Origin of the sequence: Brucella rhizosphaerae (genome assembly GCF_002252475.1) — a bacterium.
Classification (GTDB): Bacteria; Pseudomonadota; Alphaproteobacteria; order Rhizobiales; family Rhizobiaceae; genus Brucella; species Brucella rhizosphaerae.
This window is the reverse complement of the sequence record NZ_NNRK01000025.1, coordinates 172,481-225,482: the sequence shown is the minus strand read 5'-3', so window position 1 is coordinate 225,482 and position 53,002 is coordinate 172,481. Positions and strand designations below refer to the sequence as shown.

The window sequence follows — 53,002 nt, the reverse complement described above, 5'->3', positions numbered from 1 at the left end:
TTCCGTCCGGAATAATTGAAGCCTGCCGACATTTGGGGGACGATGAACGTGCCGTAGTCTGCTAGGTGGGACGCAATATCAATTACGTGGAATTCGAAATCCTTGCCGCTGTATCTCGGAGAGTTTCTGGTCCGCTTGATGTTTCCGAACGGAGGGTTGCTAATCGCAGTGTCGAAGTGCCTCAGTCCCATATCGAGAACGTCAAATACGTCAGCGTGAATCCATTCTGCTTCTGGCAGCAACTTTTTCCCGACCTCAAGATACTCGGCATTACGCTCTACACAGGTAATTTGCGGCCTATTATCGTTGAAACTGCTACGCTGCCAAATTGCGTAAGATAGCATTCCAATCCCAGCACACAGGTCAATAATGCGACCGCCGCCAGCATCTATCGCAAAATCAAAAGCCATATCGAATGGGGTGAAGAAAGCACCTGCTGCGCCGTTTACGTGGTTCGCGCCCTCGTTCCAGTTGCGATATACGAATTCCTTATCATCTTCCGACAACCGTTCTTGCTGAAGGATGGCAACTGCTTGAGAGTGCGCCTTTGCTTGAGCCTTCGTGAGTTTCGCCATTAAGCCACCCTCCCCAGCAAATCTTGGTTATCATTGGCAGCCACATACTTCTCAGACTCGTTGCCCCATGAAGACCAACCCGGCCACGCTTGACGAGCGAAGAGCTCGAGATAAGGACCGTCGACCAGCTTCTCGATGCGTCCGTATTGCTCATCGGGCTTGCGGGAATGCTCGCGGCGCGGAGCCTTGATAAGGGAGCGCACGCCCTTCGATAGACGGCGAGGCTTGCCCCGCTTGAACAAGTGACAGATTTCTACTTCCTGCCGTGTCCAGTAACCCATGCCCATGCGGCCTTTGTCCCAGACAAAAGCAACACTGACAGGTTTGAATCCCCACGCGGCAGCCACATCGATTGCAGCGGCCTGCAGGTGCGAAACCGTCCACATAAACAACAAACAGTCGCGAGCGCATACCTGTTCGACACGCAGCGCTTTGATATCGTCAAGTGACATTACACCGTAAGGCTGACGGCCTCGTGCCGGCGCAACGTCTTTTTTTCCGTACGTTCTGAAAGACCATGGCGGGTCCGCAAGGACGCAGCCAAAAGGCCCGCTGGGTAGCTCTTCCTGCATTCATTCTCTCCTCGTGTGTGGCAACCCGCCAGTTGGTGGATGGCGGGGTGGTTGCTATAAGTGTTTATCGATTCTTCTTTGGCGTGGGGCCCTATGGAAAAGTGGAAATCTTGGGCGATTGGCATTGCATCTACGTGGGCGCTGCTGGCATTTGTTGCGTGGCACTATGAGAGCACATGCGGAATGTTTCTGAGTGGCGCTTGTTTCTCTGAATTCCTTGAGTGGGTGAGATGGATTATCCTGTTGAAGTGGGTGAACCCTTACCAACAACTACTCGCGGGATTGGCTGCAGTCGCAGGCGGTGCATTTGTTATTTTTTCGGGACGAGAACAAATAAGACATCTCAGAGAAACTCGCGAGCGCGGGCGTATAGACAATGCACTTGATGGATTCTACACGATCGGAACGATGGTCAGTGACTATCGTCGGCAAATAACGAGGGATTCTGCACGAGCGGCTCCTGTTCCTATTCCTACTCCAGAACCATCGTTGTTGAGGGATTTAAATTATATAAGCCCGCAGCTTGCGCAGCATTTTCTGCGCGTAAAATGGCACACAGAAAATTTCAATCGACGTTGCACAACCAACAACGATTACTTCAGATTAAATCGTCAGTATCAAATTGGATATGCTACTTGTTTGTTTCAGATGTTTAGCCAAATCGGAAAGGAAGCTGGCGGGAATCCTGAGTTTAAACCTCGACTCGTTCTTTCTTCATTCAACTTTGATCAAGAATCCGTCGAGAGAGCCTGCGAGAAACACGATCTGCAGAAGAAACATCTTGGAAACTTCTATAAGTTCTTTCCTATTACCTCGTTGGCTATACAACCCTCACGCTAATCCTTGCTTCCTTACCCATCACCTAGCCACCCTTTCCTCACGCACCTTGAAACCAGGCACCTGACGCATACCAGCGCGCACTGTTTCCTCGGCCATTGCCTGCACGACAGCTTTGAAACGCTCGGGTGCTCTGCCATATGCCCAATCCAAAGCTATGCCTTCGTCAATCATATCAGCGTGCCAGACCGAACGCAGACCAGTGCCAGTAGTAGCGGCTTTATCTTCGCGCTTGGCCCAACGGTCGGCTTGTTTCGCCTCCTTGACCAGTTCCTCGGCCTGTTCGCGTGCTTCCAGATTGCCAGCGCTCGCCTGCATGGCTTCCTGTGCCTCGCGGATTACGCGGTCGGCTTCCTCACGCGCTGCACGTGCCGCAGCTTCCTTTTCGGCGGCAACCTTATTGCGCCATGGGGTCAGCAGCCCTTGGAGCACTTCCTTGCCGAGCACGACTTTGCCTTTTCCTGACGTCTTAGTGTTTCCGATCAACTTGTTGTAGCGCGTCTGAATTTCAGCCTTGGCATCGTCGTGCGGCTTAGCTTCGTCCTTGCGAACCTCGTCAGCACGCTTGCCAGCGTCATGCAGCTTGTCGTGCAGTTCGGTAACGGCTTCGGCTAATGCAGCACTGTCAATCGCTTCGCCGTCCGCGAAATTCTTAGATTCATCGAACAGGTCTTCGATTTCCTGTCTGATCGCTTCATATGCAGAGGTTGGCGGGTTGTTGTGGCCCATCTCTGCCACGGCAGCAATGGTATATGGATCGAAGGTAACATCCGTCATTTCATACTCCTCGTGTGGTTAGCTGGTGAGGCCGGTAATGCTCATTGTGGTGGCGTCGCCACTCGGTGCAAGCCTTCATCCGTAAAAATTCAAATTTATTTTTGGAACCAATATGCACCCATTCGCATTTCTCCACCGACGTTAATGTCAAGATTTTATTAGGAGAATTTAAATGCGTCGTATTCTGTTAGCTGCTGTCGCTACTGTTGCACTCGCTTCTTTTGCAAACGCTCAAACGGCTACAACAACGGAAACAGAAGTCTTTGTGACAGCGAAGCCAACTGACGTTCTTACGAACAACATCATCAATCTTGATATCGTAAACTCGAAAGATGAAACCATCGGCAAAATTCAGGATCTCGTGATCTCTGAAGGCAATCTTACAGGTTATATCGTTTCAGTCGGTGGCTTCCTCGGCGTCGGTGAAAAGTATGTAACTGTCGCACCGCAGAATGTCGAAATTCTCTATTCAGAGAACGATAAGAAGTGGTCAGCGAAGATGGACACGACCAAGGAGGCGCTCGAAAAGGCTCCTGAGTTCAAGTATGAAGGTCGTTGGGCGAAGTAATCAGCCCCTTTCTGAGTTAGTGAGGAGCGGCTTTCGGGCCGCTCTTTTTTTAGAACGGAATCTCGTCGTCGAGCAGCTCCGAAAGTCCGATAGAAACATTGTCGTTCACAGGCTCCGGCACATTGTCGTTGTCGGCATCCGCTCCGAGCATCAGGCCTGCCCGCACGTCTTTCACATTCCAATATTTACCGTTTGGCACGACGCTGATTTCGTCAGTAGTGAGCAGTTCACGCTGGCGTTCAAGCCATTCCAAAACCGTCTTTGGAAACGGCCGCTGGCCTCCATGTTGCGTCCACCATCGATGCGCCTTACTTTGCGCAAATCCGGTATGCTGCGGACACAGCCATTCATTAATCTGCGTATAGCCTGCGATGTAGCTGCATTTGACAGACGGGGGCTTGTCGCCCTTGCCTTCGTGGAAATGGAACGTCCTGCCTGTCACCTTGCGCCATTCGGCTTCTGCCGTGCTGACAATCGGTACGTCCGCAGCCTGTCGGGTTAATTTCTCTTCCTCATTCGGAGGAAAGTCATAGCCGCAGCATGGGCATTTCATCAGAGAGATATGCACTTTCTCGCCGCAACCTGTAATCCCGAAAGCATCAGGCTCTTGAGGGCAGATCTTGATTGGCGGATCGCCAGTGCCGGCGCTCGGGGCTTTAGGCTCAACCATATCAACTGGCCCATGCCGATCGACAAGCTTGGCGAAGTCCAGCACAAGGCAATTCCGCTTCGGTCCAGCAGCAATAGCATCTAAGCGTTGCTCAACCGTATCCAGCGGCGCACCGGCCTTATAGAGTGGACGAGTGCCTCGACCGGCCATTTGTACATACAAGCTTAAGGACAAAGTTGGTCGGCAAAATGCAATTAAATCAACGCCCTTATGATTAAATCCTGTAGTAAGAACTGAATTGTTTGTCACGCACTGGATACGGTAGGCTTTGAAGTCCTCAAGAATGCGACGGCGTTCTTCTTTTGGCGTATCGCCTGTCACTGCCTCGCACGTAATGCCCCGCGATCTTATCACGTCGCGCACGTCCAGAGCGGCTTTGACGCCGGCACAGAAGCAAAGCCATGAACGACGATCTGCACCTTTTGCAACGATCTCAGACACGACCGCCTCGTTAAGGTCGGCTTTATTAATCGCCGCTTCAAGCGCACCCTGCTTGTAGTCACCGCCGAGACGACCCACGCCTTTCACGTCATATTCCGTGGCGGTAGGCTTGCTCGTGAGAGGAGCAAGGAAGCCGTCGCGGATTCCATCAGCAACGCCATAGGTATGAACGACACGGTCAAACAACCGATCCTCACCTTCATCAAGGCGACCGCTATCCAGACGATAAGGCGTTGCGGTCAAGCCGAGAATCTTCATATCTGGATTGATCTCAAGCAGCGCATCAATGAACTTTCGATACATCGTGTTGCTGTTCACGGGAATTGTATGGCACTCATCGACCATAAGGACGTCGATGTGCCCTATCTGCGCGGTCTTATTGTGCACCGTTTGAATGCCCGCGAACACGATCTGACTGCGCGCATCTCGACGACCAAGGCCAGCAGAATAGATGCCTGCCGGTGCAAACGGCCAGATGCCGAGCAACTCAAGATAATTCTGCTGAATCAGCTCCGCCACATGAGTAATGACCATCACGCGCATATCTGGCCAGCCTTCAACCAGGCGCTGGATAAGAGACGCCATAACCATCGACTTGCCGGTGCCTGTCGCAAGATCAACAAGCGGATTGCCTGCCTCCTCTTGCCAATAGTCGAAAACGGCGTCTATTGCTTCTGACTGGTAGTTTCGTAAGGTTAGCATGTTGGGGGCGTTACCTTGTCTGATAAAGAGAACGTAGAAAAAGAAAACGAGCAGTTTTCTTCATCGATTTTGTATGTGGCGACAGCTGTTTATGTCGGCGTTTGCGCGATGGTTTTTGGCGCGCTCTATACTCGACATCAGAGTTTTGGCGATGCGTTTCTAAAACTGATGGCAGACTACGGAACGATCCTTGCAGGCATCCCGGTTCTGGTTGCTGTGGTCGTTGCTAAGCAACAATTGGATGCTAATCGCAGGCAGCATGTGGCGACTATCAAGCGAAGCGTACAAAAAGAGTTAGATGTACTTCGAGCATATGAAAAACTGTCCGAAACCATCCAAAACCTATATGTAGAAGATGAGAATATTTCCATTGGGTACTTGCGCGCATTTGGTGATTTTATCGATCGGCGGATTGATACAATAAATTCTTATACTTCTCCCCTAATTGATCCAGATCTGCCATTGGAAATGACCGCCATTAAGCATCAATCATCACGATCTCTGGAGTTTATGAAGAAACACATCGATAATAAAATAGAGATTCAAACCATAAAGGAGATAAGATTACTCAAATTAACCGATCCGTTGTCTGTTAATGGTAGAAACCCTTTTCTGCTTAATAGACATTACTTTAAAACCGTACTGCAACTTGATGAAAGTGTGGAAATTTTGGAAAAAGAGTGTCGTGAAAGTCTATTTTCCGCCCGTGCCATGTTCTTAAAATGCCTTGACGGTGCGCTTAAAGTGACCCGGTTGGTAGAAGAAGAACGATCTCGCCTCTCCCAATACTGGTCCTAACCCTTAGCGCCATCCACCCAAACCTCACCGCTCTTCATTCGATAAGTGATCGTTTCTGCATCCTCGTCGACATCGATCTGCTCACCATTCACCATGCCTGGTAGGTACAAATGCGCCGGGCAGCCGTCGCGTTGTTCATCGATCGACAAAGGCTTTGCCCATCGTGCGCATGAGATATGGCAATCACCGCCGCTTTCTGGCTGAGCATGGAGGCATGTTCGGCAGTTCACACGCGGCTGCGCATCATGATGACAAACCGCCTTATGCTTGCAGAACATGCAGCCAAAAAACTCCGGGTTTTCGCTAATTCTGCTCGGCGGCATATCCGAAAACACGATGCGTTCGCACCGCGCAACGAGCCGTAAGCAGAATTCCAGATCGTATTCGATGCGCTCTGAATAGAGACTGTCGCTGTCCTTGCACAACACGAGATATAGACACCGGCTCAAACCGAAGGCATGCATTCCAAGCTGGCACTGCGCATAATGAAGTGGCTTTGCTTTCTGACAGCCATCCTTAACAATCAGCGCGAACCCCTTGGCGTTGCTCGATTTAAACTCCAGCAAGTGCTCTGTCTTCGACGCCTCCGGCACATTCATTGCCTTGCCATCGCACTTGCCACGCACGAAGCCTGACACCAGCCGGATTTTGTCTTGCTGCCCGTATACATCGACCCCGATGCTCTCGAGGTCAGCGACGAGCCGGTCTTCCTCGATGTTACCCGTTTCAAACAAGCGCAGCTGCCGGCCACTATGGACTTCGTGAGCAGATGCCCAGCGGAAGCCATACCAAAGCGCCCTGTCGCATTCCGTGCCTGCCTCGCCCACGCTGATGCCCCACGAGTCCCAGGATTTCGCCTGGGCTTCGTAAGCAGCGTAGATCGCGCCGACAGTTGTTGATTGTGGTATGGGGAGTGGTGCCATTAAGCCGAACCAGTTTCCAGCTGAGAAACCCAACCTTGAGCGGCATCGAACGTGGAGAACGCGCCAGAGCAGATGCGCGAACGCATCCCCTCCGAGGTCACGTAGGTTTCGATGATCCGAAATGGCCGATATGTTTCGGGTGAGACCTGCTTGAATATCGCGAAGACGCTTTTCATGGTCCTACACCCGCATCGGCATAATTACGCACCTATATCCCGGCCTGCTTGCGCATGTTACCAATGCTGGCGAACCGGAGTCGGCCATCGACATCGTGACTTCATCAGCGCCAAATGCCGCCATGAGATCGTTGACATACTGACCGTTGAATCCAATCGTCAGCGGCTCTGCGCTAAATGAAACTTCCATCTCCTCAGTCGCATCACCGCGATCTGGGTTGGCCACATTCAGCGTCAGGGCATCAGATGCAAACGAGAAGCGCACGCCCCTGCCCCGTTCATTGGCGATAACTGATGTGCGGCCGACGGCTTCGCGCAGTGCTTTAGCCGACAGCGTAGCGACACGCTCTGATGGCTTTGGAATAACCCGCTCGTAATCCGGATATGTGCCGTCGACGAGTTTCGACACGATTACAGTAGAACCGCTTTCGACCATGATCTTGTTTGACGACAGCGACACCGACACAACGCCGGTCGGTAGCAATGACAGCAGTTTGTTGGGCAGAATGACCGACGCAAACGATGCTTCCTGCTCGATACGTGTCGACGCTAGGCGATGACCATCTGTCGCCGTGGCAACGATATGGCCGTCCTTTGCTTCCAGAAAGACGCCGTTCAAATAAAAGCGGGTCTCGTCGGTGCTTACTGCAAACTGGACAGTCTGCACGAGCGATGCCAGATCGAACTCGATCGTGGTATCGAAGCTTCCGCGATTGAAGGACGGGAAGTCAGCCGCTGGTAGCGTATCCAGCTTGAAACGGCTCTTTCCAGATTTGATGACCAGATGATCGCCATCGGCTTCCAGCATAACGTCGCCCGTTGCCTTCTTGGCAATATCCAGAAGCAGCTTGCCTGCAACAGTTACAGTGCCGTCCTGGCTGTCCAGAACCGGCAAGCTGGTGCTGATTTCCAGATCAAGATTTGTACCGGTGATGCTCAACTGTCCATTGTCCGCGGACAAAAGCACGTTGCCAAGAATTGGAATTGTCGTTCTGGCCTCAACTGCCTTTGTCACGGTCGACAAGGCGTGCGCAAGCTGTGCTCGATCAAGCGTTACCCGCATGGGTTTCTCCTCGTGTTGGTGGTGTTAGGCGCGGCTGGTGACCGCGCCGTGGTTGGTTTAGGCCGCTAGAGGCCAGCCGTCTTCATCAAGTTCAGGCGGAACAAATTCGATGCCATTGAGATCGGCAAGGTGTTCCAGAAGCGCTTCGGCATTACCCGGCATATTATCGTTGACCGGTTGCACCCATGGTTCACTTTCGGCATCCTCAACAGTCAGCGCCTCGATAGCCGCTTCAATGGTGAAAGGTTTGTCCTCGTTTCCAAGTACAACCTTGTCACCGTAAGCGCCGCCGATCTGGTCCTTGAGGTCTTCCCAAGTTTCGATCTTCACGCCGCGAACGGCCAAGGCAACTTTCATGATGTCGCCTTTCCCAATGGTGTAGCCGCGCTGTTGGTATTTCAGGACGCGGGTAGCTGACGCGAGTGGATAACGTGTACCAGCATTGAATTTCAGAAAGCGCTGGCTGTTGTGCTTCAGAAAGTCAGGATGAAAGGCAAATCCGGAGTCGGGGCTATTGGCGCCCGCGTCCAGATCCACCGCGCCCATGCAAACGGTAAAATCAAAGGCGTCAAAAATAGACTGGGCACTTGGGAAGAAGTCAAAATACATCAGCTGAGCAATATTGTTGCTCTGATCGGTGAACGTCACCGCGCGCTTACTGGCTGCAACGCACCATAAGCCTTCCTCATATGCATCATAAACAGCTCGCTCGAATGCGCGGCGAGATTTGAAATAGAGATCAACGTCATTGATTTCAGCGCCTGTAAATACGCTCGTTACTGCGCCGCCAGCAACGAAGGCGCCGTCAAAGCGTATTGGAAGCGCACCATCGATCTGTCTGCGCTCGGATACATAAGCCATACAAAACTCCTCGTGTTCGGTTCGGTTGGCCACCGGCGCGAAAGCACCGGTAGCCAGTTATAGATCAGCCCTTAGACCAAGGACGGCTGCCCGCAGCTTTTGCAGCCTGCGCTGGCTTGTTATCGTTTGCAGCCGCTGCCCTATTGTCATTTGCAGCTACCGGACGCGAAGTAGGTTGCTGAACGTCAATTGACGCTTCTGGCACGTTGTTTTCGTCTGGGAAGAAGTATTTCTTGATCTCAGCGCGCGCGGGGTACTGGCCGTCTTTTGAAGGCTTACCGAGAGCCACACGAACGGTGAACGACTTGAAAAGCAGGTCGTCAGTATCTTCGACCGCCGACACTTCAATCGCGCGGCAAAGGCTGGCAAATTGCTTTTGGCCGATCTCCTGCGCGGTCGGATTCTTGTTCTCAATGTTGTAGTTACTGAACATCTTACGCTCGGCATAATCTGCCGGTTCAAGCACCTTCATTGTGGTTTTCAAAACGGTGCCGCTGCCGGTCGATGTCGGAGTAACATCAGCCGCTTCGATCTCCATCTTATATGTGCCATTCGGCAGTTCGGAATAATCCGACTGCGTCGTGTCGTGTTGGGTGGCGTCAAACGCCGTTCCAAGTCTCGCCATGTATTAGTTCCTCGTGTTGGTGGTGTGGTATTTGAATGCGCAGAATGAATGCGCCGATTAAGGTTTTGCGCGGAACACGGTTGGTCGAAAGAACCCACCGATGAAGCCAAGCGCAGCGCCGATCTGCCAAAGTGACAAGTGACCGGCATTGACGCCTAAAGCGGTGAGGAATGACTGCACAGTTTCAGTGAAGAAGAAGCCGACAACCCATCCCGAGAACGCGCCGAAGAGAACGCCGATCAGTGGTGCAAAGAAAAGGATGGCGGCAACGGTAACCAGTCCTGCCAGTGCTTTTTCCATTATGCGGCGTCCCTTTGCGCCGCATTGTCATTCGCAACCGGCCAGTACTTCGCCAGTTCAGTAAAACCCTGCCCTTTGCGGTATGGAACAGCATCAGGCATTGAATAGCGGTTCTTGGCATTGAAGCCTGCACCTTCATTCAGATGGATCTGGCGTTCTTTGCCGCCCTCAGCATGTGCGACCTTTGTCTGGCGCGCAACTTCCTTTTCCTTGATGGAAACGCGGTAGTTCATGAATGCGACGACGTCAGACTTTTCACGAACCAGTGCATTTGCTCGCTTATGCAACTTAGGCTGGTATCGTGAATATGGATCGGTTGTAGGGCTGTCGAAGCGCACGATTTCAGGGTGCGCAAGGATGACCACATAAATGCCAGCCTGCGCCACGGCGGATAAAGCCGACATCAGTTCATTCCATTCGGTATCGGCCTCCACGTAGCCTTTACCGAACCCGGCTTCCTCAATGCTGGTGATGCCAAGACGGGCACAGGTCGCAGCCCAGACAAGCGGTTCTAAGCCGTCGGCGCTATCGAGGATGACGGTGCGCCGATCATGTTCTTCCGTGAGCAGCTCGCCAATGATATTCAGCAGATCTTCAAAGCTTTCAATCGTGCCTGGCGTTGCCATTTCAACATCAGACGGCGGTCGCTCGCCTTCTGTTGCAAGATAGATTGGATCAGGAAACTCAGCGGCAAGGCTGGTCTTGCCGATGCCGTCGACGCCATACAAAAGCATGACTGGCGGGTCGTTTCTCTTCGTAGACTTGAGGCTTGATAGGCTGATAGCCATAAATAACTCCTCGTGTGGTTTTGGTCGGTGGTCAGTGGGTAAGTTGGATGGCGATCATCATGGCTAGCAAAACAAGTGAGCCAATCAGCCAGACCGGCGCGGATGTTGCCATTGTGGGAAAGCGTGGGTAGGTCATTTGAATGCCGCGATTCTGGCGAAATGCACGCCAGCAAGAGCGGTCATGAACGTTGCTAAGTCAGTGCGCCCGTACCAGAGGAATCCGCACCCGACGACCATAAGAAAGATGCCATGAATCCTGTCGAAGGTTTCCATCAGTTCCCCCACAAATAAAGCACGCCGTAGAATGGCAGCACTGCATTCCAGAAGATGAGCCCTGCCACGGCCAGCAAAAGCGCTAGCGTAAAGCCCGTCAGAGCAAGCGAACGCGCTATCTTGCCGGTGCCATTGCCGACTGGCGTTACGACGTTCACAATAGCACCCATGAGTAAAAGCCGATGGCCACTGCTAAGGCTGCGACAACTGCGAGCCCCATGACGAAACGATCGCCAAGGCCCAGCGCTGTTTCGCTGGACAAGATGCGGTCGTCTTCAACGACGTAGTCTTTGAATGGGGCCATCACGCTACTCCCCTCGTCTTTGTTTTTGTTTTTGCGGTCAGCTTCACCCCCTTGGTAAAGTCAACCGGAATGACATTGTCTTCTTCGGTTCCGACTTCAGAGCCGCCACCGCCGTCGCCATCATTGGCTGGTGGTTCAACTTCGAAGCGCGAAGCTTCCATCGTTCCAAGCCCTGTGCCTGATATCCAGAACCGCACCGTGAGGAACGTACAACCGTCTCGGTCGCCGATTATGACGCCCTTCCAGCCGGTCAGTTTGTGGGTCACAATTGAGCCGGGAAAATCCCAGCAATCGCCGCAATCACAAGTCATGCTGACCTCCGTTGCGTTCTGCTGAACAACACAGGCGCGTTTGACACGTAACGACCGTCTTTAACGATAGCAGTGTCTCGGGCATGAAGCTTCTGAGCGGCTGTTCGATAAGGCTTGCGGTTTGTTGTGTCCCGCTCGCCAGTTCGTGTAAATTTTGTTTGATGCGCCTTGTGTGGCTCATGCAAGTTGTGGGATTTCATTGATATTCCTCCTGTCAGGAGGTTGATCTGTGGCCTGCATTCCGCTGTATCGGCGCAGAGGCCATCTTTGCTCAGGCTGCGATTTCGCCCGGCTGTTTTGTGTTTTGCTCGTAGTTATCGTTCGCGGCTTCCAACGCTCGAATGCGCGGCATTGCGATATAACTCACACAGTGATTGGCCGTGGACCAACCACCGTTAGAAACACACCGCACGACAACGCGGTCGGCTGTAGATTTTGGAATAGGACGACGCAAAATTGAAGCTACCGTCGATCTGGGTAGGCTAAGCGCATTTCCGATCTCGGTCGGGTTAGCTCCTGCCTCGTGCATACGATGCACTTCTTCTATGGTTTCATAATCTTTCATGCTCTCCTCGTGGTTGGTGTCGGTTGACAAATAGCCTTGGTGAAGCCATCTGTGGTCCTGCGCGGGGTGGTACCTGCGAAGGAAAACAGGGTTTGGTTGAGCTTAGCTCCTCCTCGTGTGCCCTGTTATTACGGGGCGGAGCGAGCAGCGGGTGGTGCCGGCTCACAAACTCCGCCTTTTTAGTTTTCGCCATACTATCTGGCGTAGGGCTTTTGTTCGTGTTTGGTCGTCATCCAGATATGACGTTCTGCTGGTAAGGCAGAATGGGTGTTAGGCTGATTTTTTACGGCGCGTGGATGCGGTGGCAGGCGCATTATCGTTAGCCACGCCGGAAGATGGCGTTGTTCCAGCATCAATATCTAGACCGAGATAAATTTTAAGAATGATTTTTGCGCGCTCGCGCTGCTTGGCAGATGGATGACTGGTGCTTATCATGCTTGCGGCGAAGCTGATTTCCCACGGCGTCATTTGACGCAATACCGTTTCAAGCAGCACAAATCCGAGCGCTTGATAATCAGTATATTCAGGTTGACGATCCGTAAGCGGGATGCTGACAGGACGATTTCCAGCCTTAATGTCAGAAATTGCTATTTCTAGGCTTTTGGGATCTGACTTGACTAATGCTCTAGCCATTCACATTCTCCTCTGTGATGTTAAGCAGCGCTTCAATTTGAGATAATACGTCGTCACCGGCTGCTTGAATGGCTTCGACAATTCTTGTAATTCTGCCTAGTGAATTGCTAGTGCGTTGATTTTGTTGTTGAATACTTCCAATTACGTAATTGGGTTTTTCCGAAAGCTGTTGTTGTGAGGCTGATTTCTTTTCTCTGTGCCGCTTAACGGCAGCGGCATTCTTTTCTCTAATCTCTTCCAGAGTAGTATCGCCATTTGCCAACATCATGTACTTGCGGGCGGTTTCGTCGCTAAGGCGAGCATGCGAGAAAAGGAATGCCGACCATCGCATTTCACGGGTCTCTGACAGCCGTTGCTTTGCAGCAGCAAGCTGAATACCGGCAGCAATATAATGCTGCTCGGCTTTATCTAATGCTTTATCACCAGCCTCAATGCGGGCTTTGATTTCACGGCCAACCGTATCAATAGAAATAAGATGATTGGCCAAGACAAAGCTCCATCGTCAACTTACTGTTTTGGCATCTTGCCACGCGCAACATCGCCAGCCTCATATGCGAGGCCAGCGCTCCTGTTGGTCTACGGTGGGTATTTGTTGTTGTCGGTGAAAAGCGCTCTGACTGAAATGTTCATGATCTTCTCCTCGTGTGCCTGGTCGGTCGTCTTGGGTGGCTTTGGTACTTGGCAGACTTACTATCTGTCCGGTCGCGGAAGCTCCGGCTTCTCTTTATGCAATTCATTCTCCTTTTGTGTGTCCCGACCTTCTAAGTGTCGGTTGACGATTGGAAGATATACGCGATTCGTATTTCTGTCAACGAATATTGATACGTTTTTCGTATTTGTAAAAAAAGGGAAGAAAAAAGGCCGCTAATGCGACCTTTAGAATTCAGACGATAATCGTATTATAGAGAGCGCCAAAATTCCCTTGGCATCCGCATTACAAACTTCCTAGCCCACACAATTTCTACATCTTCTATATCCGGAGCATTTGTGCTGGTTAAAGTGTAGAGGCCGGGAACCACACCGCGACGAACGGTTTTTATGAGGACGCGACCATCTTGCAGTTCGACCATGCAAGTTTTGCCGAGCGCGTCTTCGGGTAGCATCTCGATTCCTGAGTAGGCCACCAGATCCCCATCCTCAAAAATGGGATACATGCTGTCGCCGCGAACAATAGCGCCGACTGTGTCTTTCGGGAGTGCGCTACTGATGGTTACATCGTACAGCGGATCGCCATCGTCGATTGGATAAACTTCGGCGCCAGCGCCGACATATCCAAGCACAGGTATCTTTGTGCTGCGATCCGGGAGTGGCATTCCGCTCAGCTTACTCATTATGACCATTTCATTGGCCTTGAGCTGACGCTTGCCCTTTAGAATTTCACTTATCGCAGGCTGTCGGTTTAATCCGAGCTCTTTTGCAACTTGCTCTTGCGTCAACCCACAAGCATCAAGCGCTTCAGCGAACCATTTTATTATATCCGTTTCCATAGCAGATATATCGCATAATCGTATATCTGTGTCATATACGATTTTCGTATTTTTGAATTGACACTAAAATACGTTTATCGTATATGTGTTAGCAGTAGCACGAAGACGGCCTCACCAGCTTAATCTGCTGAATCCACCAAACACGAGGAGTAGAAATCATGAGCAAGACCCCGAGAAGAAGAAGATCGCCAGCACCTCGCAGGAACGAAGTTATCGGCGGCGGATTCTTTGTATTCCGCCGCGGTAAACAGACCGGCCGCGTTAGCGTTGCCACTTCCCTACCGTATGAACACGGCTCGTTCGAGCAAGCACTGGCAGAGGCAACACGCCTCGCCAAGCTCTGCCCCGGAGAAACATACGAAGTTTTCCAGACAAGCGGCGCGATTGCTACCAGCAATCAAGGCTTACTCTTTGCTGAACTCCGCGAGGCAGGTGCCAGCGTTGAGAATGTCGCCAGCGAAGTCTCCGAAGTTAAGGAGGCTGCGTAATGAACCGCGCCCTGCTGGAATTGCTCGCAGATATGGAGCCGGACACGCAGACCGAAGTGAATCGTGCCTGCAGCGACGAGCCAATGCGCCGACCTGACTACCGCGCAAAGAAGCACGCCCGACCCATGCCTTGGGTGCGATATGCAGCGCGAGAAGCCGTTGAAATGACTGTGGTCATCGGTTTCTTCGTGACTGTTGGCGCAGTAGGCCTCGGCGTCACATGATTTATCGTAAGAGATAGCGACGGGGCCGATGAGCCCCAAGATTCCCAACCATCGACGATCCGCGCGTTTTCACGCCACGGGTCGTCACGCTTACCACCACCACCACACGAGGAGCACTAATAATGTCTGTAAGACACATCCTTACCGCCGCCGAGTTCATCGCACAGGGTACGACGGTCGCAGCGATTTTCTCAATCGCCCGTTGGTATCGCGTGAGCGACCCGGCGACTGCAGCAAAGATCAAAGACATTGCATATGAAGTGTCGCGCAAAACGGGCGAGATGATCCGTATGCGTCGTATTAGGCCAGCCAACGACAATCGCCGTCCTTTCAAGCGGAGGGCAGCGTGATGACAGCTGCATCGTACTTCGAGGGCAGAAGAGAACATCCTGTTCCAATAGAATTGAAGGACTCTGCTTTACCTTTCATGTCCACACTAGCCCCATCCCCGCGTGCGCAGGCGTTGGATGAAAGCTTTCGGGAAGGTCTGGAAGCGGCTTGCGGAGTTATCGACGCTCACAGCGAGTATGACCGGCAATTGTGCTGTGACGGTCGCGAATGTGGCTGTTACGGCTCGACCGTTCATCAATCCATGCAGCACTATATCCGCCTTCTCTCGTCTCAGCCTGTAGCGGAACAGCCTTGGTATCTGACAAACCCCGGTTACGATCCTTTTGCAGCTGGCTTCGAAGCGAGACAGGCTGGGGTAGATGAAGATGACAACCCATTCACAGAAGATACATCCAAGGCAAAAGACTGGTCTGAAGGATGGGAAAGCGCCGACAATGAAGCCGATCAAGCGGCGTCTCATGCTGTAGCGGATGGGGTCGATAGTATCGAGGTCATCCCATCATCTGGTTGCGTGTTTGCTGACATGGGCGTTGACCGGCCTGTAGCGGATGGGTGCCGTTATCGCGCTCTTGAAGATGGTGAGATTATCAAGGCTACAGACGAATATTTAGAGGACGATGCTGTCACTTGGACGCTTCTAAATAGGGACTGGTCAGTCGGTGGTAAATATAACCGTATATTTAAGCCAATGCGCCGCCCCTCCCAGCCTCGCCGGAGGTGGCGGGATGAAAACTGTAACTCACCACCACATTTTCAAGCCAGTCTTTGGAACCGGCGTCGCGAGCACCACGCTTTGCGGTCGCGTTGATAACTCCAACGATGACGCGAACATTGCGGATGCCGGCGAAGTCATCACCTGCAAGCTGTGCTCACGTATTCTAGCGGGCGAGAAACACTTCAACGCAAAATGGATTGGATGGAACCCTGACGCCGCCACCCGCCCGACAGGAGGCAGCGATGCAGACGCTTAAAGAACGCGCTGAAAAGTTGGCAGATGACTTGCGTTTTGGTCACTACAACATGGCTACCGCAATAGCTATGATTAGAGAACTTGCTGGGTCGCTTAACACCCGCCCTGCCGCGCCGGTCGAGGGGTTGGAGACGGTTGCTTATCAATACAAAATTCCCCGCAACGGTCATTGGGATAATTTACCGTCTGATTGGACAGCCGATGAATGTAAAGCTTACGGGAAGTATGAAACTCGCGAACTCGTCACCCTTACACAGGCCGAGGCCATCATTGCGGCGAAGGATGAGAGCATCAAGGATGCAAAACTATCCCGTGACGATTGGAAGAAACTTGCAATCGATCTTGGAGCCGACAACGCGGCGCTGACTGCGCGGGTTAAGGAGTTGGAGTTAATTCGGGACAGTCATTCTCGTGACACGCTGCAAGCTTTGCTCGAAAAGCAAGCCCTCGAAACCCAACTCACGGCGGCGAGAAAGGCGTTGGACATCATCTTTACCAATCCCCGCAGCGATTGCGCGATACGTGCAGCCCGCGCCACCTTGGAGGCCAAGCCATGACCTCCGAAGAGAACCGAGCAATCAAAACTCTTAAGGAACTTGAACAAATTTGGCCGTCAAGCCTGTGGGTTTTCTGTACAGGCGGCAGTCTTGCCGTGCTCCGAGTTGGCAGTAAAGGCGAGCGCGTGATGAACGATTTAGGTTGCGTGGACAGCGAGAATGTCGTCGCTTCTTTCGACATACCAAACGATGGGGGAGATTGGTGATGACCCTCATTGACAGACTATCCAAGCTGGACGGGCCTGATAACGAGACTGATGTTCTGGTCGAGGTGGCGCTTTTCAGACCTGACAAGTTTTATAAATCCGCCCGTGCAAACGCCGCTGGCACGAAAGTGGTTTTCACAAGAACGGACGATATGTGCGAAACATTTTGGGCGCGTGATCATACGAAAACACCGGAACGTCGCGCCAAGTCCATCGCCCTCTTGCGCGCAAAGGAGAGTGAACAATGACTGTTGGCATTCCTGTGGGTTTAGCTCTTTTTCTGATGTTCTGTTTCGGCGCGCTTGTTGGGCTTTTCATAGGAACCGTTGCTACACTTTTCAGCTTGCGCGCAAAGGAGGCCAGCCATGGAGAGTAAGGAACTGATCGAGCAAGTCGAGGACATTCTAGAAGCCGCGTTCGTGCAGGAGGATAACTTCACGGTAACGGCTAATGCCATTCTTTCCACTATCCTCGCCGCGCTGCAGGAGCCTACTGAGGAAATGATCGACGCTTACTTTGATCGGTGCCGTAATCTGGGCATTTTCACGCACATCAATGCGAACGCAGCATGGCGAGCCATGATCAACGCCAGCCCACTAGGGGAGCAGGGCGAATGAAGCTGCAACTTGCCTTGAAGGCTGAATATTTCGACGCAATCCGTGACGGCACAAAGACCGAGGAATATCGGCTTGCGAACGCTTACTGGAGGGGAAGGTTGTATGTGGTCGGAAGCAGAACAACTGGACATCGTAGCTTTAGCGGCATCGTCCTGACAAAGGGATATCCGAAGCGAGGTGATACCGAACGCCGTATGGAACTTCCATGGCGTGGCTTCGCTCGCAAGACAATCACCCATCCACATTTCGGCCCGAACCCCGTCGAGGTGTTCGCCATAGATGTTTCCGGTCGCCAAGCCCTGAAAGGCGGTGAGTAGATGGTCACGCCGCCAACGATGCATCCAGGTTGTTCAGAAAGTCGATCAGCTCTTCAGCATCGCGCTTCTTAAGAGAGCAGCATAGTTGCCCATTGAGAGAAACCGCCTGTTGACTGACAGTTTCCTTGACGGCCCAAAGGCCGCTTGGCTGTTCCGACAGATAATAGAAGTTAACTGCCATTGCGATTTGTGGCGTCATCTTAATTTCCTCAGTTTTGGGGAACTGAAACAATAACGCCCACTCGGAATCTTTGTTCCCCCGCAACATGAAATTATGAGGAATCAACATGCACCATGAAAACGACAATGAAGCCGATCTGCTTATGGGTGCCGACGCCATTGCTGCTCATCTTGGAGTGCGACGCAGTCAGGTATATCGACTGGTTTACGATAAAATCATCCCATCCTTCAAACTTGGCGGCACTGTCGCGGCTCGCAAATCAAGCTTGAAGAAATGGATGGAAAGCTTGGAATCAGAGCACGCTGCATAAACCGTGTGTCATGTGCCAAACCGTGTGCCGCCGAATCCCCGGTAGCGCCGGAAAACTGGCGTAAATCCTCATAATTCTCAATAAACGACGACACATGGCTGACAAAGCCACACCAAACTCAAACAATTGAAATCGTTGGGTATTTTTGGTGAGCGCGCAGGGATTCGAACCCTGGACCTACTGATTAAAAGTCAGTTGCTCTACCGGCTGAGCTACGCGCTCCCTTAAGGAACAAATCGTCCCTGGAAGTGCGGCGGAACATAAGGGCGGCTTTCCAATTGGTCAACACCATAAAATCAAGTTTCTCCAACATAAATTCAAAAAAACAGCCCCTGTTGACAGAAACCTCGAGCCGACTGGGCTTGTCGATGAAATCACGACGCACGAATTCAGTTTTTTGGCAGGGGATTTGGCCCATATCCTTCCAAAAATGCAGAATCGTAACACTGAATCAAAGCTACAAAGCGCCAAATTGATTCCAGAAATCGATTCCTGTTGTGCAAATGATAATGTAGGATTCTTCGCGTAACTCATTCCAACGTTTCGGTTTTTCATGTCTTTTGTAGCCAGAGCCTTTTTTCGTTTCAGACATTCCCTTTCCGGCATAGGGCTGGCATTGGGCACTCTGCTGTTTGCAGCATCTCTGACGCCAAGCCTCGTTCCGCGAACTTATGTGATGCAAGGCATCTTGTGCGGGGTGGCATTCGGCTCAGGATATGGTCTCGGCGTTTTTTGGCGTTGGATATGGCACTACCTCGAATTGCCAGAGCCTGGCGACCGTTTGCGAAGCCGTGTTAATCTGATCGTGGGGCTTATTTGTCTGGCAGTCGCCATAGCAGCGCTTTACCTGTCAGCAGGCTGGCAGAACTCAGTTCGATCTGTAATGGGCCTGGAGCCTGTACCGAGTGCCTATCCCGCAAGCGTTTGCGGATTGGCTATCGTTACATTTCTGATCCTGCTGTTGTTGATGCGCGCCCTTATCTGGCTTGGACGCTATATTTCAGCAAAGATACACCGTGTTGTACCCCGAAGAGTGGCTAATGTCGTCGGCATAGCGCTGACTGTCATCCTGATCTGGACAATTGCCAACGGCCTCCTCATCCAGTCAACCTTCGAGGTTCTTGATCGTTCATTCCGCGAGTATGACGCATTGATCGAACCGGACCGCCCGCAACCGGTTGCGGCTTACAAGACGGGAAGCGCCGTGTCTCTCCTGAAATGGGACGAATTGGGACGCGCTGGTCGTGAATTTGTATCTTCGGGGCCAACGGCTGCGGAAATCTCGTCTTTTACAGGGCGTAGCGCGGTCGATCCTATCCGGGTTTATGCGGGATTAAATGTAGCCGATGAACCTAAGCAGCGCGCAGAACGTGCCCTTGATGAACTCAAGCGGCAGAATGGATTTGATCGCTCAATTCTCGTCATCATAACACCTACGGGTACGGGATGGGTTGACCCAGCGGCAATGGATGGCCTCGAATTTCTCCACGATGGCAATGTCGCGAGTATCGCGATGCAATATTCCTATCTCAACAGCCCACTCTCGCTGCTGTTCCAGCCAGAATACGGTGCGGAGGCCTCCCGAGCACTATTCACGACCGTTTACAGTTACTGGAAAACCCTTCCGAAAAACCAGCGCCCGCGGCTGTATCTCTATGGTCTCAGTCTGGGTGCAATGAATTCCGAAAAATCTGTAGCACTGTTTGAAATGCTGGAAGATCCGATAAACGGAGCATTGTGGAGCGGCCCGCCCTTCCCAAGTCGCGACTGGAAACAGATCACGCGAGACAGAAATGCAGACACGCCAGAATGGCTGCCCGTTTTCCGTGATGGTGCTTTCGCCCGCTTCATGAACCAAAATGGAGAAGCGCCCGGCAACGGCAATCGGTGGGGGCCGCTTCGTATCGTCTATCTGCAATATGCCAGCGATGCGGTGGTCTTTTTTGACAGCCACGCGTTCTACCGTCAGCCAGAGTGGATGAATGCTCCGCGCGGCCATGATGTTTCACCGCAATTACGATGGTATCCTGTGGTTACCATGTTGCAACTTGCGCTGGACATGGCTTTTGCGACCACGACACCGCTGGGATACGGCCATGTTTATGCACCGGAACACTATGTGGACGCATGGATCGAGGTTGCTGACATCAATGGCTGGAGCGAAGACCAGATCAACCGACTCAAGCAATATCTGCACCACAAAATGACTGGCGAAGATGTTGAAGGATATGACCAGCGCGGTGGTTAAACAGATGAACGCATGGGCGTTTTCAATGTTTCCCGCCAAACAAAAACAGCCGCCCTTTTGAGGCGGCTGTAATTCTTAAGGCTCAGTTTATCAACGGTAAGGCGAATAGCACAGCTGACGCGGACCGTTGTAAGGCTGGAACGTATTGTCCGATGCGCGGTATGATCTATACCGATTATAGCACCACTGAACGTGGTTGTTGCTGTATCGATAAACCGGCTGAGGCGCTGGCTGCGCGATAGCGCCGCCAATGATCGCGCCAGCACCGAAGGCTGCCAGCGGATACCACCAACCGTCATTGTGACGACGATAGCCATTGCGATAATTGTTATAGCCACGATGGCCATTCCAATAACCCGGGCGCGGACGATGATTGCCGTTCCAGCCCGGACGACCTGGGCGGTGACCGTTCCAGCCTGGACGACCCGGACGATGGCCATTCCAATTGCCATTACCGCGGCGATCCCAGCGATCATTTCGGACCGGGACAACATTATCGCTGCCTGCAACCTGCGCAGTGAGCATGACCGGAGCAGCAGAAACTGGTGCCATTGCACCGATCATGAAAGTTGCGCCGACTAAGCCGACCATCATTTTTTTCAAGGTGTTTAACATCTTCTTCTCCAGTTCAACTGCACACATCATGGTCGATGCTAGATGAACGTGTGCTGAATGATAGCCAAGAATATATAGCACCCTATTTGTCTGACAAGAGACGGACACGCGCAGACCTCGGACATAATTAACGCGAAACTATCCGCGTTTGGAAATGGTCTGATGATGCCAATGAATAAGTATGATTTTATTCGCAATTGCCGTCATTATCAGCTAACTTTACAATCTTCTAACAAGAGTTGTAGCGGCTTGTGTGTGTTGGGGGTGTCGTGTCAACTGAATTGGAATCGGCTAACAATCTCGTCTCGGAATTGATGTCGAAAGATGCCAACCCGTTTCTGGCTGCGGTGGAGCATACGCCTACGCCGATGCTTATCACTGATCCACGTTTGTCGGATAATCCAATTGTCTATGCAAATAAGGCCTTCCTGCAACTGACAGGCCATTCAGCAGATGAAATTATCGGTAAAAATTGCAGATTTTTGCAGGGCCCTGGAACTAGCGCTGAACACGTGACTGCGATCAGAACTGCTTTAAAAGCCCAGACATCGATCGATATAGACGTGTTGAACTATAAAAAATCAGGCGAAGCCTTCTGGAACAGACTGCATATCTCACCAGTCAAAGGCCCCGATGGAGCGCTCCAGCATTTTGTCTCAACTCAGCTTGATGTTACCCTCGAACTCAAACGTCTTGTCGAACTTCAACAAGAGCGAGACTTGCTTTCAAATGAAACCAAACGACGTCAGAACCAGCTCGATTATATCGTAGATGTTGCAAATATCGGCTATTGGACCCGCGATCTGAAGACCGGCAACGTCACCGGCTCTGCTGAATGTCGTCGCATTTTTGGATTCAAAGAACACGAGAATATCAATTTCGACCAGATCATCGACATGGTGGTTCTGGAAGACAGAATGGCTGTACTGCAGCAAACTGAAGAGGCCTTCACGACTGGAGAGCCTTATTCCATGGAATACCGGATCATAAACAGATCAGGCGAAACCATTTGGGTCGAAACACGGGCAAAAGCGCTACTCGGCGATCATCCGACATTGCTTGGTGTCATGTTGGATGTGACTGAACGCAAGCAAACCGAAGCCGACAAAGCCCTTGTGACGCGGGAGATCTCCCACCGCTTCAAGAACTCTATGGCAATGGTACAATCCATTGCCAACCAGACATTGCGCAATGCAAGCAATTCAGAACAGGCAAGCCAGCTTTTCAATGAACGCCTTCATGCTCTCGCACAGGCGCATGACATGTTGCTTCAGGAAGACTGGGGCGGCGCAACCATTACACAAATATCCAATATGGCGTTGGCCCCCTTCAACAGAACCTTCGGCAACCGTATTCGCATAAGCGGCCCTTCGTTATTCGTGAGCGACCGCGTGACCGTGTCGCTTTCGCTGGGTCTGTATGAACTGGCTACCAATGCCGTAAAATATGGCGCCTTATCCAACGAATATGGCGGTATCGATTTCAACTGGAACATTGTCGATGATCAGGGCCAAAAGAAATTCCAGATGTGCTGGGTGGAGACAAACGGACCATCGGTTCCGCGCCCGTCACGCCGTGGTTTCGGGCAGCGCCTGCTAAGACTCGTGTTGGCGGAAGAACTTAAAGCACGATGCGACATTGATTTCGCGCCGTCAGGTCTGAAAATCAATGTTCTGGCACCAATCACCCCCGACGTATTCCCCGGCTTTGACCACAAGATGAAGTCCGGGCAGTTAATCGCCTGAATGTGCCCTGAACTCACTCCAAAATGAATTGCGTTCGTTACGGTTCAGACTCTCAGTAATCCAAAAGCGGATAAGACAAATAACCGCCGTACATATAATACTGTACGGCGGTTATTTTATAAACCGGATAATTCAGAAGTTCACAAACCCGGATTTACCTATTTTGAGCGGCAGCGACCGGTCTTCGTTGTTTCCTTGTCGCCATCGTCATAAGCAATTCCGATTTTTTCTCCGGCTAAAGAAGAAATTTTACCGCTGTACCAATCGCCGGCACCTTTGTAGTTGCACTCAACTTTTGTACCGATTGCCCAATTGTATGGACGTACTTTGCTGATGCTTACAGTTTCGCGATCACCATCATCGTAACGAACGGTAACTTTGCCATCTTTGAGCGCTTCGATAATGCCAGGAAACCAGAATCCCGCATTCTTATAGTTTCCAAGTACCCAATCACCGACTGTCTGGGCACTGGCACCACCAACAGAAGAAATAAGAACGCCTGCTGCCAGCAGAATAGATGTAGTCTTTATCAAAATAACCCCCTCAGGATTTTCCCCGGTGCTGATCCATAATTGAATTCAGCAAATTTTATTTATGATAGTTATTATGAATACACAATGAATAGCCCACTCCATGAAGTATATATTGCCCATCAGGACCCGCTCCGAAAAGCTCCCATGATTTTCGTGACGTAATTTGGTAGGTTTGCGTCTGGACAATAATACCCTCCGATTCATCAGGATTGGGATTGCAGGGAATTTCGTTACACTCGGAAGCCATTGAAATTGTTGCGTCCGCTCTAAGCCAGACGCTCAACGACAATGCATAGAGGCATTTTGACATCTGGTAGAGACTCAGAAAAAGCGCCATATGCTGCGATTATGAACGATAGCTCTGCTCCTCTCTTTGCGGCTCACACCGACGAACCATCTTTCTCTGCGCGCGATGCTGCGGCCGGTGAAACGCGTTTCCTGCCTCAATCGGCGAACGCACCCGCAGTCGAATGGCTGATTGCTGATGGGTTGACGGATTATGAAGAGGCGCTCGCCTTCATGGAAGCGCGCGTTCAGGCCATTCGGGATGGCACGGCAAACGAGCTTGTCTGGCTTGTCGAGCACCCTTCGCTTTATACAGCGGGCACAAGTGCTCATGCGGAAGATTTGCTGACGCCTGACCGTTTTCCGGTATTCAACACTGGCCGAGGTGGGGAATACACCTATCATGGTCCCGGCCAACGCGTTGCTTACATCATGCTCGACCTCAAACGACGCCGTGAAGATGTGCGCGCCTTCGTAACCGCGCTTGAACAATGGATCGTTGAGACGCTTGCGCAATTCAACGTCAAAGGTGAGCGGCGCGCAGATCGCGTTGGTGTGTGGGTAGTACGCCCTGAAAAGCCACTGCTCGCCAATGGCGGTATGTGTGAAGACAAGATCGCAGCCATCGGTATTCGTCTGCGTCGTTGGGTCAGCTTCCACGGCATCGCGATCAATGTCGAGCCAGAGCTCGGACATTTCGATGGCATCGTCCCTTGTGGTATTGCCGAATATGGCGTTACCAGTCTGGTTGATCTTGGGCTTCCCATAACAATGGGCGACGTAGATGTAGCGCTGGGCAAAGCCTTCGAAAGCGTTTTCGGTCCTCGTCAGACCTAGTGGTCTGATTCCGACATTTGCATCCCTCGATGAAGGGCGTTGAGAAAATGTCGGAATCAAAAGGACCACTAGCAAGCTTATGAATCGAGTGGATTTTTTAAATTTGACGTTTGAAACAGCCTTTGTGTCAGTCGGGATTCAAACGTCAAATTCAATCCACTAGAGCTCATCCCGAAAAGCGGGAACCGGTTTTCGAAAAAATTTATGTAAAAATAAGAGATAGAGCATTTCTAACGATTCAACTTAATCGAGAAATGCTCTAGCAAAATCAGGCCGTCTTCACACGTCTCTCACGCATGAAGACGTAGAATCCAGATCCGACAATGATCGCGATGCCAAACCATTTCGACGGCGTCGGAAAATCGCCAAAGACAATGAGACCTACCAGCACTGCATTGACGATTTCCAGATACTGGAACGGTGCAAGCATTGATGCGGGGGCAAGTTTGAATGCCTGTACGACCAGCAAATGACTGACGGTACCAATCGTGCCAAGTAGCAACAGCAATAGCCATGGTTGCAGGCTGTGCGGCAGCGAGAAGGTCAAATCTTCGACGCCAATCGCCGTACCAAGCACCATGGCCAGCCCCGCGAGAAAAGCCCCACCAATGCCCGCATAGAACTGCATGACGACAGGGCCTTCCTTTGCGCCATATTTGCGGTTCAAAATAAGATAGATTGCGAAAGTGACAGCCGTCGCCAAAGGCAGCAGTGATACAGCACCGAAAATCTCAAAGCTCGGTTGAATAACGATCATGGTACCGATCAGCCCGATACCAACCGCACTGAAGCGGCGCCAACCCACCTTTTCCTTCAGAAACACGGCGGAAAGCAGCGTCAGGATCAAAGGTTCTGCGAAAAACACGGCCATGGCATCAGCCAGAGGCATATATTTGACGGCGGTGAAAAAACACGTGCCGCCAAACCCCATCAACGCACCGCGAACCAGATTGCCGGTAAGGTGCGTTGTGCGTAAAGCCGTGAATCCGCCCATGACAATCAACATCAGAAACATCAGCATAGCCTGGATGAAAAACCGCATAAAGGTCACTGTTGCGGGCGGCATATTATCCATCATAGCAAGCCATTTGCCGATGGCATCCATAAGCGGCAGCAGCAATACCGAGAGCACCATGATTGCCATGCCCTTCACATGCGCTTCTACGCCAACTGCCGCACTGCCCTGCATCTCACCACTCGCATTTTTCTCGCTACTCATTGCGCTTACGCGAACGGACCCGGCGTTTCCATCTTAATCGGCTTGAGGAAAGCGTGCGGTTTGACTTTCGCCACGTTTCTGGTGCAAATCCTGTGGCAGATGAATAAAACCCTTTGATAAAGCCCGATGAAAGCAGAACGTAAGGCGAACTTTAGTCGCCTTTCGTAATTTCCCGTGGCATCATCTATATGATTCGCAGACAGACTATTTTCGGCTTAAGCGTGCTTGACGCGGCCCTCGTAGATTCAGACAGAAAGCTTTTCGGACAAAGATGGACGATAACGATCTCTTTTCCAGAGTAGTCAACAATGCCCGCGAACGGGTGCAGGAGCGTCAGTCTGAAAAGGCTCCCGCTCAGCGACCTGTTGCGCAGCCGGCAGCGACGCCGTTGCCATCTGCCCCAAAGCCTGCGCCTGTTGCCACCAAGGCACCACCTGCCTCGTCGGGAAGTGACGACTATAATGCGTCGTCCATTCGCGTTCTTGAGGGCTTGGAGCCGGTCCGTTTGCGCCCCGGCATGTATATTGGCGGTACGGACGAAAAGGCTCTGCATCATCTTTTCGCTGAAGTCATCGACAACTCGATGGACGAAGCGGTTGCAGGCCACGCCAACTTCATTGAAGTCAGCCTCGATGCTGAAGGCTTCATAACCGTCAGCGATAACGGTCGCGGTATTCCAGTGGAAGAGCACCCACAGGTGCCGGGTAAGTCCACGCTTGAAGTCATCATGACCAAGCTGCACGCAGGCGGCAAGTTCGACGGCAAAGCCTATGAAACGTCCGGTGGCCTGCACGGCGTTGGCGTTTCGGTCGTGAACGCACTTTCCGATGTTCTCGAAGTTGAAGTCGCACGCAATCGCCGCCTTTATCGCCAGCGCTTTTCGCGCGGCATTCCACAAGGTGGTCTGGAAGATGTCGGCGAAGTGCATAACCGTCGTGGCACGCGCGTTCGCTTCCATCCGGACCCGGATATTTTTGGAAAAAGTGCCCATTTCGACCCGCACCGGCTCTATCGCATGGCGCGCTCGAAAGCCTATCTGTTCGGCGGCGTAGAAATCCGCTGGAGCTGCGATCCGGCTCTTCTTGATCCTAAAAAGGAAACTCCTGAAAAGGCCGTGTTCCATTTCCCTGGCGGCTTGAAAGATTATCTTTCTGCTTCGCTTGGCAAGGAGCATCAGGTTACGCGTGAGATTTTCGCAGGCCGCACCGAAAAACAGGGTGGTCACGGAGCGGTTGAATGGGCTGTGTCCTGGTATGGTGGCGACGGCTTCGTCAATTCCTATTGTAACACGATTCCAACCGGCGACGGCGGCACGCATGAAGCGGGTCTGCGTATTGCATTGACGCGCGGTCTGAAGGCCTATGCAGAACTGACCAACAACAAACGCGCTTCAATCATCACCACAGATGACGTGATGATTTCAGCGGCAGCTATGATGTCGGTTTTCATTCGTGAACCTGAGTTCGTCGGTCAAACCAAGGACAAGCTTGCGACCGTCGAAGCACAGCGTATCGTGGAAAATGTTATCCGTGATCCATTTGATCACTGGCTTACAGCCTCTCCGCAGGAAGCTTCGCGCTTGCTCGACTGGGTTGTCGACCGCGCTGAAGAACGTCTGCGTCGTCGTCAGGAAAAGGAAACCGTCCGAAAAAGCGCGACGCGCAAGCTTCGCCTTCCCGGAAAGCTTGCCGATTGCACGCAGAACGCGGCCGCCGGTGCGGAACTTTTCATCGTCGAGGGTGACTCGGCCGGTGGCTCAGCCAAACAGGCGCGCAATCGTTCCAATCAGGCGATCCTGCCTCTGCGCGGGAAAATTCTGAACGTGGCAAGTGCAGGCCGCGAAAAGCTTACCGCAAACCAGCAGATTGCCGATCTTGTGCAGGCGCTGGGTAGTGGCACACGCAAGAATTACCGCGAAGATGATCTTCGCTATGACCGCGTCATCATCATGACGGATGCTGACGTGGATGGCGCGCATATTGCATCGCTTCTGATCACATTTTTCTATCAGGAGATGCCGGAGCTTGTCCGTAACGGTCATCTCTATCTCGCAGTGCCTCCGCTTTATCGTCTGAGCCAGGGCGGCAAGGTCGCCTATGCGCGTGATGATGCGCATAAGGACGAACTGCTCCGTACTCTGTTCACAGGGCGCGGCAAGATTGAGATCGGCCGATTCAAAGGCCTTGGCGAAATGCGTGCCGAACAGCTCAAAGAAACGACCATGGACCCCAAGAAGCGCACGCTTCTGCGAGTACATGTGGATGAAGATTATATTGATGAGACGCGTGCCACGGTCGACGATCTGATGGGTACCAAGCCCGAAGCCCGCTTTCGCTTCATTCAGGATCGTGCAGCCTTCGTGGAAGAACTCGACATCTGATCGCATTCAATCGGATAGGAATGCGTGAATATCAGAACGGCAACTCGTCAAAACGGGTTGCCGTTTTTATTTACAGGCTCAGCTCTTAATATCAATACCGAGTTTGGTTTCAATATCTTCGATGGATTCTTTGACAAAGAATGTCAGGTCGGTGCTCAGCGTTACAATGCGGGTGCCGGTCCCATATGCGTTATAGGAAAGAACGTGATTGAAATTCACGGCAACTCTTTCACCGCTGACGTCAGTAAGCATGATCCACATAAGCCCCTCCTCTGAAAACGATTCCTTACAAGAGGATAGGCGCATATGGGCAAATGACAATGGAGCGTTATCGGGGAGCTCTATCGGGGAGCTTTACCAAGTAGCATTACTGGGGAACTTTATAAGCTCGCCTTCATGCGAACCTTTTCGACCCGGCGGCCAAAACTTTCCGACCACTCCTCATCCTGCCTGTAGATCGTGAAGCCAGCTTTCTTATACAGTCCGATTGCCGGAAGATTATCGGCATGGGTGCCGATTTCCGCTTCTGCGAAGCCCTCAAGAAGAATCTGCGCCATCAATGCATTGAGCAACAAGCCGCCCAACCCCTGACCGTGATAGGCGGGATCGATCCAAAGATCGGAGATATAATTGGACTTGGGTATGCGTGCGCCCCAGCCGCACATCTGACCTTGCCGCTCAGCCACCAGAACGCCATCGGCATTCCCGTTGATATCACGCAGGAATTTGGTTTGTAGTGCAGCCCGACTTTCATCAGTCAGATGAATGTGGCGAGCAGCAGTTTGCCATGCACGAACCGCTAACTCAGCCATAAAGACGGTTTCGCCGGGTGTTATGGCCCGGCGAATAAGAAGCTCAGATTTTACCACCATTTCTTCGGGGTAAAGCGACCGGCTGCCTGCTCGATAGCGCCGGCAGCCTGGAACAGTGTTTCTTCCTCAAACGGACGCCCGATAAGCTGTAAACCGAGCGGCAGCCCCTGATCATTCAGACCAGCTGGAACCGAAATGCCCGGCAGACCTGCCATATTTAGCGTAATGGTGAAGATGTCGTTGAGGTACATCTTGACCGGATCGTTCGCCAGTTCCTTGTCCCCAATGCTGAAAGCAGCAGAAGGTGTTACTGGCGTCAGGATCGCATGCACACCTTGCGCGAAGACATTTTCAAAGTCCTTCTTGATCAACGTACGCACTTTCTGCGCGCGCAGATAATAGGCATCGTAATAGCCTGCCGACAGAACATAGGTACCGGTCAGAATACGGCGCTTAACTTCCTTGCCAAAGCCCGCAGCACGGCTCTGCTCATACAAATCGGCAATGTCTTTGCCCGGCACACGCAGACCATAACGCACGCCATCATAACGTGCGAGGTTGGACGAGGCTTCGGCAGGTGCCACGATGTAATAGGCAGCAAGCGCATATTTGGTGTGCGGCAGCGAAATATCGACGATTTCCGCACCAGCATCCTTAAGATACTGAACACCCTTCTGCCAGAGTGCTTCAATCTCTTCCGGCATACCATCGGCGCGATATTCCTTCGGAATGCCGATTTTCATGCCCTTGAGTGACTTGCCAATAACTGCTTCATAGTCCGGCACTGGCAGATCGACCGAGGTCGTGTCTTTAAGATCGAGCGAGGCCATGGATTTCAGCAGGATAGCGGCGTCGCGCACATCGCGGGCAATAGGGCCTGCCTGATCGAGCGATGACGCATAAGCAACGACACCCCAGCGCGAAACGCGGCCATAGGTCGGCTTAATGCCGACTGTGCCCGTGAAAGCTGCTGGCTGACGGATCGAACCACCAGTGTCAGTTGCGGTTGCGCCCGCGCAAAGCTGCGCGGCAACAGCTGCTGCTGAACCACCGGACGAACCACCTGGCACCAGATCGACATCGGAACCGTTAGCGCGCCACGGATTTTTCACCGCGCCATAATAGGAGTTTTCGTTCGATGAGCCCATCGCGAACTCATCCATATTGAGCTTGCCGAGCATGACTGCGCCGTCTGCCCAGAGATTGGCAGTGACAGTTGATTCATACTCAGGCTTGAAGCCATCAAGAATGTGCGAGCAGGCCTGCGTATGAACGCCTTTGGTCGCAAACAGATCTTTCACGCCAAGTGGAATACCTTCAAGAGCGCCAGCTTTGCCTTCAGCAATGCGCGCATCCGAGGCTTTCGCCATTTCCCGCGCCTTTTCAGGCGTTACGGCAACATAGGCATTGATCGTCTTATTGGCGGAATCGATCGCCGCAATATAGGCTTCCGTCAGTTCAGTCGCGGTAATCGCCTTGGCCTTCAGCTTGTCGCGCGCTTCGGCAATGGTCAGTGCGGTCAGTTCGCTCATCGTCAAATCCTGTCAGTGCGCCTCAACGAGACGCTTTTCAAAAAAGGCGCTGTATTCGGAGTCCGGATAATCCAGAACCACACCGCAGCGCGCAAAACCTGAATTCTCATAAAGCCGCCAGGCGCCATCAAAGCCGGGGCCAGTGCCTGTTTCAAGAACCAGACGCGAAACACCCCTGGTTGCTGCCAGCGCGACAATCGCATCGACAAGAGCAGAGCCGACACGTTTTCCGCGGACTTCCGGGAGGGTGAACATGCGCTTCAACTCGCCCACACCATCATTGTGCATTTTCAATGCGCCGCAGCCAACAGCCTTGCCGTCCTCATCGCGAGCCACGAAAACCGTTGTCGCAGGCTCAGCCATTTGCTCGACTGTCATCTTGAACTGGAACTCAAGCGGCGATAGCGGGAGCATATGCGCGTTCAAGGCTTCGACCAGATCACGCACATCGTCCTGTAATGGGGTCTCGATGGAAACCCGAATAGCCATAGACTTACTCCACGACCTTGGGAACGACGAAGAAGTTTTCTTCCGTAACCGGCGCATTCGCAACAATGGCATTGGCAATATTGCCGTCTGTAACGGCATCTTCACGCAAGCGCATCTTGATCGGCGTAACCGATGTCATCGGCTCAACACCGTCAACATCGACTTCGTTCAACTGCTCGACAAAGCCCAGAATTGCATTGAGCTCACCGGTCATGCGCTCAGCTTCATCTTCGCTGACAGCGATGCGCGCGAGATGCGCAACGCGCTTGACGGTGGAAATATCGACGGACATCCTGTTCTCCGCAAATGCTTGATTAGGACAGCATGAAGCTGCCCCGAAAAGGTTCTTTTACCGGCTATAACGGTGCGGTTGAGGAAGCGCAACATTTCTTGCGCTTCCATCTGCACTTAGAAACTGTGAACAGTGCCCGGTTCAGCCACCAGCACCCTCGTTTCCTTATGATCGGCCATTGCCGCAACGAACTTGTCGGCGGTCTTTTCAATGAATGGGAATGATCCGTAATGGCACGGTAATACCGTCTTGAAGTTGAAATAGCGCTGGCATGCGAGGGCTGCAACCGCGCCACCCATGGTGAAGCGATCACCAACTGGCACAATGCCGATTTCAGGCTGATGCAGTTCATTGATGAGCGCCATATCGGAGAAAATATCCGTGTCCCCCATGTGATAAAGTGTCGGCGCATTTTCGAAATGGAAAACCAGACCGTTCGGATTGCCCATCGATTGTGTGATGCCGTCTTCTGTCATCAGCGCTGAAGAATGCAGTGCGTTAACAAATGTCACGCTAAAGCCGTCGCGAACAATGGTGCCGCCGGTATTGCCCATGCTGAATTTTTCAAGGCCCTGGCGACCGAGCCAGCCAGTGATTTCAGGGTTTGCGATGACCGTTGCGCCATGCTCTTTGGCAATTTCGACAGTGTCGCCAATATGGTCGCCATGACCATGGGTCAGCGTAATATGCGTGACACCCTGCGTTGCTTCTTTAAAATCGATGCCTTTGGCGCCAGGGTTTCCATTGATGAATGGGTCGATCAGAATGACCGCTTTGTCCGTTTCAACACGATAGGCTGCGTGGCCCAACCAGGTGATTTTCATTGCAGTACTCCTTGCGGCTCGATTTTCAGTTTTAAAACAGATATTACGCCAATGAAGTTTCAGGCAATATGACGCCTGATCAAATTGCCCTGATCAGAAAGCTATGAGGAACAATGGCTGTCGTTGAAATTGAAGACGTTTTGGAAATCCTGCAACCCGGCCAGACCATTGCCGGGCTTGATCTTGGCACCAAAACCATTGGCCTTGCAGTTTCCGACCTCGGCTACTCCTTCGCGAATCCTCGTCCTGTTATCAAACGCAGCAAGTTCACAATTGATGCACAAATGCTTCTGAAAGCGCTGGAAGCTGACAAAGTCGGCGTCATCGTTATTGGCCTGCCGATGAATATGGATGGGACAGCCGGACCGCGCGTTCAGGCGACGCGCGCCTTTGTGCGTACCATGCAACCATTAACCGATCTGCCATTCGTGTTCTGGGACGAACGACTTTCAACCGTCGCCGCCGAACGCGTGCTGATTGGCATGGATGTCTCACGCGGCAAGCGGGCCGAACGCATCGATTCGGCCGCTGCATCATTCATTCTGCAGGGCGCACTGGATCGCCTGCACCTGCTTCAATCGTCACATCAAGACGACAGCGATTATGATGCCGGATAGAGCTGATCGAGAATCCGGTTGGCGTTGTGACGCGCATCCAGCATGCCGTAAGTCGTGCGCCACTGGCCGCCGAGCCTGGTTTCGATAAAGGCATCTGCAATATCGTCCGCACCGAGATTACGAAGTTCAGCGGCAGCAGCAGCATAGGCGAGCTGTTCAGTCAAAAGCCGCGCAACACCCTGATCAGTTTCAGTCAGCTGTAATGCGGCCTGAAGCACATCGATTGTGCCCTGCCCACGTACACCGAGCTGTTCGCTGATCCAGTCCAGTACTTCGTCAAACAGTGCCGGTGCGCGCGACAGTACCCGCGCCACATCGAGCGCCATGACGTTGCCGGAACCTTCCCAAATCGCGTTGACGGGGGCTTCGCGATAAGCACGCGCGAGATTGCCCTCCTCGATATAGCCATTGCCGCCAAGGCACTCCATCGCTTCATAAAGAAGCGCTGGCGCAATCTTGCAGACCCAATATTTGACGACAGGTGTCATACAGCGAGCAAAAGCGGCTTCCGCCCGGTCACTTGCGGCCATGTCAAAAGCCCGGGCAAGACGCATGGAAAGTGCCGTGGCGCCCGCAACATCCAGCGCCATATCGGCCAGAACGCGGCTCATCATGGGCTGTTCTATCAACGGCTTATCGAAAACCACGCGATGACGGGCATGATGAACGGCTTCGGCAAGACCTGAACGCATCAGCCCAGCGGAAGCAACCGCACAATCGAGCCGCGTGAGCGTCACCATATCCATGATGGTTTTCACACCTTCACCAGGATTTCCGACGAGGTGGCCGATTGCACCATCAAATTCGACTTCCGCCGAAGCGTTGGATTTATTGCCCAGTTTGTCTTTAAGCCTCTGGAAGAAAAACCCATTTCCGGCGGCCTCATTGGTCAAGCGTGGCAACAGGAAGCAAGAAAGCCCTTCTTCCGCTTGTGCCAGCACCAGAAATGCATCAGACATTGGTGCCGACATAAACCACTTGTGGCCGCTTAATGTGTAAGTACCATCCTCATTGCGTGTCGCGCGCGTCGTATTGGCACGCACATCCGTGCCGCCCTGCTTTTCGGTCATGCCCATGCCGAGCGTAATGCCCTGCTTGTTGAATACAGGCTTTTGCGAAGAATCATATTTGCGCGACAGAACCTGCGGCGACCATTCCTTATAAAGTTCAGGTGCTGCCATAACGGCGGCAAGCGAGGCATTGGTCATAGTGAGCGGGCAAAGGTGCCCGGCTTCAAGCTGTGCTGTCAGATAAAAACGCGTGGCACGTGCCTGATGGCGGCGACCTGTTTCAAGAGGATTGGCCTCCCAGATCGAACAATGCAGCCCTTGCGCAATCGAACGACGCATCAGAGCGTGATAAGCGGGATGATACTCAACAAGATCGCTCCGCCGACCCTGTCGGTCATGTGTCCGCAGTTTAGGCAGCTCGGTATTTGCGAGGCGCGCAAGGTCTTGCGCTTCTGCCGACAAGACAAAACGTCCTGTATTCTCCAGATCGGTATGAAGCTCTTTCGGAAAACGAGCTGCGATTTGTATCAGAAGCGGATCGCCCAGATATGCATTTGTGCCCGCCATTGACGGTGTCTGGTTGGTAACTTCGTGAGTTTTCACAGGCTTATCCGTTTGGTTAGAGCATTTCCAGCAAAGTGCGAAGCGGTTTTGCGTAGGATAATGCGTAAGAACAAGTAGTTGAGCGGAGACCAAATTCCGTCAGATCAGCGCTCCATCTGAATTCAATTTATGCCTTCTTGCATTCCAATTTCCTAACATTTTCCAACGGAGCTGCAATTTCCATCCAAAAGAATACAGGTTTTTCTTTGTGAATCGGGCAAAGCCATTATAACGGCGGTTGCGGTCCAGCTTTCGCAGCTCTATACGGGTGACTTGCCATGACAAACCAAACGGTCTCTCCGCTCTTCCCTCATCGCCACCTGCTTGGCATCAAGGGGCTATCGCCCCTGGACATTCTTTGCCTTCTTGATCTTGCAGATCAGGAAGTCGCTGTTTCAAGACAGCCAGAGAAGAAAAAGTCCGTGCTGCGCGGTCGCACACAAATCAACCTCTTCTTTGAAGCATCGACGCGAACGCAATCCTCGTTCGAGCTGGCTGGAAAACGGCTGGGCGCTGACGTGATGAACATGTCCGTTGGCAATTCGTCGGTCAAAAAAGGCGAAACGCTGATCGATACGGCCATGACGCTCAACGCCATGCAGCCCGATATTCTGGTCATTCGCCATGCTTCAGCCGGTGCTGCGGCATTGCTCGCGCAGAAAGTCGGCTGTGCTGTCGTCAATGCAGGTGATGGTGCACACGAGCATCCGACACAAGCACTGCTTGACGCGCTTACCATCCGCCGCGCCAAGGGTGACATTGGAAACCTTATCGTTGCGATTTGCGGCGATGTACTCCACTCGCGCGTTGCACGTTCCAATATCCTGCTTCTCAATGCACTTGGCGCACGTGTTCGTGTCGTCGCCCCATCGACACTGCTGCCTGCCGGTATCGCCGATATGAGCGTCGAAGTTTACAACACCATGGAAGAAGGCCTGAAAGACGCCGATGTCGTCATGATGCTGCGCCTTCAACGTGAACGTATGGCCGGTTCCTTCGTGCCATCAGTGCGCGAATACTTCCATTTTTATGGTCTCGATAACGAAAAGCTCAAATACGCAAAGCCTGACGCTCTCGTCATGCATCCCGGCCCAATGAACCGCGGCGTTGAAATTGCCTCCGATGTTGCAGATGGTCCGCAAAGCATGATCCAGCAACAGGTTGAGATGGGCGTGGCCGTCCGCATGGCTGTCATGGAAGCACTGCTTGATCCCCGACGTAGCCAGATCAGCGACGGAGAACGAGCATGAGCACGATCCTGTTTGAAAATGCCCGTATCGTAGACCCTTCACGCGGGTTGGATGAAAACGGCAGTTTGCTCATTCAAGACGGCAACATTGTCGCCAGCGGTGCCGATGCCCGCAATCAGGGTGCGCCGGAAGGTGCCGAAATCGTTGATCTCAACGGCATGGCGATCCTGCCTGGGCTGGTCGATTCGCGTGTTTTCATCGGAGAGCCGGGGGCAGAACACCGCGAAACTATCGCTTCAGCAAGCCGTGCGGCAGCAGCTGGAGGTGTCACCTCCATCATCATGATGCCCGACACCGATCCCGTCATCGATGATGTGGCTCTTGTTGAATTCGTCAAGCGGACGGCGCGCGACACAGCTATCGTCAATGTTCATCCGGCAGCTGCCATCACCAAGGGCTTGCATGGCGAGGAAATGACCGAGATCGGCCTTCTCCGTGATGCAGGTGCTGTAGCATTTACCGAAGGCCGCCACACGATTGCCAACACGCAATTGATGCGACGCGCACTGACCTATGCCCGCGACTTTGATGCGGTCATTGCCTGCGAAACCCGCGATCCCTATCTCGGCGCAAACGGTGTGATGAATGAAGGCTTGTTTGCAAGCTGGCTCGGCCTGTCCGGTAGCCCGCGCGAAGCTGAAGTCATTCCGCTTGAACGCGATCTGCGTCTGGCAGCACTGACCAGAAGCAAATATCACGCGGCTCAGATTTCCTGTGCCATGTCTGCGGATGCTTTGCGCCGCTCGAAAGAACTCGGCACCACGGTGACCGCGGGTGTTTCCATCAATCACCTGTCACTCAACGAGAACGACATTGGTGAATTCCGGACATTCTTTCGTCTTTCACCGCCTCTGCGCAGCGAGGAAGATCGTCTTGCGATGGTCGAAGCCGTCAAGAACGGAACGATTGATATTGTCGTTTCTGCCCATGACCCGCAGGATGTCGATACCAAACGCCTTCCATTCGCAGATGCCGAAGCCGGCGCTATCGGCCTTGAAACGTTGCTGGCGGCAGCCCTTCGCCTTCACCACAATGACAGCATTCCTTTGCTGCGCCTTGCTGAAGTGCTTTCGACCGCACCGGCACGTATTTTCGGCCTTGATGCCGGCACTCTGAAGCCCGGTGCAAAAGCTGACCTCGCCATCGTTGACCTTGATGAACCATGGGTCGTTCGCGAGCAGGATTTGCATTCGCGCTCGAAAAACAGTTGCTTTGAGGGGGCTCGCTTCCAGGGGCGGGTGAACCGCACTATCGTTGGTGGCAAGACAGTCTATTCAGCTTAACAAATTTGGGAAAGCCGTCTTGCTTTTGGGCGGCTTTTCTTCTCAATTAGAGCGGTTTCAGTGAAGGCTGAATCGTTGGAACCGCACTAACTATTTGTTTTGACGTATTATCCTACACAATGCCGCTTCGCAGTTTTGCTCGAAACGCTATAATTTATATATGGAACATATGGGGAGTTTCATGGCCGAAACAGGTCTGTTCAATTTGGTGTCACTCGGCACGCTGATTTTCGGTTACATTCTCGGTTCAATTCCCTTTGGACTTATCCTGACCCGATTTGCCGGACTTGGAGATGTACGTTCAATCGGTTCCGGCAATATTGGCGCGACCAACGTCCTGCGCACCGGAAACAAGAAACTCGCTGCTGCAACGCTTCTTCTTGATGCGTTTAAAGGCACAGTCGCTGTGCTGATTGCTTCGCGCTTTGGAGAACATGCCGCGATTGCTGCCGGGTTTGGTGCCTTTATCGGCCACCTCTTCCCTGTCTGGATTGGTTTCAAGGGCGGCAAGGGTGTCGCGACCTATCTGGGTATTCTGCTTGGCCTGGCCTGGCCGGGTGCGCTTGTGTTCATCGCTGCCTGGATCATCACGGCCTTGCTGACCCGCTATTCGTCGCTTTCGGCTCTCATAGCCACCCTTATTGTCCCGATTGCACTTTATGTGCGTGGAGATATGGCAATTGCGGCATTATTTGCTGTGATGACGCTCATCATCTTCATCAAACACCATGCCAATATTTCGCGGCTTCTGAGCGGCACCGAAAGCAAGATCGGTAAAAAAGGATGAAAGAGAGCGCGAATTCAAAGACTGGAATTCGCCTCTCCGACCGCCAGCGGATAAACTGGCTACGCCTTATCCGAACCGAACACATCGGTCCGGTCGCCTTTCGAGATCTGATTCTCTTTTGCGGCTCCGCAGCCAACGCCATTGAGCGTTTGCCCGATCTCAATATTCGCGGTGGAGGTTCACGGCCTGTGCGTGTGTCATCTTTGGACGACGCCGAGCGCGAACTTGAAGCCATTGAGCGTATAGGAGCCCGCCTTGTCGGCATGGGTGAGCCAGATTATCCGCCGCAACTGAAAAACTGCGAAGCCCCGCCGCCGCTTGTGATCATCAAGGGCGACGCGAATGTGTTCCGTAAACCACCCGTTGCCATTGTCGGTTCGCGCAATGCATCCGTCGTCGGCGCACGTTTCACCGAAAAACTCGCACGCGATCTGGGTGATGCCGGTTTTGCAATCATTTCGGGGCTGGCACGTGGCATTGATGCCGCGGCCCACAAAGCCAGCATGGCAAGTGGTACCGTTGCAATCCTGGCTGGCGGTCTTGACCGGCCCTACCCGACCGAAAACCTGCCAATATACCGCGCAATTCCCGAAAGCGGCGGAGCATTGATTACAGAAATGCCCATGGGCGCCGAGCCACGCGCGCGCGATTTTCCTCGACGCAACCGAATTATTGCCGGGCTGTCACTGGGCCTGATTGTCATTGAAGCCGCTGAACGCTCCGGCTCTCTTATCAGCGCACGTATGGCTGGTGAAATGGGGCGAACGGTTTTTGCCGTGCCGGGCTCGCCGCTCGATCCACGTGCTCGGGGTACGAACGCGCTTCTTAAGCAAGGCGCGACACTCGTTACAAGTGCCGACGACGTCATAGAATCCCTTGCGCCACTCATGCCTGACGGCAGCATTTTATCTGATCCGGCACAGCCCGATCTCCTTCACCAGCTTGATGAAGAACCCGCGACCCTGCAGCCGATTACAACTGATTCTGAGCGCGATCTTTTGGTCGATGCGCTTGGCCCTGTGCCAATTGATGTGGATGCTTTGGTCAGACATATCGGCATCAACGCCGGGTCCGCGCAACTGATCTTGCTGGAACTTGATCTTGCCGGGAGGCTGTTACGCCATCCCGGCAATCAGGTCGCCCTTATGCCACAAGAGGAAAATTTATAAAATCAGTCATATGTATAGTTATGTTGATTGTCGCGCACTTCCTGCAATGCCATATCCATCAGATAGGCTAGGAGATGACTATCGGTTGCCCTTGCCATCTTGACGAGTTCTTGCAGCATATCTTCAATATAAGCCAATGTCTTACGGTGAGCTGTCTCCCGTTGAACCATATATGCCCCCTCGACGTTTCAGTTTCCTTCAAGCGAAAATCACCCTTCTGGTCCAAAGCCTTCGGATATACCCCAACCAAGTACTACCATTGGTTTCACCATTAATAATAGAAATCTAAGGTTGTATTTGACGAATTTTGACATCATGCTCTTGACCAAACGCAAACCGCTGTTCATGTGAAAGGCAACAATTTGAACGCGATGAATGGGCATTTTGCCCGGGAAGCTCGCGAATCTAGGCTGCTTTAATGAACGTTGTCGTTGTCGAATCGCCTGCAAAGGCAAAAACTATCAACAAATATCTTGGCTCGAACTATAAGGTTCTGGCCTCGTTTGGCCATGTGCGAGATCTGCCAGCTAAGGACGGCTCCGTCCGGCCGGACGAAGATTTTGCTATGTCCTGGGAAGTGGATAGCAATTCTGCCAAGCGACTGGCGGATATTGTCAAAGCGCTGAAGGACAGCGACGCACTGTTTCTCGCAACTGACCCTGATCGCGAAGGGGAAGCCATTTCGTGGCACGTGCTGGAAGTTCTCAATCAGAAGAAGGCTCTCAAGGGCAAAACGGTAAAGCGCGTTGCGTTCAACGCAATTACCAAAAAAGCCGTTCTGGATGCCATCGCCAATCCTCGTGACATTGACGAGCCTCTGGTTGACGCCTATCTGGCTCGCCGTGCGCTCGATTATCTGGTCGGCTTCACCTTGTCGCCGGTTCTGTGGCGTAAGTTGCCAGGTGCCCGTTCCGCTGGCCGTGTGCAGTCGGTAGCACTTCGTCTGGTCTGCGATCGCGAATCCGAGATCGAACGCTTTATCCGTGAAGAATACTGGAACGTTGCGGCACTTTTGAAAACGCCACGCAATGACAACTTCACTGCGCGTCTGACGGTTGTTGACGGTAAGAAGCTCGGCAAACTCGACATCAAGAATGAAGAGCAGGCAAGTGCGATCCGCACCATGCTCGAAGGCGCGAGCTTCAAAGCTGTCTCGGTTGAGGCAAAGCCAACCAAGCGCAATCCTGGCCCTCCATTCACCACCTCGACTTTGCAGCAGGCGGCATCCGGTCAGCTTGGTTTCTCCGCTTCACGCACCATGCAGGTGGCGCAGCGCCTTTATGAAGGCGTAGACATCGGCGGCGAGACCACTGGTCTCATCACCTATATGCGTACCGACGGTGTGCAAATAGCACCCGAAGCGATCACTGCTGCGCGTGACGCCATTGGCAAAAGCTTTGGCCCGAACTACGTGCCAGAAAAGCCTCGTTACTATGCCAGCAAGGCCAAGAATGCTCAGGAAGCGCACGAAGCAATTCGGCCGACTGACTTCATGCGCCATCCAAAAGAAGTGCGCCGTTATCTCGATGAAGATCAGGCACGCCTCTATGAACTGATCTGGAAGCGCGCTATCGCGAGCCAGATGCAGGCTGCCGACATTGAACGCACGACCGCAGACATCGAAGCCCTGAATGGCTCGAAGTCTGCAATGTTGCGTGCCAATGGCTCGGTCACGAAGTTCGATGGCTTCCTTGCCGCCTATATGGATCATCGTGAGGAAGAAGACGAAGACGAAGACAGCGCAAAGCTGCCGGAAATCCGTTCTGGCGAAGCAATTGCGCGCGAGAAAATCGATGCTACACAGCATTCGACTGAGCCGCCACCGCGCTATTCGGAAGCTTCTCTCATCAAAAAGATGGAAGAACTTGGCATTGGCCGTCCTTCAACCTATGCCGCGACGCTCGCAACTCTGCGGGATCGTGAATACATTACCATCGACAAGCGCAAGCTCACACCGGACCCGAAAGGCCGTCTGGTAACGTCATTCCTTGAAAGCTTCTTCAAGCGCTATGTGGAATATGATTTCACGGCTGACCTCGAAGAAAAGCTCGATCTGATTTCCGATGGCAAACTGTCATGGAAAGACGTGCTGCGTGATTTCTGGCGCGATTTCTCCGGCTCAGTCGACGACATCAAGGAACTTCGTGTTACCAATGTTCTTGACGCGCTCAACGAAGAACTGGCTCCGCTTGCCTTCCCGGATCGCGGTGATGGCAGCGATCCACGCACCTGCCCGACTTGCGGAACAGGTCAGCTCTCGCTGAAGCTCGGTAAGTATGGCGCATTTGTCGGCTGCTCCAATTATCCCGAATGCAAATTCACCCGTCAGCTCGGCGGTGAAGGCAATGGCGATGCGGCAGCTGCTGATGAACCGAAGTCTCTGGGTAAGGACCCTTTCACCGGCGAAGAAATCACCGCACGGACCGGACGCTTTGGACCTTATATCCAGCGCGGCGAAGGCAAAGAAGCCAAGCGCGCCAGCCTGCCAAAGGGTTGGACAGTCGATACGCTTGATCATGAAAAAGCGCTTGCCCTTCTGTCGCTGCCACGTGATGTTGGACAGCATCCTGAAACCGGCAAGATGATTTCGGCAGGCATTGGACGCTATGGTCCTTATGTCAGCCATGATGGCACTTTCGCCAACCTCGAAAACGCGGATGAAGTTTTCTCGGTCGGCCTCAACCGTGCGGTTGCCGTGCTGGCCGACAAACAGTCCAAAGGTCCCGGTCGTGGACGATCCACACCCGCGGCACTTGCAACGCTAGGCGATCACCCCGATGGTGGTTCAATTACCGTCCGCGATGGTCGCTATGGTCCTTACGTCAACTGGGGTAAGGTCAACGCGACACTGCCAAAGGGCAAAGAACCGGCAAGTGTTACGCTTGAAGAAGCGCTCGCATTGATTACGGAAAAAGCTGGCAGCACGAAGACCAAAAAGGCTCCAGCGCGTAAAGCTGCGAGCAAACCGGCCAGTGCTGAAAAGAAGACAACAACGAAAAAGACCGCCGCAAAGAAGCCTGCTGCTAAATCGAAAAGCAAGGCGAAAGCGGCAGAGGAGTAAGACTTGGCGCGCCGTTTCCCCAAACCAGATACCGGACGATCCGCGCGGACCGAACGGCGTGCAACAACAGCAAAATCAAACGCAGCGATGGCAGATGCAGCGAAATCGGGCGATCCGATAGCCTTTTTGCCGACGCGCGATGAAGTCCTCAAATTCATTGAGGAAAACCCTGATCGTGCTGGCAAGCGTGAACTTGCCAAAGCATTCAACATCAAGGGCGACGCACGCGTCTATCTGAAAGACCTGTTGCGTGAACTTGCCGATGAAGGGCTCGTTCAAAAGCGCGATCGCAAATTGTCGCGTCCTGGTTCCCTGCCGCCGATTGCCACTTTGAACGTCACCGGACGTGACAATGACGGTGGTCTTGTTGCGCGCCCAACGGATTGGGACGAAGTCGAACATGGTACAGCGCCAGTAGTACTTATCCGCCGTACGCGTCTCAATAAAGCCTCCGACGGTCCGACCGTGGGTGTTGGCGACCGCGTATTGGCCAAGATTTTCCGCAGCAAGGAAAATGACGGCCCGGAATATTCGGCTCGCGTGATCAAGGTAATCGACCACAGCAGCAATGCAGTGCTCGGCGTGTTGCGCAAGCTCAGCAACGGCGAATGGCGGTTGGAACCGGTTAACCGCAAGCAACCGGAAGTGCAGCTTGACCCACAATCGCTGCTGGATGCTCAAAGCGGCGATCTGGTTGAAGTCGAGCTTACATCGTCGCGTCGCTATGGTCTCCCAGCTGGCAAGGTGCGTCAGGTAGTCGGTTCCATCGATAGCGAAAAAGCGCTGTCGATGATTGCGATCCATGAACATGAAATTCCGCATATTTTCCCGGATGATGTCATTCGCGAAGCTGAAAGCGCTAAACCTGCGACGCTTGATGGCAATCGGGAAGACTGGCGTAAAGTTCCACTCGTCACCATCGATCCGGCAGATGCCAAGGATCATGACGACGCGGTTTATGCGGAACCCGATACGGACCCGGACAATGCTGGCGGACATATTGTTATCGTCGCGATTGCCGATGTCGCTGCTTATATTCGCCCGAATTCCGCACTCGATCGCGAAGCGCTGAAACGTGGTAATTCGGTCTACTTCCCCGACCGGGTTGTACCGATGCTGCCAGAGCGCATTTCCAACGATCTCTGCTCATTGCGTGAACTGGAAGATCGTCCAGCGCTTGCAGTGCGTATGGTGTTCGACGCCAACGGTCACAAGAAGTCGCACAAGTTCCACCGCATTCTGATGCGCTCAGCTGCGAAACTGGCCTATCCGCAGGCACAGGCAGCGATTGATGGTGCAACGGACGATAAGACCGCGCCGATACTTGATACCATTCTCAAGCCGCTGTGGAACGCTTATGCAGCCTTGAAGCGGGGTCGCGATGCACGTGAACCGCTTGAGCTGGACCTGCCAGAAAAGAAAATTCTGCTGGCACCTGATGGCAAGGTCGACAAGGTCATCGTGCCGGAACGGCTTGATGCGCATAAGCTCATTGAAGAGTTCATGATTCAGGCCAATGTGGCTGCCGCTGAAGTGCTTGAAGCACGTCGCCAGCCACTGATTTTCCGTATTCACGATGCACCAGCCCTTGCAAAACAGGAAAGCCTGCGCGAGTTCCTGCGCACGCTTGATATGAGCCTCGCAAAGGGTGCCGAACTCAGGCCTGGCCAGTTCAATCGCATTCTGGAAGCCGTTGATGGCACAGACCATCAGGATCTGGTCAATCAGGTCGTGCTGCGCACACAAAGTCAGGCGATTTACAGCCCTGACAATATCGGCCATTTCGGTCTGAACTTGCACAAATATGCGCATTTCACATCGCCAATTCGCCGTTACGCCGATCTGATCGTTCATCGTGCCCTGATCAAAGCTCTTGGCTTGGGTAATGATGGTCTGACCACTTTTGAGGAAACGCAGCTCGAAGAAACAGCGGCGCTGATTTCAACGACTGAGCGACGCGCAATGCTCGCCGAACGTGAAACAGTTGATCGTCTGATCGCACACTTCCTCGCCTCTCATCTTGGTGACGATTATGAAGCCCGCGTTACAGGTGTCACCAGAGCTGGTCTTTTCGTATCTCTTGCGACATATGGCGCAGACGGACTTGTGCCCATTTCAACTTTGGGTGATGAATACTATCTATATGACGAAGCGAACCATGCGATCGCCGGAGAAAGAAGCGGAAAAGGCTTCCGCCTGGGCGACACCGTCACGGTAAGGCTTGTGGAAGCGCTCCCCATTGCGGGCGCGCTTCGTTTTGAGATGGTTTCTGAACCGCATTCTTTGCCGATGTCGACACGTTCACATCATAAGGCAAGTCGAGGGATGCGCGGGCGCAAAGGAAAGCCAGCAGGCTTTTCCGGCTCCCCCAAAACAGGGCCCAATAAAACGGGTCCTAAGAGAAAAGGTCGCAGATGAGCACGTTAGAGGCCAATTCCACAAATAGTCACGTTCAGGTTTTCGGTGGTGAAAGCCAGACAACGGCACGCCCAAGCCGTCCTCTCGGTCAGGCTCTATGGCGCGGTTTCAAATGCCGTTGCCCGCATTGTGGCGAGGGAAAGCTGTTTCGCGCCTTCGTGAAGCCGGTCGATCAGTGTTCAGTTTGTGGTGAAGATTATACGGAACAACGCGCTGACGATCTTCCCGCCTATCTGACAATTCTGGTTGTCGGCCATATCGTGGTCGGCGCCTTCATGGGCGTGGAAGCCACGACCAACCTGTCATTATGGGCTCATATGGCGATCTGGGGTCCAATGATCGTGATCATGTCCCTGCTCCTGCTGCAGCCGATCAAGGGTGCAACCATCGGCCTGCAATGGGCATTGTTCATGCACGGTTTCGGTGGACAGGGCGAAGGCGATTACGGCGACGTCACATAACAAGCGGTTTCTGCCGTGACCTCCCCCGCGCCTTCCAATCAGACATCATCTAAATCGGCGCTGCGTCCACGCGATGCAGCGTCGTTGTTGTTGGTTGACCGGACAGGTCGCACGCCCCGCATTCTGATGGGTAAACGTCATCCAAGCCTGGCTTTCATGCCGGGCAAGTTTGTCTTCCCCGGCGGACGTGCAGACGCAGTCGACGGCGCGATAGCGGCTGCAACAGAACTCAGTCAAAACGATACACAAAAACTGATGACTGGCATGGGAACGCGCGCCTCACAGCGCCGCGCCCGGGCTCTTGGACTGTGTGCCATCCGCGAAACATTTGAGGAAACCGGGTTGCGGATCGCACGAGCTTCCTCGGACAAGCATTCGTCAGGCAAACGCTCTTCCGAGCAGCCACATTCTGCCAAAGCATTGTCATCTGCAGACATAATAATGCCTGATAACAAGGATTGGTGTGCATTCCTTGAACGTGGTGCGTTGCCAGCACTTGGTGATCTGCGCTATTTCGCTCGCGCGGTAACGCCGCCCGGCAATGTCCGCCGATTTGACGCACGTTTTTTTATCGCATTTCGCGACAGCCTGCCGGAACTTGAAAGTGCAACACTTGTTCCAAGTGGAGAACTGGAAGATTTGGACTGGGTAGCCATTGATGAAGTTGATAAACTCGACGTTGCCCGCATTACTCAGGCCATTCTAAAGGAAGCGCGAATGCTGCTCACAGAAACTAGGCTCGACCTGCCTGCCACCTTGCCTGTGGCGCAATACAGCAAGCGGCATGGCCGCTTTGTCCGTGAAGTGATCTGACCTTATGAACAAAGAAATTCATCCTGCCGATCTTGCCCCCCGGGAACCGGATGGCGGGCCGAAAGAAGGCCAGATGCATTGGCGTTCGCTTGCCGCAGCAATTGCCACAATCAGCGCCATGGGCGCTGCAATTGGCTTGGGCATACCCCTTCTGAGCGTGCTTCTTGAAGCACGCGGTCACTCGGCTAGCCTGATCGGTGCCAATACTGCTGTTGCAGGCCTTGCGTCGATTGTCGCGGCACCACTTGCAGCACCAATTGCAGCCCGGCTAGGTGTCGCACGCGCCATTGTGCTGATGCTCGTCATCGGCAGTGTCGCTTTTCTGGGCTTCCATTTTTTTCAGCCGCTCTGGGCATGGTTTGCCCTGCGAATCGTTCTGCATTTCGCATTGACCGTGCTCTTCGTCTTGTCGGAGTATTGGATCAATGCCTCCGCCCCGCCCGAAAAACGCGGACTTGTGCTCGGTATCTATGCCACATCTCTTTCAATGGGCTTCGCACTCGGCCCCTGGCTATTCTCAAAAATCGGCAGCGCGGGAGGCATGCCGTTCTATATCGGCTTTGCAATCATCATCGTGGCTACCATACCTGTGCTCCTAGCATGGCGCGACAGCCCGGATTTCGAAGAAGGCGATCACGTCCCCTTCCTGCCGTTCATCTTCGCCGTTCCTACAGCGACTATGGCGGTCTTTGTATTCGGAGCCGTTGAAACGGGCGGTTTCGCTCTCTTTCCGGTTTTTGGCGCGCGAGTGGGATATAGCGAAGGGGATGCGGCGCTACTGCTGACAATGATAGGTCTTGGCAATGTTCTGATGCAGATCCCGCTTGGCATCATAAGCGACCGCATTTCAGACCGGCGCAAGCTGTTGTTATTCTGTGCAGTGACAGGTCTTATCGGCATGATTGCTTTGCCATATCTTATGCAAAGCTGGTATTTGATGGCAGCCGTCCTGTTTCTATGGGGTGGTGTTGTGGCCGGACTTTATACGGTAGGCCTCGCACATCTTGGTTCAGAATTGACCGGCCGTGAACTGGCATCAGCCAATGCCGCCTTTGTTTTCTGCTACGCGATTGGCATGCTCGCCGGGCCTCAAGCGGTCGGTGTAGGCATGGATGCCATGGGGCCAAAGGGCTTTCCGCTCACTCTCGGCGTCTTTTTTGCGGCTTTTGCACTCTTTGCTGCGATAAGGCTTGTTCAAAGAAAGAAGCGGGGTTGACTTTTCGCCCTCAATCCGTAGTGTCGCGCCGAATTTCCGCTTCTAGCCAATTGGCGAGACTCGCAGCGGTTTAATCATGAAAGAGCAGGTATTTCGATATGGCCAAGGCTACGACCATCAAGATCAAGCTTTTGTCGACCGCTGACACCGGCTTCTTCTACGTAACGCAGAAGAACAGCCGCACGATGACGGAAAAGATGACAAAAACTAAGTACGACCCGATTGCGCGCAAGCACGTCGACTTCAAGGAAACGAAGATCAAGTAATTCGTTTCCGACGCCAGGCTTCACTGGCAGGAATCAAAAAGCCGTCTCTCACGAGACGGCTTTTTCGTTTGAAGCGGCAACGCGCTCTAAGCGGCGGATAAAGCAATCCTGTTGCGTCCGCTTTTCTTAGCTTCATAAAGTGCAGCATCGGTTCGTGAGAAAAGCGCCTCAGCACTGTCCCCTCCCATAAGACGCAGCGATGCAATACCTATACTGATCGTCATATTGATCTTGTGCTTGCCACCTGCCAGCAGAAAAGGCTTCTCGGCGACTGCTTCACGAATGCGTTCGGCCACGGCTGCTGCGGCCGCTATATCCGTATCCGGAAGAACGATGGCAAATTCCTCACCGCCATAGCGGCACATTACATCCATGCCACGTATCTTCTTGCGCAGTCGCACCGCAAACTCCCGCAACACATCATCGCCGCCATCATGACCATATTTGTCGTTCACTCGCTTGAAATGGTCAAAGTCGATCATAACGACTGACAACGGCCGTTCACGCCCCGTAGCGCGCGAAAGCAGCACCGGCATGTGTGTATCCAGATATCGACGGTTGTGCAGCCCAGTGAGGCTGTCTGTCACAGCCATGGTGATTGTACGGTGCAGGCTTTGACGCAGAAGGTCGTTGTAGCACTTACGCTTAATTTGTGTGCGCAGGCGCGCGTAAAGCTCAAGCTTCTCCAGTGGCCGCATCACATAATCATTTACGCCCAGCTCAAGGGCGCGGACGACCAGCGAACCTTCATCCTCGTTCACGATGAGAATGATCGGCACAAGCCTTGTGCGTTCAATTGTACGCATTTGCGAACACAGCCGCAGCGGGTCGTAATAGGTAAAATCTGCGGAGATGACGATACTGTCATAGTCATTCTCAATCGCCTTGATCAGCGCGCCATTGGCATCATGAGCGACATCAACAAAATAGTCCTCACCCAGAATCATGCGCAACCGCGCGGCAGCCAGTTCGTTCTCGTCGACAACGAGAATGCGTGCAGCTTCTTCCCCACCACCAAAGCGGCCCGAAAGCTTGCTGACAAGCAGCGCTTCCACTTCCGTGTCGGCAACAGTACCAGTGCGCTGGAACAGTTCATCAGAAACCATTTTGAGCCGGGCAAGGCTTTTAACGCGTGACAGCAGCTGGAGGTCCTTGACCGGCTTTGACATGAAATCATCTGCGCCAGCTTCAAGTCCCTGGATCTTATCCTCAGCGCTATCAAGCACTGTCAGAATCACAACGGGAATATTGGTTGTTCTTGGATCGTCTTTTAAGCGGCGGCAAACTTCAAAGCCGTCGATTCCCGGCATCAAAACATCGAGAATGACCACATCGATTTGACCTCCGAGGCAGATTTCAATGGCTTCTGCGCCATTAGAGGCTGTCACAACCTCATAATACTCACGCAGGAGCAGAGCTTCCAGAAGCTTTACGTTTGATTCCACGTCGTCAACGACGAGAATGCGTGCCGTCATGATGCCCTGCCCCCCAAATTCTCACCCCCGTGAACTTCCCCAAGTTGGAAATGATCAGGCGTCACCCAGATATGATTTTATAGTCTCAATAAAACGCGGAACCGAAATCGGCTTGGATATGTAGGCCTCGCAACCTCCCTGCCGAATACGCTCCTCATCACCTTTCATTGCAAAAGCCGTGACCGCAATCACTGGTATGTGGCGCAGCTCCTCGTCATCTTTGAGCCACTTTGTCACTTCCAGACCGGAAACTTCGGGAAGCTGAATATCCATCAAGATAAGATCAGGGCGATGCTCACGGGCAAGATCAAGCGCCTCAAGACCATTTCTGGTCCTGATGGTTTCATATCCGCTGGCTTCGATTAGATCGCGAAACAACTTCATATTGAGTTCGTTGTCCTCGACGATCATCACACTTTTGGTCATCGAATATTCCCTGGCCTTATTCTTTCCGGTCCAAAGACAGATTTGTTCTGCCCATCAGACCAATATGGATCGTATATAGTTTAAGCGCATTTCATTGACGAATGGCAAATATTCGCCAAATCTCACATTGTCGCGCAGCTAACCGGCTACTAAATAGGTGCCTACTGTAAGATATGTCCGGGAAGAACAGGAGTCTGCTTTTCCAGGGTCCGAAATGCCACAACAACGAATTAAGCGGAGAAGCAGATGAAAAGCCTCATGAGCCAAGCGGATGCAGAAAGCCTTGCAGTCGAAGCTCTTGTATGGCTGGCGCAAGACAAAGATCTGATGCCGCGATTTCTTGCACTCACAGGCATAGAGGTTTCGTCAATTCGGTCTGCGGCACAGGAACCGGGTTTTCTGGCCGGCGTCCTGCAATTTTATCTCAGCCATGAGCCGACCCTGCTGCGCTTTTGCGAGGAAACCGGCCGCGATCCTTCGACCATTGAAAAGGCAGCTTCCCTGTTACCCGGTGGGTTGCACAATCACCTCTAAGGCATTTCAAGAAAAGGCCGAAATTGTTTCTATAATACGCAGAAACAATAAGTTAGCGCCGCTTTGGCGGATACTGAACTGCCTCAACCGCGCCATCCGTTTGGATTGTCCTTAATAAAAAAGCGCCCTTTCGAGGCGCTTTTTCTGGAAACATCACCAAGTCTTATTCAGCGCCTGCAACTTCTGAAGCCGACACGCTCAAAACGCTCAGCTCATGAGCTTTGCCATCACGAGCAATCCACGACATGGATTGACCTGGCGTAAGGCCGATAAGTGCAGCGCCAATTGGTGTAAGAATCGAAATTTTGCCCTGAGCAATATCCGCTTCGCCCGGATAAACGAGCGTTACCTTGCGCTCGTGCCCGTCATTGGAGCGGAATTCGACTGTAGAGCCCATGTGAACGACATCTGCAGGCAGCTTCTTCTGTGGCACCACTTTGGCGCGGTCGAGTTCCTGCAACAATTCCTCGGCCACTTCCTCCAGTTTTTCGGAGACGTTGCCAGCCAGAATTGTCAGGCGTTCGTGGTCGATGTCGCTGACGACAATCTTGGGCTTCTTGCGATTCTTTACGCTCATGACGATAGCTCACTGCTGTCTAATGATAATTGTCCTCCGTAACGATTCCGGTCCGGAGTAACTGATTGAATTTTAGAAGAAAGCGCTTTTAGTAATTCCGCTTGAAGGCAAGCGGCAAACCGTCCCCCGGAATCCTCTGCGCTGAGCAGGACTCGAGGGTTGCTATCCCGTGATCGGTTGAACCCGATGGAGTATGGAAGCAAAACAGTTGTTCATAATGCTAAACTTGGTGATATCCTTGCCAATGTCAAGTGCAGAGCTGACAGGATATGAGAGTGGCGATGGCATTGCCAAACTTTAGTGCTATAAAACGATGTTCCTTTTATGTTCATCAAACAGCACGCAGCCATGGCCGATCAATTCGCAGAAAATAGTTCAGAGCAAGGTTTCTGCCGCGATTGTCTATCGCTGCAGAAGCTTGAGTCCGTGCGACGTTGTCGTGCCTGCGGCAGCCCACGTCTGGTACGCCATGCCGAGCTCTATAAACTGTCGCTTGCCCATGTCGATTGCGATGCCTTCTATGCTTCAGTGGAAAAGCGGGATAATCCCGAACTTCGCGACAAGCCACTCATCATTGGCGGCGGCAAGCGCGGTGTGGTTTCGACAGCTTGTTATATTGCGCGCATTCATGGTGTCCGGTCTGCCATGCCAATGTTCAAAGCACTGGAGGCCTGCCCTGAGGCGGTTGTCGTCAAACCGAATATGGAAAAATATGCTAAAGTTGGGCGAGAGGTCAGGCAGCTGATGCTTGATCTCACCCCACTTGTCGAACCCATTTCCATCGATGAGGCTTTCATGGATCTGGGCGGCACGGAGCGGTTGCATCGGGCACCGGCGGCAATCGTGCTGGCACGCTTTGCCAAACGTGTCGAAGAGGAAATCGGCATCACCATTTCGGTCGGTCTGTCCTATTGTAAATATCTGGCAAAGGTCGCCTCGGACTTTGAGAAGCCGCGTGGCTTTTCGGTTATTGGCGAAGCTGAAGCGCTCGATTTTCTGCGAAACAAGCCCGTCAGCATGATCTGGGGGGTAGGAAAATCCTTCAATGCCAAACTCGAAAGCGACGGCATCCGCACCATTGGCCAACTTCAGACCATGGATGAAGGTTCACTGATGAAGGCTTATGGCACGATGGGTCAGCGGCTGTTCAGGCTTTCACGCGGACAAGACAGCCGCAAAGTCGAACCCGAACACGATATGAAAAGTGTTTCCGCCGAAACCACTTTCAACAAAGACCTGTCGCAAGCAAGCGATCTGGTACCCGTCCTGCGCGCATTGTCGGAAAAGGTGTCGCAGCGACTGAAAGCCGGTGATATTGCCGGGCGTACAGTCGTCCTCAAGCTCAAAACGCAGGATTTTAAATTGCGGACACGCAATCGCCAGCTCGCAGATCCAACGCAGCTTGCTGACCGTATTTTCCGCACAGGTCTCCAGCTTCTGGAAAAAGAACTGGATGGTACAAAGTTTCGGCTACTCGGCATTGGTGTCGGGGAACTGTCGTCAGACGACCGCGCCGACCCGCCTGATCTGGTTGATACACAAGCCACAAAACGTGCCGTGGCTGAAGGCGCTATCGACCAATTGCGCAACAAGTTTGGCCGCAATGCAGTCGAAACTGGCTACACATTCTCAAAAGGCAATCTCGCCCGCCCACAAACGCCCGCCGACCGCGACCCGGACGAATGATGCGGTGATTGAAAACCCGCAACAAAGCCTGGGAGAAAAACAAATCAATCGCGGCTAACCGCTTGACGAAGCGTGTCAGGATCAATATTGGAACTGCTCAAGAGAGCGCTGACTGATTTGACAGACCTCTTACGGATGGCCTCATGGCGGAGTGGTTACGCAGAGGACTGCAAATCCTTGCACCCCGGTTCGATTCCGGGTGAGGCCTCCAAAAACTTTCCCTTTAAAATCAATGCCTTATAGCTGTGCAGTTATTCGTTTATGTGACATTTCATGTCGCATCTTGTTGCAAAGAGATTCTCTGCAATTACAACTAGTTACAAAAATGTCCGGCAAATCCACGCAACATGGAATGCAACATGCTTGACTCTTTTGATGGCATAAACAAAACAAGAACATCGGAATATGCGGACATGCCTGGCGGCGAGTGTGTCTGCTTTTAACGGAGCAGGACAATGAATGCGATTGCACAAGGGAATGAATACGACGACGAAATCGAATTGGTTCTGGCCTATCACAAAGGCGATATACGGTCCGCAATCGAATCGCTTTTAAAAGATCGCGACTTCCTCATCAAAGAAATTAAGTATGCTAGCCTTGCTATGTCGATGGGATTTTCGCGCGGCTGGAAGCCAACGGTCACGATTAAATGACGCGCTCTCGCGGTGCGTGCAGCCTTGCCGTAGTGAACATGATGTACTACCCCCTATCAGGCCATCATTCATCTAACCGATTTGCATCGTAAGAACCTGATCCAGCTTCTCAACGACCGGGAAAGACTTGGAGGCTATCGCCTTTGGGGTAGCAAACGCCATACTTTGTCATACGCAATCAAAGTGTGACGACAATGTTGAAATGTCCGCTATTGTGCAAAGTAGAAATGTCATTGTGATGACGCACACAACATCCCCCACAGTCAGACTGGCTGGTCGGGGTTGCAAAACCTGACGGGGGTTGTGAACGCACCTCTTGAACATTACGCTAGTGGGGATCATTGCGAGGATGGCAATTCAAGGCCGTTGGGTAATGAGACCCAGATTACCGTTTGCGCTTCCGGAGAATGACGTGA

67 protein-coding genes and 2 tRNA genes (2 of these 69 cut by a window edge) are annotated in these 53,002 nt (G+C 52.7%); 32 read left to right on the top strand and 37 right to left on the bottom strand.

What is annotated here, in order from left to right; genetic code table 11:
- Nucleotides 1-575, bottom strand: partial view of a methyltransferase gene (locus CEV32_RS08665; protein WP_094576256.1) — the 5' portion only. Its footprint begins 250 nt before the window's first position; only the first 575 of its 825 coding nucleotides appear in the window; the start codon lies at nucleotides 573-575; its stop codon lies beyond the left edge, outside the window.
- A complete protein-coding gene (locus CEV32_RS08660) occupies nucleotides 575-1,147 on the bottom strand; it encodes an MT-A70 family methyltransferase (RefSeq protein WP_094576254.1) in 573 nt (190 codons plus the stop codon). The genes CEV32_RS08665 and CEV32_RS08660 overlap by 1 nt, the downstream gene beginning before the upstream one ends.
- 93 nt (nucleotides 1,148-1,240) lie before the next feature.
- On the opposite strand from CEV32_RS08660, the gene CEV32_RS08655 reads away from it, so the two are divergent.
- Nucleotides 1,241-1,987: a hypothetical protein gene (locus CEV32_RS08655; RefSeq protein WP_143128804.1), complete on the top strand. Its 747-nt coding sequence runs from the start codon at nucleotides 1,241-1,243 to the stop codon at nucleotides 1,985-1,987.
- An 18-nt stretch (nucleotides 1,988-2,005) separates the two neighbouring features.
- Here the strand turns inward: CEV32_RS08655 and CEV32_RS08650 are convergent, their stop codons facing one another.
- Complete coding sequence (locus CEV32_RS08650) at nucleotides 2,006-2,761, bottom strand: hypothetical protein (RefSeq protein ID WP_094576250.1); 756 nt, start codon at nucleotides 2,759-2,761, stop codon at nucleotides 2,006-2,008.
- A 172-nt stretch (nucleotides 2,762-2,933) separates the two neighbouring features.
- Here CEV32_RS08650 and CEV32_RS08645 point away from each other — a divergent pair, with 172 nt between their 5' ends.
- Entirely contained in the window at nucleotides 2,934-3,329 is a 396-nt protein-coding gene (locus CEV32_RS08645) for a PRC-barrel domain-containing protein (protein WP_094576248.1), read from the top strand.
- 49 nt (nucleotides 3,330-3,378) lie between these two features.
- Here CEV32_RS08645 and CEV32_RS08640 read toward each other — a convergent pair whose 3' ends face one another.
- Entirely contained in the window at nucleotides 3,379-5,142 is a 1,764-nt protein-coding gene (locus CEV32_RS08640) for a DEAD/DEAH box helicase (RefSeq protein WP_094576247.1), read from the bottom strand.
- Between the two features lie 15 nt (nucleotides 5,143-5,157).
- Between CEV32_RS08640 and CEV32_RS08635 the strand changes: the two genes are divergently transcribed.
- Complete coding sequence (locus CEV32_RS08635) at nucleotides 5,158-5,940, top strand: hypothetical protein (RefSeq protein ID WP_094576245.1); 783 nt, start codon at nucleotides 5,158-5,160, stop codon at nucleotides 5,938-5,940.
- On the opposite strand, the gene CEV32_RS08630 is transcribed toward CEV32_RS08635, so the two are convergent.
- The 15 genes from CEV32_RS08630 to CEV32_RS08580 form a co-directional block, all read right to left on the bottom strand.
- Complete coding sequence (locus CEV32_RS08630; protein ID WP_094576243.1) at nucleotides 5,937-6,863, bottom strand: PDDEXK family nuclease; 927 nt, start codon at nucleotides 6,861-6,863, stop codon at nucleotides 5,937-5,939. The two genes, CEV32_RS08635 and CEV32_RS08630, sit on opposite strands and share 4 nt — an antisense overlap.
- A complete protein-coding gene (locus tag CEV32_RS23650; protein ID WP_167382773.1) occupies nucleotides 6,863-7,039 on the bottom strand; it encodes a hypothetical protein in 177 nt (58 codons plus the stop codon). The genes CEV32_RS08630 and CEV32_RS23650 overlap by 1 nt, the downstream gene beginning before the upstream one ends.
- A gap of 4 nt (nucleotides 7,040-7,043) precedes the next feature.
- On the bottom strand, nucleotides 7,044-8,102 hold the full coding sequence (gene dnaN, locus CEV32_RS08625) for a DNA polymerase III subunit beta (protein WP_094576241.1): 1,059 nt from the start codon (nucleotides 8,100-8,102) through the stop codon (nucleotides 7,044-7,046).
- A 57-nt stretch (nucleotides 8,103-8,159) separates the two neighbouring features.
- Nucleotides 8,160-8,963: a hypothetical protein gene (locus CEV32_RS08620; protein ID WP_094576239.1), complete on the bottom strand. Its 804-nt coding sequence runs from the start codon at nucleotides 8,961-8,963 to the stop codon at nucleotides 8,160-8,162.
- Between the two features lie 64 nt (nucleotides 8,964-9,027).
- Nucleotides 9,028-9,588, bottom strand: coding sequence for a DUF669 domain-containing protein (locus tag CEV32_RS08615; protein ID WP_094576237.1), 561 nt, complete (start codon nucleotides 9,586-9,588; stop codon nucleotides 9,028-9,030).
- Nucleotides 9,589-9,645: 57 nt separating this feature from the next.
- Complete coding sequence (locus tag CEV32_RS08610) at nucleotides 9,646-9,888, bottom strand: hypothetical protein (protein WP_094576235.1); 243 nt, start codon at nucleotides 9,886-9,888, stop codon at nucleotides 9,646-9,648.
- Nucleotides 9,888-10,676: an ATP-binding protein gene (locus CEV32_RS08605; RefSeq protein WP_094576234.1), complete on the bottom strand. Its 789-nt coding sequence runs from the start codon at nucleotides 10,674-10,676 to the stop codon at nucleotides 9,888-9,890. The genes CEV32_RS08610 and CEV32_RS08605 overlap by 1 nt, the downstream gene beginning before the upstream one ends.
- Before the next feature lie 132 nt (nucleotides 10,677-10,808).
- Entirely contained in the window at nucleotides 10,809-10,949 is a 141-nt protein-coding gene (locus tag CEV32_RS23645) for a hypothetical protein (protein WP_167382772.1), read from the bottom strand.
- The gene (locus CEV32_RS23640) at nucleotides 10,949-11,119 is read right to left on the bottom strand and encodes a hypothetical protein (protein ID WP_167382771.1); all 171 of its coding nucleotides are present in this window, start codon (nucleotides 11,117-11,119) and stop codon (nucleotides 10,949-10,951) included. Before CEV32_RS23640 ends, CEV32_RS23645 begins: the two co-directional genes overlap by 1 nt.
- Nucleotides 11,104-11,253: a hypothetical protein gene (locus tag CEV32_RS23635; protein ID WP_167382770.1), complete on the bottom strand. Its 150-nt coding sequence runs from the start codon at nucleotides 11,251-11,253 to the stop codon at nucleotides 11,104-11,106. Before CEV32_RS23635 ends, CEV32_RS23640 begins: the two co-directional genes overlap by 16 nt.
- Complete coding sequence (locus CEV32_RS08600; protein WP_094576232.1) at nucleotides 11,253-11,564, bottom strand: hypothetical protein; 312 nt, start codon at nucleotides 11,562-11,564, stop codon at nucleotides 11,253-11,255. The genes CEV32_RS23635 and CEV32_RS08600 overlap by 1 nt, the downstream gene beginning before the upstream one ends.
- A gap of 271 nt (nucleotides 11,565-11,835) precedes the next feature.
- A complete protein-coding gene (locus CEV32_RS08595; protein ID WP_094576230.1) occupies nucleotides 11,836-12,129 on the bottom strand; it encodes a hypothetical protein in 294 nt (97 codons plus the stop codon).
- A gap of 270 nt (nucleotides 12,130-12,399) precedes the next feature.
- The gene (locus CEV32_RS08590; protein WP_094576228.1) at nucleotides 12,400-12,762 is read right to left on the bottom strand and encodes a hypothetical protein; all 363 of its coding nucleotides are present in this window, start codon (nucleotides 12,760-12,762) and stop codon (nucleotides 12,400-12,402) included.
- The gene (locus tag CEV32_RS08585) at nucleotides 12,755-13,249 is read right to left on the bottom strand and encodes a hypothetical protein (RefSeq protein ID WP_094576226.1); all 495 of its coding nucleotides are present in this window, start codon (nucleotides 13,247-13,249) and stop codon (nucleotides 12,755-12,757) included. The genes CEV32_RS08590 and CEV32_RS08585 overlap by 8 nt, the downstream gene beginning before the upstream one ends.
- 412 nt (nucleotides 13,250-13,661) lie before the next feature.
- A complete protein-coding gene (locus CEV32_RS08580) occupies nucleotides 13,662-14,249 on the bottom strand; it encodes a helix-turn-helix domain-containing protein (protein WP_094576224.1) in 588 nt (195 codons plus the stop codon).
- Between the two features lie 158 nt (nucleotides 14,250-14,407).
- Between CEV32_RS08580 and CEV32_RS08575 the strand changes: the two genes are divergently transcribed.
- From CEV32_RS08575 to CEV32_RS08535, 9 genes are all read left to right on the top strand, one after another.
- Entirely contained in the window at nucleotides 14,408-14,737 is a 330-nt protein-coding gene (locus CEV32_RS08575; RefSeq protein ID WP_235818773.1) for a hypothetical protein, read from the top strand.
- The gene (locus tag CEV32_RS08570; RefSeq protein ID WP_094576222.1) at nucleotides 14,737-14,961 is read left to right on the top strand and encodes a hypothetical protein; all 225 of its coding nucleotides are present in this window, start codon (nucleotides 14,737-14,739) and stop codon (nucleotides 14,959-14,961) included. The genes CEV32_RS08575 and CEV32_RS08570 overlap by 1 nt, the downstream gene beginning before the upstream one ends.
- Nucleotides 14,962-15,083: 122 nt before the next feature.
- Entirely contained in the window at nucleotides 15,084-15,311 is a 228-nt protein-coding gene (locus CEV32_RS08565) for a hypothetical protein (RefSeq protein WP_094576220.1), read from the top strand.
- A 77-nt stretch (nucleotides 15,312-15,388) separates the two neighbouring features.
- Nucleotides 15,389-16,120 carry a hypothetical protein gene (locus CEV32_RS08560; protein ID WP_167382769.1) on the top strand — a complete coding sequence of 244 codons (732 nt, stop codon included), beginning with the start codon at nucleotides 15,389-15,391 and terminating at the stop codon, nucleotides 16,118-16,120.
- A 149-nt stretch (nucleotides 16,121-16,269) separates the two neighbouring features.
- The gene (locus CEV32_RS08555) at nucleotides 16,270-16,839 is read left to right on the top strand and encodes a hypothetical protein (protein WP_094576216.1); all 570 of its coding nucleotides are present in this window, start codon (nucleotides 16,270-16,272) and stop codon (nucleotides 16,837-16,839) included.
- The gene (locus CEV32_RS08550) at nucleotides 16,836-17,045 is read left to right on the top strand and encodes a hypothetical protein (protein ID WP_094576214.1); all 210 of its coding nucleotides are present in this window, start codon (nucleotides 16,836-16,838) and stop codon (nucleotides 17,043-17,045) included. The genes CEV32_RS08555 and CEV32_RS08550 overlap by 4 nt, the downstream gene beginning before the upstream one ends.
- Entirely contained in the window at nucleotides 17,045-17,293 is a 249-nt protein-coding gene (locus tag CEV32_RS08545; protein ID WP_094576212.1) for a hypothetical protein, read from the top strand. Before CEV32_RS08550 ends, CEV32_RS08545 begins: the two co-directional genes overlap by 1 nt.
- Nucleotides 17,294-17,410: 117 nt before the next feature.
- The gene (locus tag CEV32_RS08540) at nucleotides 17,411-17,662 is read left to right on the top strand and encodes a hypothetical protein (RefSeq protein ID WP_094576210.1); all 252 of its coding nucleotides are present in this window, start codon (nucleotides 17,411-17,413) and stop codon (nucleotides 17,660-17,662) included.
- Nucleotides 17,659-17,979 carry an ASCH domain-containing protein gene (locus CEV32_RS08535; protein ID WP_094576208.1) on the top strand — a complete coding sequence of 107 codons (321 nt, stop codon included), beginning with the start codon at nucleotides 17,659-17,661 and terminating at the stop codon, nucleotides 17,977-17,979. The genes CEV32_RS08540 and CEV32_RS08535 overlap by 4 nt, the downstream gene beginning before the upstream one ends.
- A gap of 4 nt (nucleotides 17,980-17,983) precedes the next feature.
- Here the strand turns inward: CEV32_RS08535 and CEV32_RS08530 are convergent, their stop codons facing one another.
- Nucleotides 17,984-18,178, bottom strand: coding sequence for a hypothetical protein (locus CEV32_RS08530; RefSeq protein WP_143128802.1), 195 nt, complete (start codon nucleotides 18,176-18,178; stop codon nucleotides 17,984-17,986).
- 88 nt (nucleotides 18,179-18,266) lie between these two features.
- Between CEV32_RS08530 and CEV32_RS08525 the strand changes: the two genes are divergently transcribed.
- A complete protein-coding gene (locus tag CEV32_RS08525) occupies nucleotides 18,267-18,470 on the top strand; it encodes a helix-turn-helix domain-containing protein (RefSeq protein ID WP_094576204.1) in 204 nt (67 codons plus the stop codon).
- Nucleotides 18,471-18,616: 146 nt separating this feature from the next.
- Here CEV32_RS08525 and CEV32_RS08520 read toward each other — a convergent pair.
- Together CEV32_RS08520 and CEV32_RS23975 are read right to left on the bottom strand one after the other, a co-directional pair.
- Nucleotides 18,617-18,692, bottom strand: a tRNA-Lys gene (locus CEV32_RS08520).
- Nucleotides 18,693-18,927: 235 nt separating this feature from the next.
- Nucleotides 18,928-19,062 (bottom strand): hypothetical protein, encoded by a 135-nt coding sequence (locus CEV32_RS23975; RefSeq protein WP_268876679.1) that lies wholly within the window; start codon nucleotides 19,060-19,062, stop codon nucleotides 18,928-18,930.
- Between CEV32_RS23975 and CEV32_RS08515 the strand changes: the two genes are divergently transcribed.
- A complete protein-coding gene (locus CEV32_RS08515; RefSeq protein ID WP_094576202.1) occupies nucleotides 19,024-20,718 on the top strand; it encodes an alpha/beta hydrolase in 1,695 nt (564 codons plus the stop codon). The two genes, CEV32_RS23975 and CEV32_RS08515, sit on opposite strands and share 39 nt — an antisense overlap.
- A 90-nt stretch (nucleotides 20,719-20,808) precedes the next feature.
- Here CEV32_RS08515 and CEV32_RS08510 read toward each other — a convergent pair whose 3' ends face one another.
- Nucleotides 20,809-21,333: a BA14K family protein gene (locus CEV32_RS08510; RefSeq protein ID WP_094576200.1), complete on the bottom strand. Its 525-nt coding sequence runs from the start codon at nucleotides 21,331-21,333 to the stop codon at nucleotides 20,809-20,811.
- A 314-nt stretch (nucleotides 21,334-21,647) separates the two neighbouring features.
- On the opposite strand from CEV32_RS08510, the gene CEV32_RS08505 reads away from it, so the two are divergent.
- Nucleotides 21,648-23,078, top strand: coding sequence for a PAS domain S-box protein (locus CEV32_RS08505; protein WP_094576198.1), 1,431 nt, complete (start codon nucleotides 21,648-21,650; stop codon nucleotides 23,076-23,078).
- A gap of 158 nt (nucleotides 23,079-23,236) precedes the next feature.
- Here the strand turns inward: CEV32_RS08505 and CEV32_RS08500 are convergent, their stop codons facing one another.
- On the bottom strand, nucleotides 23,237-23,611 hold the full coding sequence (locus CEV32_RS08500) for a tudor domain-containing protein (protein ID WP_167382768.1): 375 nt from the start codon (nucleotides 23,609-23,611) through the stop codon (nucleotides 23,237-23,239).
- Nucleotides 23,612-23,899: 288 nt separating this feature from the next.
- Here CEV32_RS08500 and lipB point away from each other — a divergent pair, with 288 nt between their 5' ends.
- On the top strand, nucleotides 23,900-24,733 hold the full coding sequence (lipB, locus tag CEV32_RS08495) for a lipoyl(octanoyl) transferase LipB (protein ID WP_374883235.1): 834 nt from the start codon (nucleotides 23,900-23,902) through the stop codon (nucleotides 24,731-24,733).
- Nucleotides 24,734-25,001: 268 nt separating this feature from the next.
- Here lipB and CEV32_RS08490 read toward each other — a convergent pair whose 3' ends face one another.
- Nucleotides 25,002-25,922, bottom strand: coding sequence for a DMT family transporter (locus CEV32_RS08490; RefSeq protein WP_094576490.1), 921 nt, complete (start codon nucleotides 25,920-25,922; stop codon nucleotides 25,002-25,004).
- 301 nt (nucleotides 25,923-26,223) lie between these two features.
- Here CEV32_RS08490 and parE point away from each other — a divergent pair, with 301 nt between their 5' ends.
- Nucleotides 26,224-28,332 carry a DNA topoisomerase IV subunit B gene (parE, locus tag CEV32_RS08485; protein WP_094576196.1) on the top strand — a complete coding sequence of 703 codons (2,109 nt, stop codon included), beginning with the start codon at nucleotides 26,224-26,226 and terminating at the stop codon, nucleotides 28,330-28,332.
- A 78-nt stretch (nucleotides 28,333-28,410) separates the two neighbouring features.
- Here the strand turns inward: parE and CEV32_RS08480 are convergent, their stop codons facing one another.
- The 6 genes from CEV32_RS08480 to CEV32_RS08455 form a co-directional block, all read right to left on the bottom strand.
- Nucleotides 28,411-28,593 (bottom strand): hypothetical protein, encoded by a 183-nt coding sequence (locus CEV32_RS08480; protein ID WP_094576194.1) that lies wholly within the window; start codon nucleotides 28,591-28,593, stop codon nucleotides 28,411-28,413.
- 119 nt (nucleotides 28,594-28,712) lie between these two features.
- A complete protein-coding gene (locus CEV32_RS08475) occupies nucleotides 28,713-29,144 on the bottom strand; it encodes a GNAT family N-acetyltransferase (protein WP_235818772.1) in 432 nt (143 codons plus the stop codon).
- Between the two features lie 50 nt (nucleotides 29,145-29,194).
- Nucleotides 29,195-30,676 carry an Asp-tRNA(Asn)/Glu-tRNA(Gln) amidotransferase subunit GatA gene (gene gatA, locus CEV32_RS08470; protein ID WP_094576190.1) on the bottom strand — a complete coding sequence of 494 codons (1,482 nt, stop codon included), beginning with the start codon at nucleotides 30,674-30,676 and terminating at the stop codon, nucleotides 29,195-29,197.
- Nucleotides 30,677-30,688: 12 nt separating this feature from the next.
- On the bottom strand, nucleotides 30,689-31,165 hold the full coding sequence (locus CEV32_RS08465; protein WP_094576188.1) for a GNAT family N-acetyltransferase: 477 nt from the start codon (nucleotides 31,163-31,165) through the stop codon (nucleotides 30,689-30,691).
- A 4-nt stretch (nucleotides 31,166-31,169) separates the two neighbouring features.
- On the bottom strand, nucleotides 31,170-31,457 hold the full coding sequence (gene gatC / locus CEV32_RS08460) for an Asp-tRNA(Asn)/Glu-tRNA(Gln) amidotransferase subunit GatC (RefSeq protein WP_094576186.1): 288 nt from the start codon (nucleotides 31,455-31,457) through the stop codon (nucleotides 31,170-31,172).
- Between the two features lie 116 nt (nucleotides 31,458-31,573).
- The gene (locus CEV32_RS08455; protein ID WP_094576184.1) at nucleotides 31,574-32,281 is read right to left on the bottom strand and encodes a metal-dependent hydrolase; all 708 of its coding nucleotides are present in this window, start codon (nucleotides 32,279-32,281) and stop codon (nucleotides 31,574-31,576) included.
- Between the two features lie 113 nt (nucleotides 32,282-32,394).
- On the opposite strand from CEV32_RS08455, the gene ruvX reads away from it, so the two are divergent.
- Complete coding sequence (ruvX, locus tag CEV32_RS08450; RefSeq protein ID WP_094576182.1) at nucleotides 32,395-32,898, top strand: Holliday junction resolvase RuvX; 504 nt, start codon at nucleotides 32,395-32,397, stop codon at nucleotides 32,896-32,898.
- On the opposite strand, the gene CEV32_RS08445 is transcribed toward ruvX, so the two are convergent.
- Complete coding sequence (locus CEV32_RS08445; RefSeq protein ID WP_094576180.1) at nucleotides 32,883-34,511, bottom strand: acyl-CoA dehydrogenase family protein; 1,629 nt, start codon at nucleotides 34,509-34,511, stop codon at nucleotides 32,883-32,885. The genes ruvX and CEV32_RS08445 overlap by 16 nt on opposite strands.
- Nucleotides 34,512-34,789: 278 nt before the next feature.
- Between CEV32_RS08445 and CEV32_RS08440 the strand changes: the two genes are divergently transcribed.
- The 4 genes from CEV32_RS08440 (at nucleotide 34,790) to dprA (ending at nucleotide 39,000) form a co-directional block, all read left to right on the top strand.
- On the top strand, nucleotides 34,790-35,761 hold the full coding sequence (locus tag CEV32_RS08440) for an aspartate carbamoyltransferase catalytic subunit (RefSeq protein WP_094576178.1): 972 nt from the start codon (nucleotides 34,790-34,792) through the stop codon (nucleotides 35,759-35,761).
- Nucleotides 35,758-37,044 carry a dihydroorotase gene (locus CEV32_RS08435; RefSeq protein WP_094576176.1) on the top strand — a complete coding sequence of 429 codons (1,287 nt, stop codon included), beginning with the start codon at nucleotides 35,758-35,760 and terminating at the stop codon, nucleotides 37,042-37,044. Before CEV32_RS08440 ends, CEV32_RS08435 begins: the two co-directional genes overlap by 4 nt.
- Nucleotides 37,045-37,225: 181 nt before the next feature.
- Nucleotides 37,226-37,831 (top strand): glycerol-3-phosphate 1-O-acyltransferase PlsY, encoded by a 606-nt coding sequence (gene plsY / locus CEV32_RS08430; protein ID WP_094576174.1) that lies wholly within the window; start codon nucleotides 37,226-37,228, stop codon nucleotides 37,829-37,831.
- On the top strand, nucleotides 37,828-39,000 hold the full coding sequence (gene dprA, locus CEV32_RS08425; RefSeq protein WP_094576172.1) for a DNA-processing protein DprA: 1,173 nt from the start codon (nucleotides 37,828-37,830) through the stop codon (nucleotides 38,998-39,000). Before plsY ends, dprA begins: the two co-directional genes overlap by 4 nt.
- Before the next feature lie 2 nt (nucleotides 39,001-39,002).
- On the opposite strand, the gene CEV32_RS23630 is transcribed toward dprA, so the two are convergent.
- Nucleotides 39,003-39,170 carry a hypothetical protein gene (locus CEV32_RS23630; protein ID WP_167382767.1) on the bottom strand — a complete coding sequence of 56 codons (168 nt, stop codon included), beginning with the start codon at nucleotides 39,168-39,170 and terminating at the stop codon, nucleotides 39,003-39,005.
- 248 nt (nucleotides 39,171-39,418) lie between these two features.
- On the opposite strand from CEV32_RS23630, the gene topA reads away from it, so the two are divergent.
- The 6 genes from topA (at nucleotide 39,419) to rpmG (ending at nucleotide 47,235) form a co-directional block, all read left to right on the top strand.
- Nucleotides 39,419-42,061: a type I DNA topoisomerase gene (topA, locus tag CEV32_RS08420; RefSeq protein ID WP_094576170.1), complete on the top strand. Its 2,643-nt coding sequence runs from the start codon at nucleotides 39,419-39,421 to the stop codon at nucleotides 42,059-42,061.
- Nucleotides 42,062-42,064: 3 nt separating this feature from the next.
- Nucleotides 42,065-44,479 carry a ribonuclease R gene (gene rnr / locus CEV32_RS08415; RefSeq protein WP_094576168.1) on the top strand — a complete coding sequence of 805 codons (2,415 nt, stop codon included), beginning with the start codon at nucleotides 42,065-42,067 and terminating at the stop codon, nucleotides 44,477-44,479.
- A complete protein-coding gene (locus tag CEV32_RS08410) occupies nucleotides 44,476-44,940 on the top strand; it encodes a DUF983 domain-containing protein (RefSeq protein ID WP_094576166.1) in 465 nt (154 codons plus the stop codon). Before rnr ends, CEV32_RS08410 begins: the two co-directional genes overlap by 4 nt.
- 15 nt (nucleotides 44,941-44,955) lie before the next feature.
- Complete coding sequence (locus CEV32_RS08405; RefSeq protein ID WP_094576164.1) at nucleotides 44,956-45,753, top strand: NUDIX hydrolase; 798 nt, start codon at nucleotides 44,956-44,958, stop codon at nucleotides 45,751-45,753.
- 73 nt (nucleotides 45,754-45,826) lie between these two features.
- Nucleotides 45,827-46,969, top strand: coding sequence for an MFS transporter (locus CEV32_RS08400; protein WP_094576488.1), 1,143 nt, complete (start codon nucleotides 45,827-45,829; stop codon nucleotides 46,967-46,969).
- Nucleotides 46,970-47,067: 98 nt separating this feature from the next.
- Complete coding sequence (gene rpmG / locus CEV32_RS08395; RefSeq protein ID WP_094576163.1) at nucleotides 47,068-47,235, top strand: 50S ribosomal protein L33; 168 nt, start codon at nucleotides 47,068-47,070, stop codon at nucleotides 47,233-47,235.
- Nucleotides 47,236-47,321: 86 nt separating this feature from the next.
- On the opposite strand, the gene CEV32_RS08390 is transcribed toward rpmG, so the two are convergent.
- Nucleotides 47,322-48,710, bottom strand: coding sequence for a PleD family two-component system response regulator (locus CEV32_RS08390; RefSeq protein ID WP_094576161.1), 1,389 nt, complete (start codon nucleotides 48,708-48,710; stop codon nucleotides 47,322-47,324).
- A gap of 54 nt (nucleotides 48,711-48,764) precedes the next feature.
- Nucleotides 48,765-49,136 (bottom strand): response regulator, encoded by a 372-nt coding sequence (locus tag CEV32_RS08385; RefSeq protein WP_007878616.1) that lies wholly within the window; start codon nucleotides 49,134-49,136, stop codon nucleotides 48,765-48,767.
- Nucleotides 49,137-49,382: 246 nt separating this feature from the next.
- Here CEV32_RS08385 and CEV32_RS08380 point away from each other — a divergent pair, with 246 nt between their 5' ends.
- Entirely contained in the window at nucleotides 49,383-49,670 is a 288-nt protein-coding gene (locus CEV32_RS08380) for a DUF3572 domain-containing protein (RefSeq protein WP_094576159.1), read from the top strand.
- Between the two features lie 163 nt (nucleotides 49,671-49,833).
- Here CEV32_RS08380 and rnk read toward each other — a convergent pair whose 3' ends face one another.
- On the bottom strand, nucleotides 49,834-50,247 hold the full coding sequence (gene rnk, locus CEV32_RS08375; protein ID WP_094576157.1) for a nucleoside diphosphate kinase regulator: 414 nt from the start codon (nucleotides 50,245-50,247) through the stop codon (nucleotides 49,834-49,836).
- Nucleotides 50,248-50,595: 348 nt separating this feature from the next.
- Here rnk and CEV32_RS08370 point away from each other — a divergent pair, with 348 nt between their 5' ends.
- The 3 genes from CEV32_RS08370 (at nucleotide 50,596) to CEV32_RS08360 (ending at nucleotide 52,586) form a co-directional block, all read left to right on the top strand.
- On the top strand, nucleotides 50,596-51,933 hold the full coding sequence (locus CEV32_RS08370; protein ID WP_094576486.1) for a DNA polymerase IV: 1,338 nt from the start codon (nucleotides 50,596-50,598) through the stop codon (nucleotides 51,931-51,933).
- 137 nt (nucleotides 51,934-52,070) lie between these two features.
- A tRNA-Cys gene (locus tag CEV32_RS08365) sits at nucleotides 52,071-52,144 on the top strand.
- A gap of 244 nt (nucleotides 52,145-52,388) precedes the next feature.
- Nucleotides 52,389-52,586, top strand: a complete 198-nt coding sequence (locus CEV32_RS08360; RefSeq protein WP_094576155.1) for a hypothetical protein — start codon at nucleotides 52,389-52,391, stop codon at nucleotides 52,584-52,586.
- A gap of 338 nt (nucleotides 52,587-52,924) precedes the next feature.
- Here the strand turns inward: CEV32_RS08360 and CEV32_RS08355 are convergent, their stop codons facing one another.
- Nucleotides 52,925-53,002, bottom strand: the 3' end of a protein-coding gene (locus tag CEV32_RS08355; RefSeq protein ID WP_094576153.1) for a cupin domain-containing protein. It continues 315 nt past the right edge of the window; 78 of the gene's 393 nt are visible here — the last part of the coding sequence; its start codon lies beyond the right edge, outside the window — the gene reads right to left on this strand; its stop codon occupies nucleotides 52,925-52,927.

What these genes read in the sequence shown, in the direction of transcription:
- CEV32_RS08455 (WP_094576184.1), bottom strand. Translation starts at nt 32,281, where the DNA reads ATGAAAATCACCTGGTTGGGCCACGCAGCCTATCGTGTTGAAACGGAC.
- CEV32_RS08535 (WP_094576208.1), top strand. Translation starts at nt 17,659, where the DNA reads ATGAAGCTGCAACTTGCCTTGAAGGCTGAATATTTCGACGCAATCCGT.
- CEV32_RS08380 (WP_094576159.1), top strand. Translation starts at nt 49,383, where the DNA reads ATGAAAAGCCTCATGAGCCAAGCGGATGCAGAAAGCCTTGCAGTCGAA.
- CEV32_RS08565 (WP_094576220.1), top strand. Translation starts at nt 15,084, where the DNA reads ATGTCTGTAAGACACATCCTTACCGCCGCCGAGTTCATCGCACAGGGT.
- dprA (WP_094576172.1), top strand. Translation starts at nt 37,828, where the DNA reads ATGAAAGAGAGCGCGAATTCAAAGACTGGAATTCGCCTCTCCGACCGC.
- gatC (WP_094576186.1), bottom strand. Translation starts at nt 31,457, where the DNA reads ATGTCCGTCGATATTTCCACCGTCAAGCGCGTTGCGCATCTCGCGCGC.
- plsY (WP_094576174.1), top strand. Translation starts at nt 37,226, where the DNA reads ATGGCCGAAACAGGTCTGTTCAATTTGGTGTCACTCGGCACGCTGATT.
- CEV32_RS08640 (WP_094576247.1), bottom strand. Translation starts at nt 5,142, where the DNA reads ATGCTAACCTTACGAAACTACCAGTCAGAAGCAATAGACGCCGTTTTC.
- CEV32_RS08525 (WP_094576204.1), top strand. Translation starts at nt 18,267, where the DNA reads ATGCACCATGAAAACGACAATGAAGCCGATCTGCTTATGGGTGCCGAC.
- CEV32_RS08360 (WP_094576155.1), top strand. Translation starts at nt 52,389, where the DNA reads ATGAATGCGATTGCACAAGGGAATGAATACGACGACGAAATCGAATTG.
- CEV32_RS08620 (WP_094576239.1), bottom strand. Translation starts at nt 8,963, where the DNA reads ATGGCTTATGTATCCGAGCGCAGACAGATCGATGGTGCGCTTCCAATA.
- CEV32_RS08385 (WP_007878616.1), bottom strand. Translation starts at nt 49,136, where the DNA reads ATGACCAAAAGTGTGATGATCGTCGAGGACAACGAACTCAATATGAAG.
- CEV32_RS08410 (WP_094576166.1), top strand. Translation starts at nt 44,476, where the DNA reads ATGAGCACGTTAGAGGCCAATTCCACAAATAGTCACGTTCAGGTTTTC.
- CEV32_RS08555 (WP_094576216.1), top strand. Translation starts at nt 16,270, where the DNA reads ATGCAGACGCTTAAAGAACGCGCTGAAAAGTTGGCAGATGACTTGCGT.
- CEV32_RS08530 (WP_143128802.1), bottom strand. Translation starts at nt 18,178, where the DNA reads ATGACGCCACAAATCGCAATGGCAGTTAACTTCTATTATCTGTCGGAA.
- CEV32_RS08465 (WP_094576188.1), bottom strand. Translation starts at nt 31,165, where the DNA reads ATGGCTATTCGGGTTTCCATCGAGACCCCATTACAGGACGATGTGCGT.
- ruvX (WP_094576182.1), top strand. Translation starts at nt 32,395, where the DNA reads ATGGCTGTCGTTGAAATTGAAGACGTTTTGGAAATCCTGCAACCCGGC.
- CEV32_RS08660 (WP_094576254.1), bottom strand. Translation starts at nt 1,147, where the DNA reads ATGCAGGAAGAGCTACCCAGCGGGCCTTTTGGCTGCGTCCTTGCGGAC.
- CEV32_RS08550 (WP_094576214.1), top strand. Translation starts at nt 16,836, where the DNA reads ATGACCTCCGAAGAGAACCGAGCAATCAAAACTCTTAAGGAACTTGAA.
- CEV32_RS08515 (WP_094576202.1), top strand. Translation starts at nt 19,024, where the DNA reads ATGTCTTTTGTAGCCAGAGCCTTTTTTCGTTTCAGACATTCCCTTTCC.
- CEV32_RS08575 (WP_235818773.1), top strand. Translation starts at nt 14,408, where the DNA reads ATGAGCAAGACCCCGAGAAGAAGAAGATCGCCAGCACCTCGCAGGAAC.
- CEV32_RS08655 (WP_143128804.1), top strand. Translation starts at nt 1,241, where the DNA reads ATGGAAAAGTGGAAATCTTGGGCGATTGGCATTGCATCTACGTGGGCG.
- CEV32_RS08390 (WP_094576161.1), bottom strand. Translation starts at nt 48,710, where the DNA reads ATGACGGCACGCATTCTCGTCGTTGACGACGTGGAATCAAACGTAAAG.
- lipB (WP_374883235.1), top strand. Translation starts at nt 23,900, where the DNA reads ATGCATAGAGGCATTTTGACATCTGGTAGAGACTCAGAAAAAGCGCCA.
- CEV32_RS08650 (WP_094576250.1), bottom strand. Translation starts at nt 2,761, where the DNA reads ATGACGGATGTTACCTTCGATCCATATACCATTGCTGCCGTGGCAGAG.
- CEV32_RS08610 (WP_094576235.1), bottom strand. Translation starts at nt 9,888, where the DNA reads ATGGAAAAAGCACTGGCAGGACTGGTTACCGTTGCCGCCATCCTTTTC.
- CEV32_RS23975 (WP_268876679.1), bottom strand. Translation starts at nt 19,062, where the DNA reads ATGTCTGAAACGAAAAAAGGCTCTGGCTACAAAAGACATGAAAAACCG.
- CEV32_RS08645 (WP_094576248.1), top strand. Translation starts at nt 2,934, where the DNA reads ATGCGTCGTATTCTGTTAGCTGCTGTCGCTACTGTTGCACTCGCTTCT.
- parE (WP_094576196.1), top strand. Translation starts at nt 26,224, where the DNA reads ATGGACGATAACGATCTCTTTTCCAGAGTAGTCAACAATGCCCGCGAA.
- CEV32_RS23640 (WP_167382771.1), bottom strand. Translation starts at nt 11,119, where the DNA reads ATGGGTGCTATTGTGAACGTCGTAACGCCAGTCGGCAATGGCACCGGC.
- CEV32_RS08560 (WP_167382769.1), top strand. Translation starts at nt 15,389, where the DNA reads ATGTCCACACTAGCCCCATCCCCGCGTGCGCAGGCGTTGGATGAAAGC.
- CEV32_RS08580 (WP_094576224.1), bottom strand. Translation starts at nt 14,249, where the DNA reads ATGGAAACGGATATAATAAAATGGTTCGCTGAAGCGCTTGATGCTTGT.
- CEV32_RS08475 (WP_235818772.1), bottom strand. Translation starts at nt 29,144, where the DNA reads ATGGCTGAGTTAGCGGTTCGTGCATGGCAAACTGCTGCTCGCCACATT.
- CEV32_RS23645 (WP_167382772.1), bottom strand. Translation starts at nt 10,949, where the DNA reads ATGGAAACCTTCGACAGGATTCATGGCATCTTTCTTATGGTCGTCGGG.
- CEV32_RS08435 (WP_094576176.1), top strand. Translation starts at nt 35,758, where the DNA reads ATGAGCACGATCCTGTTTGAAAATGCCCGTATCGTAGACCCTTCACGC.
- gatA (WP_094576190.1), bottom strand. Translation starts at nt 30,676, where the DNA reads ATGAGCGAACTGACCGCACTGACCATTGCCGAAGCGCGCGACAAGCTG.
- CEV32_RS08440 (WP_094576178.1), top strand. Translation starts at nt 34,790, where the DNA reads ATGACAAACCAAACGGTCTCTCCGCTCTTCCCTCATCGCCACCTGCTT.
- CEV32_RS08490 (WP_094576490.1), bottom strand. Translation starts at nt 25,922, where the DNA reads ATGCAGGGCAGTGCGGCAGTTGGCGTAGAAGCGCATGTGAAGGGCATG.
- CEV32_RS08370 (WP_094576486.1), top strand. Translation starts at nt 50,596, where the DNA reads ATGGCCGATCAATTCGCAGAAAATAGTTCAGAGCAAGGTTTCTGCCGC.
- topA (WP_094576170.1), top strand. Translation starts at nt 39,419, where the DNA reads ATGAACGTTGTCGTTGTCGAATCGCCTGCAAAGGCAAAAACTATCAAC.
- CEV32_RS23635 (WP_167382770.1), bottom strand. Translation starts at nt 11,253, where the DNA reads ATGGCCCCATTCAAAGACTACGTCGTTGAAGACGACCGCATCTTGTCC.
- CEV32_RS08605 (WP_094576234.1), bottom strand. Translation starts at nt 10,676, where the DNA reads ATGGCTATCAGCCTATCAAGCCTCAAGTCTACGAAGAGAAACGACCCG.
- CEV32_RS23630 (WP_167382767.1), bottom strand. Translation starts at nt 39,170, where the DNA reads ATGGTTCAACGGGAGACAGCTCACCGTAAGACATTGGCTTATATTGAA.
- dnaN (WP_094576241.1), bottom strand. Translation starts at nt 8,102, where the DNA reads ATGCGGGTAACGCTTGATCGAGCACAGCTTGCGCACGCCTTGTCGACC.
- CEV32_RS08505 (WP_094576198.1), top strand. Translation starts at nt 21,648, where the DNA reads ATGTCGAAAGATGCCAACCCGTTTCTGGCTGCGGTGGAGCATACGCCT.
- CEV32_RS08540 (WP_094576210.1), top strand. Translation starts at nt 17,411, where the DNA reads ATGGAGAGTAAGGAACTGATCGAGCAAGTCGAGGACATTCTAGAAGCC.
- CEV32_RS08400 (WP_094576488.1), top strand. Translation starts at nt 45,827, where the DNA reads ATGCATTGGCGTTCGCTTGCCGCAGCAATTGCCACAATCAGCGCCATG.
- CEV32_RS08600 (WP_094576232.1), bottom strand. Translation starts at nt 11,564, where the DNA reads ATGACTTGTGATTGCGGCGATTGCTGGGATTTTCCCGGCTCAATTGTG.
- rpmG (WP_094576163.1), top strand. Translation starts at nt 47,068, where the DNA reads ATGGCCAAGGCTACGACCATCAAGATCAAGCTTTTGTCGACCGCTGAC.
- CEV32_RS08630 (WP_094576243.1), bottom strand. Translation starts at nt 6,863, where the DNA reads ATGGCACCACTCCCCATACCACAATCAACAACTGTCGGCGCGATCTAC.
- CEV32_RS08510 (WP_094576200.1), bottom strand. Translation starts at nt 21,333, where the DNA reads ATGTTAAACACCTTGAAAAAAATGATGGTCGGCTTAGTCGGCGCAACT.
- CEV32_RS23650 (WP_167382773.1), bottom strand. Translation starts at nt 7,039, where the DNA reads ATGAAAAGCGTCTTCGCGATATTCAAGCAGGTCTCACCCGAAACATAT.
- CEV32_RS08615 (WP_094576237.1), bottom strand. Translation starts at nt 9,588, where the DNA reads ATGGCGAGACTTGGAACGGCGTTTGACGCCACCCAACACGACACGACG.
- CEV32_RS08590 (WP_094576228.1), bottom strand. Translation starts at nt 12,762, where the DNA reads ATGGCTAGAGCATTAGTCAAGTCAGATCCCAAAAGCCTAGAAATAGCA.
- CEV32_RS08570 (WP_094576222.1), top strand. Translation starts at nt 14,737, where the DNA reads ATGAACCGCGCCCTGCTGGAATTGCTCGCAGATATGGAGCCGGACACG.
- rnk (WP_094576157.1), bottom strand. Translation starts at nt 50,247, where the DNA reads ATGAGCGTAAAGAATCGCAAGAAGCCCAAGATTGTCGTCAGCGACATC.
- CEV32_RS08545 (WP_094576212.1), top strand. Translation starts at nt 17,045, where the DNA reads ATGACCCTCATTGACAGACTATCCAAGCTGGACGGGCCTGATAACGAG.
- CEV32_RS08595 (WP_094576230.1), bottom strand. Translation starts at nt 12,129, where the DNA reads ATGAAAGATTATGAAACCATAGAAGAAGTGCATCGTATGCACGAGGCA.
- CEV32_RS08480 (WP_094576194.1), bottom strand. Translation starts at nt 28,593, where the DNA reads ATGTGGATCATGCTTACTGACGTCAGCGGTGAAAGAGTTGCCGTGAAT.